Source organism: Streptomyces sp. AM25 (assembly GCF_058146165.1).
This window is the reverse complement of sequence record NZ_JBKIWN010000018.1, coordinates 1-55,020: the sequence shown is the minus strand read 5'-3', so window position 1 is coordinate 55,020 and position 55,020 is coordinate 1. Positions and strand designations below refer to the sequence as shown.

The window sequence follows — 55,020 nt, the reverse complement described above, 5'->3', positions numbered from 1 at the left end:
CCGTGGGCCTGTACGCGGCGAACTTCCTGCTGTCGGTGGACGGTACGACGCACCGCGACTTCTGGTCCCTGGCCCGCGACATCCGCGCCGCCGTCCGGCACCGGGCGCACGCCGACGAACTCGCCTCCCTCGTGCGCACCTTCGGCCTCCTCGCCCCGCTCCCCCGCCGGGCCATCGGGTCCGTCCTGCGCCGCAGCGAGGCCCAGGGCGCCCGCTTCGACGTGTTCCTCGGCAGCGCCCGGGTACCGATCCCGCTCGACTACGGGCCGCTGCGCCTGTCGGCGCTCTACGGTGCCGCGCACACGAGCCTGTCGGGGGCGCCGATCGTCCTGGCCGCCGACGTGGGCGGCCGGCTCTTCCTGAGCGTCACCTCGACCGACCCCGACGGTTCGGCGAAGCTGTGCGAGCGCGCGATGGCGCACTTGAAAGACGCGGTCACACGGTGAAGCAGGAGCAGCACAATGCTCTGCATGCCCTCCATACCGAACGACGCGACCGGACCGCTGCAGCAGCTCTCCCTCACCGACCTGCGCCTGCGCACCAGCGCCAAGTGGCGCGTGCACGACCCGGACGTCCTGCCGCTGTGGATAGCGGAGATGGACGTCCCCCTCGCCGAACCCATAGCGCAGGCCCTGGCCCAGGCGCTCGCCCGCGGCGACACCGGGTACGCGGCCGGCACGGCCTACGCGGAGGCCTTCGACGGCTTCGCGCGGGAGCGCTGGGGCTGGGACGGGGTGGCGGCGGACCGCACCGCGCTCGTGGCCGACGTGATGACGGGCACCGTCGAAGTGCTGCGGCTGGTCACCGGCCCGGGGGACGCCGTGGTGGTGAACTCCCCGGTCTATCCGCCGTTCTACGGCTTCATCGGGCACATGGACCGCCGGGTCGTCGAGGCGCCGCTGGGCGCCGGGCACCGCATCGACCCGGACGTGCTGGAGGCCGCCTTCCGGGAGGCCACGGCGGGCGGGCGCCGCGCGGCCTTCCTGCTGTGCAGCCCGCACAACCCGACGGGCACCGTGCACACCCGCGACGAACTGGCGGCGGTGGCGCAGTTGGCGAACGCGTACGGCGTGCGGGTCGTCGCCGACGAGATCCACGCGCCGGTCGTGCTGCCGGGCGCGGAGCACGTGCCGTTCCTGTCCGTCCCCGGGGCGGAGGGCGCGTTCGCGCTGCTGTCGGCCTCCAAGGCGTGGAACCTGGGCGGGCTCAAGTGCGCGCTCGCCGTGGCCGGTCCGGACGCGGCCACCGAACTGGCCCGGCTGCCGCTGGTGGTGAGCCACGGTCCGAGCCACTGGGGCGTCATCGCGCACAGCGCCGCCCTGCGGCACGGGGGTGCGTGGCTCGACAGCGTCCTGGCCGGCCTGGACGCGAACCGCAAGCTGCTCGGCGCCCTGCTGGCGGAACACCTGCCGGGGGTGCGGTACCGGCAGCCGGAAGGCACCTACCTGGCGTGGCTGGACTGCCGGGAGCTGGGCCTGGGCGGCGACGATCCGGCGGCGGTCCTCCTGGAGCGGGGGCGTGTCGCGGTGGCGGGCGGCACGCCTTTCGGGACCGGCGGTGCCGGGCACGTCCGCCTCACGCTGGCGACGTCGCCGGACATTCTCACGGAGGCGGTGCGCAGGATGGCCGCGGCCGTCTGAATTTCCCTCCAATTCCCTTCGGCCGAACGGAGTAAAGCCGCGCCGTTCGGCCTCCTCGCCGTGGATACACTCGCGGCGGCCCGGACAACGGCCACTGGACATTCTGACTGACGAGGAGTGCCGTCATGGCCGAGGTAAAGCTGGCCGCCACCGTGCGCACCGATTTCGGAAAGGGTGCGTCCCGCCGCATCCGCCGCGACAACAGGGTTCCCGCCGTCGTCTACGGCCACGGCGCCGACCCGAAACACGTGGCGCTGGAAGGCCATGCGCTGTGGATGGCCCTCAAGACGCCGAACGTCCTCATCAACCTCGACATCGAGGGAAAGAAAGAACTGGTCATTCCGAAGGAAGTGCAGCGCGACCCGCTCAAGGGTTTTCTCATCCACGTCGACCTGCTCACCGTGAAGAAGGGCGAGAAGGTCGCCGTCGAGGTCCCGATCCACACCGAGGGCGATCTGGCGCCCGGCGGGAATGTCCTGGAGCACATCCTCAACGCCCTTCCCGTGGAGGCCGAGGCCACGCACATTCCCGAGGGGTTCACCGTCTCCATCGAGGGCCTGGAGGCCGGCCACACGGTGCGCGCCGGGGACATCGGGCTGCCGCGCGGGGTGTCGCTGGCGGTGGAGGAGGACGCCGCGGTCCTGCAGGTCGTCCTCGCCCAGGTCGAGGCGGAGCCGGAGGAGGAGGAAGAAGCCGAGGAGGGCGAGGCGGCGGCACCGGCTGCCGAAGCCGAGGAGGAGGCGGCCGCGGAGGGCTGAGCCCCTCCGCAGTGCGGGGCGGCAGGCACGCCGCCCCGCACCGGGAAAGGCTCCGGGCATGACACACGCCGTCCTGCACGCCCTCTCGCTCACCGGCTCCATGACGTGGGAGATCACCTGGGCGCTGATCCTGGGCTTCGCCCTGTCCGCCGTCGTCCAGGCGGTGGTGCGCCGCTCCGCCGTCGTCTCCGCGCTGGGCGACGACCGCCCCCGCACTCTCGCCCTCGCCGCGGGCCTGGGTGCCGCCTCGTCGTCCTGCTCCTACGCGGCGGTGGCGCTGGCGCGTTCGCTGTTCCGCAAGGGTGCGCATTTCACCGCGGCCATGGCGTTCGAGATCGCCTCGACGAACCTGGTCGTCGAACTCGGCATCATTCTGGCCCTGTTGCTGGGCTGGCCGTTCACGGTGGCCGAATTCACCGGCGGCCCCGTGATGATCGCGGTACTGGCACTGCTCTTCCGCGCATTCCTCCGCGAGAACCTGCTGCGCGGGGCGCGGGAACAGGCGGGGCGGAGCCTGGCGGGCTCGATGGAGGGCCATGCGGCCATGGACATGTCCGTGCAGCGAGAAGGTACTCTCCTGCAACGGCTGCTGTCGCCGGAGGGGTTCACCTCCACCGCGCACGTCTTCGTGATGGAATGGGCGGCCGTTCTGCGGGACCTGGTCATCGGGCTGCTCATCGCGGGCGCCATCGCGGCCTGGGTCCCGGACGCCTTCTGGCGCGCCTTCTTCTTCGAAGGGCATCCGCTGGCGGCCGGATTGTGGGGCCCGGTCATCGGACCGGTGGTGGCGATGGCCTCGTTCGTCTGCTCGATCGGGAACGTGCCGCTGGCGGTGGTGCTGTGGAAGGGGGGCATCAGTTTCGGCGGTGTGGTGTCGTTCATCTTCGCGGACCTGCTGATCCTGCCGATCCTGAACATCTACCGGAAGTACTACGGCGGCAGAATGGCGGCGTTCCTGCTGGCCACGTTCTTCGTGGCGATGGTGACGGCGGGGTACGCGGTGGAGTGGGTGTTCGGCCTGCTGGGCATCGTGCCCGGGCGCGGGGCGGCGAAGGTTCCGATGGCGGGGATCTCCTGGAATTACACGACCTGGCTCAACGTGGCTTTCCTGGGGCTCGCGTCGGTGCTGGTGGTGCGGTTCTTCCGGACGGGCGGGAGGGAGATGCTGCGGATGATGGGCGGCGACCCGGGGGCGTAGGAGGGGGTACGTTCCCCCGGATGCACCGGTGCGGGCCTCTGCACGCGGTGAACGTCCCACGGCCCCGCCCGTGGTGCGCGACGAGGCCACGGGACGCGGCCGTTCAACTCGTCGCAGCCGTCCGGGCTTCGGCGTCCGGCTGCCGCTCTGCAGTCGCCCGGGGCAGCAGCAGGCGCTCCGCGAGGTGCCCGAAGAGCAGCCCGAAGCCGGTCCAGAGGGTGCACTGGATGGCGAGGGCCGCCAGGCGGAACTGCCACAGCACGGTGGCCGGGAAATCCGACGGCACCTCGTTGACATCCGGCAGGAAGGCGTACGCCAGGCCGATTACGAGGACAAAGGCCGCCGAAGCCACCACGGTGGCGTACCAGTTGCCCAGGCGCGGGGCCAGCCTTCTCCCGAGGATGACGGCGGCGATGCCCAGCAGGACGCTGAGCGCCATCATCAGGAAGTACAGCGTGGTCCGTTTCCCGATGGTGTCCGGCTCGCCGACGGACGGCGGGTTGGCCGGGTACTTGAGGAACGGCACCACGTAGACGGCCATCAGGGCCCCGGCGGACACCAGAGCGGCCGTGGCCCGCGGGCCGAACCTGCCGATGCGGCCCAGGGCCACGCAGAACGCCAGGGCGGCGATGCCGCCGATCGCCACGCCGTAGACGAGGACTCCGGTGGCCAGGCCTGCCGTCGACTGCAGGCTCCGGCTGACCAGTTCGTCGCCGTGTTCGTGGGTGTGGGCCTGCTCGAAGGCGATGGCCGCGTCCACGTGCGGCTCGCCCATCAGATACGCCACCACGAGCGCGAGGACCCCGGCGGCGAGCCCGGCGAGCATGCCTCTGACGAGCAACGCCCGTACGGATACGGGATTCACGAGACGTCCCCCTGCCCTCGTCAGTGGCAGGGGAAGCCGAGCAGGTGGCGTCCGTCGTGCACCCACTCGTGCACGCCGGCGCCGGAGAAGACCGAGGTGGCGCCCTGTTCGGCGCCGACGAAGTACAGCAGGATCAGCATCAGGATGCCGAAGAAGACCGCCCACGGGGCAAGGGTCTTCAGGGATATGGGGGTGACCACCGGTGCAGCGGCGGAGTGTGCCATGACGAAACCTCCTGGGGAAACACGCGTCCCGTCTCACGGGTCCGGACGACGAGGTGCGGGTCTGACTCCCTTGCCCTGACCGCGGTTTCGCGGACAATGACCGGATACAGTGGCGCGACCGTGCCGGATTCCCACCGGCTTCCGTTCCCCCGTCGTCATGTCCACGTGACCGTACCGCGTGCTGGCCGGTCTGCCTACGGCGTACGGCATACTCGCGCCCGTCCCTGCCCCGAGTCGGGAGAACCCAGCATGACTGTGCGCGTGATGTTCGTGTCACCGGCGGCCAACCCCGCCCTGCGGAACGCCCGGTTCGACGACGGTGCATCCCTGGACGCCACCGGGCTGCAGCAGGCCCGCGCGGCAGTGGCCGCGCTGCCCGCTGCCGACCGGCACCTGTACGCCCCGGCGGCACGCTGCCGCGAGACGGCCGCCGCTCTCGGCCTGGACGCGGAGCCGGCAACGGACCTGCGCGACCTGGACGTCGGGACGTGGGCGGGCCGGACGCTGGGCGAGGTGGCCGCCTCCGCCCCCCACGACGTGGCCGCCTGGCTGTCGGACCCCGCCGCGGCTCCCCATGGCGGCGAGTCGGCGGCGGCGCTCACCGCGCGGATCGGCGCCTGGCTCGACGGCCGGGGCGGCGAGAGCGGCCGGGTCCTCGCCGTCGCCGAACCCGCCGTGATCCGGGCGGCCGTCGTGCACGCGCTCGGCCTGCCGCCGGCCGTCTTCTGGCGGCTCGACGTCCACCCGCTGTCCCTGACCACCCTCAGCGGCCGCGCCGGGCGCTGGAACCTGCACTGCGGACGGCCCCTGCACCCGGCCTGACCGGCAGCAACAGCCCCCGCGGCGCTCGCCGCAGGGGCTGCCTGTCGCTCCTCACTTCACTTCACGACAACCGTGCCGTGCATGTACGGGTGGAACGTGCAGTAATAGCTGAACGTACCGGCCGAGTTGAACTTGAAGTTGTAGGTACCGCCATTGCGGAGCGTCGGCGAGTTCAGACCGCCCGAGCCGGTCACCGTGTGCGGTGCCGAGTCGTTGTTGGTCCAGGTCACCGTGGTGCCCTTGGTGACGGTGAGCGTCGACGGCGAGTACGCGAAGCCGGCGATCGTCACGTGATTGGCGCCCGCCGCCGGTGCGTTCGCCGTCATGGGGGTCGCAGGTACCGTGGCCATGCCCATGGAGGGGGCCATGACCGGGGCCATCGCGACCATGCCGTGCCGGTGTCCGTGGGCATGTTCACCGTGCCCATGGCCACCACCGCACCACCCGCCCACGGCGGGGACCGCAGCGGCGGTGCCGGCAGCCAACAGCAAGGCAGCAACGCGGCGTCTGCGCTTGCGCGTTGGAGTGTCTGCGGGAGTCATGATGTCGACCCAATCGAAATCTAGTGCGGGTCCACGCGCGTCCCGCAGGATGCGGGTCGCGCATCCAGACACGAACCACGCTACTCCGCATCCCGAGCGCCGCCACTCGGGTGTCGGCGGGTCATTCCGGTCCCTCCCGCCGCACCGCCAGGATCGCCATGTCGTCGTCCCGCGGCCCCCCGGTCCACCGCTCCACGTCGGCGACCAGCGCGTCGACGGCCTCCCCCGGCCCGCCGAACGGGCCGAGCCCCGCCAGGCGCGCCGCCGGGTCGTAGAACACCCCGGCGGTGTCCCTCGCCTCCGTCACCCCGTCCGTCACCAGCAGCAGCGTGTCGCCGGCCCGGAACGTCCAGGAGTCGGGGCCCGGGCGGGGGACGCCCAGCGGGCTCATGCCCAGGGGGAGGCCGACGTCGTGCGGGGCCAGCGGGCGGACCGCGGCGCCGGTGCCAGGGCAGAGGTAGGCGGCCGGGTGGCCGCAGTTGAGGAGGGAGAGCCTGTCGCCGTCCTGGGTGAACTCGCCCAGCAGGGCCGTGATGAAGCCCTCCATGCGCAGTTCCTCGCTGCGGTCCTCGACCTCCCGCAGGATCGCCTGTTCGAGGCGGTCGGCGAGGCCGGCCAGGTCGGGGGCGGTGGCGGCGGCCTCCCGGAAGGCGCCCAGGAGGAGGGCCACCGCGCCGACCGCGCTCATCCCCTTGCCGCGTACGTCCGCGATGAGCACCCGGGTGCCGAACGGCGAGCGCTGCACCGCGTACGCGTCGCCGCCGATCTGCGCCTCGGTCTGGGCGGTGCGGTAGCAGGCGGCGACGGCCAGCGGGCCGATCCGGGACGGCGGGACGGGGAGGACCGCCTGCTGGGCGGCCTCGGCCACCGAGCGCACCACGTCCAGGCGGCGCCCGTGGCGGGCGATCACGCGGTTGACGCCGAGGCCGATCAGGGCGGCGAAGACGGTGTTGGCGAGTTCGAGCCAGCCCGGGGTGTGGCCCAGGTAGCCGTCCTTGACGGTCAGCAGCAGCGCGCCCGCCACGATGACCGCGCCGACGGCGGCCGTGTGCCGCAGCGACAGCAGGGCACCTGCGACCACGCAGGCCGCGGCCATCATCGGGTCGCCCCAGTAGTTCGCGGGCGAGAACGCGTTCCAGGCCAGCCCGGCCGCGATCAGCACGCCGGGAGCGAACCGCACGTACCGCGGCCACGGTGTGGAGACGGGCGCCATGCGGGTGCCTCAACTCCCGTCCGGGGTGCGGCTGACCGTGCGCCCCAGCCGGGCGGCGGCGCGGGCGAAGGTGACGGCGTCGTGGACGGCGGCCGCGCCGGGGTCGTTGTTGAAGTAGGCGTACACGTCGGCCCGGTCGGGCCAGGCGTCGGCGATGCGGCGGGCCCAACTGGCGAGCGCCCGGGCCCCGTAGCGCGGCCAGGGGCGGGCGCGGCCGCAGTGGAAGCGCACGTAGCCCCAGCCGGCCGTGCGCCACAGCGGGGTCACCGGGCGGGAGTCGTGGTCGGCCCAGCACAGGGCGGCGTGGTGCTGCTCCAGGAGGGAGCGGACCTCGTCGGTCCACCAGGAGTCGTGCCGGGGTTCCACGGCGACGCGGGTGCCGGCGGGGAAGCAGGCCAGTGCGGCGTGCAGCAGACCCGCGTCGGCCTTGAGCGTGGGCGGGAGCTGCAGGAGGACGGGCCCGAGCCGGTCGCCCAGGCCGTCGGCGTGCCGCATCAGGCGCTGCACGGGCTCCTCCGGGTCGTGCAGGCGCTTGATGTGGGTGAGGTAGCGGCTGGCCTTGACCGCCATGACGAACCCCTGCGGGGTGCGGTCGCGCCACGCGGCGAAGGTCTCGGGCGAGGGCAGCCGGTAGAAGGCGTTGTTGTTCTCGACGGTCGCGAAGTTCCGGGCGTACTCCTCCAGCCACAGCCGCTGCGGGCAGCCGTCGGGGTAGAGGTCGCCGCGCCAGTCCGTGTACTGCCATCCCGAGGTTCCGACGAGCAGGGGCATGGGGGATCCCTGCCCCAGGGGGCGGGATCCGTCACGCTGGTGCCGTGAACTGCATCTTCTGCGCCATCGCGACGGGCGGGCAGGCCGCCCACCTGGTTCTGGAGGACGAGACGGCCGTGGCGTTCCTGGACGCCCGGCCGCTCTTCCCCGGGCATGTGCTGGTCGTGCCGCGGCGGCACGCCGAGACGCTCACCGACCTGCCGGCAGCGGAGGTGGGCCCGTTCTTCACCCGGGTGCAGCGGGTCGCCGGGGCGGTGGAGCGGGGCATGGGCGCGGCGGGGTCGTTCGTCGCCGCCAACAACCGCATCAGCCAGTCCGTGCCGCACTTCCACGTGCACGTGGTGCCGCGCAACCGCAAGGACGGCCTGCGGGGCTTCTTCTGGCCCCGCACGCGCTACGCCTCGGACGAGGAGGCGGCGCAGGTGGCGGCGCGGGTGCGCGCGGCGCTGGAGAGCGGTGGCGGGGGCTGACGCCGCCGTGGACGATCCCCCGGGACCCTGCGCATATTGGTAACAGGAGCGTCCCCCGCCCTCCGTACCGGAGGTGCAGCATGCGATTCACGGACCGAGTGGATGCCGGCCGGCAGCTCGCCGAGCGGCTGGGGCATCTGCGCAGCGAACATCCGGTGGTGCTGGGCCTGCCCCGCGGCGGCGTGCCCGTGGCCTTCGAGGTCGCGGCCGTGCTCGGTGCCCCGCTGGACGTGATCCTCGTCCGCAAGCTCGGTGTGCCCTTCCACCGGGAGCTGGGGTTCGGCGCCATCGGCGAGGGCGGGATCAAGGTCGTCCGCGAGGACATCGTCCGGATGAGCCGGGTGGACGAGGACGACCTCGCCGAGGTCGAGCGCAGCGAGGAGGCGGCGCTCGCGGAGCAGGCCCGGCGCTTCCGCGGCGGGCGGCAGCGGATCCCGCTGCAGGGGCGTACGGCGGTCGTCGTGGACGACGGGATCGCGACGGGGTCGACGGCGTCGGCGGCCTGCCGTGTGGCCAGGGCGCAGGGCGCGGCGCGGGTGGTGCTGGCGGCGCCGGTGGCGCCGCCGGACGCGGTGGCCGTGCTCACTGCGGAGGTGGACGAGCTGATCTGCCCGTTCACGCCCGCCCTGTTCTCGGCCGTCGGCGAGTGGTATCGCGACTTCTCCCAGACCGAGGACGAGGAGGTCGTCGAGCTGCTGCGGCGCAACCGCGCCACGGCGCGGTCCGGGACCGGTGACGATCCGGTGCACAGTGTGCCCGTCGAAGTGCCGGTCGAGGGCGGTGCGTTCACGCTCGCCGGCGACCTGGCGCTGCCCGCCGGGGCGCCCGGCATCGTCGTCTTCGCCCACGGCAGCGGCAGCAGCCGGATGAGCCCGCGCAACCGTGCGGTGGCACAGTCGCTCAATGCGGCGGGGCTGGGCACGCTCCTGTTCGACCTCCTCACGCCGCAGGAGGAGGCGGACCGGGCCAACGTGTTCGCCATCGAGCCGCTGGCGCGCCGGCTCGCGCAGGTGTCGGAATGGCTGCGGCGGGAGTCCCTGCCGCTGTGCTACTTCGGCGCGAGTACGGGCGCCGCGGCGGCGCTGTGGGCGGCCGCGGACGCCGCGGACATCGCCGCGGTGGTCTCCCGCGGCGGCCGCCCCGACCTCGCCGGGTCCCGGCTGGGCCTGGTGCGCGCGCCGACGCTGCTCATCGTGGGCGGCCGGGACGAGACCGTCCTGGACCTCAACCGGCAGGCCGCCCAACAGCTGCGCTGCGAGCATCAGTTGACGGTGGTGCCGGGTGCCACGCATCTCTTCGAGGAGCCGGGGACGCTGGACGCCGTGGCGGAGCTCGCCTGCGACTGGTTCACCTCGCATCTCGCGCCGAGCGCACCGGCGGCGACGGCGGCGTAGGCGCTCCGCTCCGGAAGTGCGGTCCGGCAGCTGCGGGTTGCCCGTGGCCGGTCGCGCAGTTCCCCGCACCCCTTCGGGGCGCGGCACGAATTGACCGGTAATCGCCGCCACACCCCTCGCATTTATTGACGCGACCCTGCCAATCCCTGACCCTTCTGCCCGTGCCACGGCACGGACCCCCACGGCAGAAGGAGTTCGCGTGAGACATTCCCCCCGCACCACCGCCGGCATCCTTCTCGCCGCCGGCGCCCTGGTCGGCACAGGCGTCCAGGCCACCACCGCCGACGCCGCCGCGGCCCCCGCCTCCGCCGCCTTCTGGACCCCCGAACGGATGCGCACGGCCACCCCGCTCGACCTGATCACGGCCGGCCCGGGCGCCCTGAAGACCCCGCAGCACCGCGGCGCGCACACCACCGTCGCGCCCACCCGGCCCTCGGTGCACGTGAAGTCCTTCCCGCAGTCCGGAGGCCCTTGGACCGGCGGCGGCGCCGTGGCCAAGACCTCGGGCCGGGTGTTCTTCACCTTCCAGGGCCGCACCGCATCCTGCTCGGGCGACGCCATCACCAGCAAGAACGCCAGCACCGTGATCACCGCCGGGCACTGCGTCAAGTACCAGGGCAGCTGGCACACCAACTGGACCTTCGTCCCCGGCTACCACGACGGCCAGGCACCCTACGGCACCTGGACGGCCACCAAGACGCTGTCCACGCCGCAGTGGTCGGCCGGCGAGGACATGAACTACGACGTCGGCCTCGCCGTCGTCGCCCCGCTCGACGGCAAGAAGCTCACCGATGTCGTCGGAGCACAGGGCCTGGAGTTCAACGGCGGCTACAACAAGCCCATGTACTCCTTCGGCTTCCCCGCCGCGGCACCCTACGACGGCACCAAACTCATCCACTGCAGCGGGGATTCGTCCCAGGACTTCCTCCTCACCAAGGACCACGGGCTCGGCTGCAACATGACGGCCGGCTCCAGCGGCGGACCCTGGTTCACGTCCTTCGACGAGTCCGCGGGCACGGGCCTGCAGTCCTCGGTGAACAGCTTCGGCTACACGTTCCTGCCCGACACGATGTTCGGGCCGTACTTCGGGGACGAGGCCAAGGCCGCGTACGAACAGGCCGAGTCGACGTCCTGACCCCCTTCATTCGTGCGGCACCACGGCCACCGGGCACGCCGCGTGGTGGAGCACCGCGTGGCTGACCCGGCCCAGCTGGAAGCCCACCCGGCTGCGGTGCCGCACGGCGCCGACGACCAGCAGGTCCGCCGTGGCCGAGGCCTCGACCAGCACCTTGTGCGCGGGCCCCTCGGCCGTCGTGCGCCGCACGGGGACGGCCGGGTACTCGCGGACCGGCCCCTCCAGGACCTCGTTCAGGGCGCCCAGGGCCCGTTCCTCGTTGCGGTGCGCCGAGTCGTCCCCGGCGGGGTGCCGGGAGCAGCGCCAGGCCCGGACCGCCTCCAGCTCGCAGTGCCGCAGCCCGGCCTCGTACAGCGCGAACCGCACGGCGGCCGTGCACTCCTCGGCGTCGCCCACGCCGACCAGGACCCGTCCGCACTCGCCGCGGACGGTGCGCCGGGCGCCGCGCACCACGACCACCGGACAGTGGGCACGGCCCGCCAGCGAGAGGCCCACCGAGCCCAGCAGCAGCCCGGCCAGGGCTCCGCGGCCCGAGGCCCCGGCGACCAGGGCGGCGGCCTGGTGCGCCTCCTCCAGCAGGGCGCTCACCGCGTCGTCGGGGACGATCGCGACGTCCACGGCGACGTCCGGGGCGCGCAGCTCGGCGCGGTGCCGGGCGGCCGCGACGACCTGGTCCGCCATGCCGGAGTCCTCGGGGCGATCGGGGCCGAAGGCGGGCGCCGAGGCCTCGTAGCGCTCCCACAGCGACGCGTGGACCACGCGCAGGGGGACCTCCCGGCGGGCCGCCTCGTCCACGGCCCAGTCCAGCGCCGCGAGACTGCCGTCGGATCCGTCCACACCCACGACCAGGGGAAGCGCCATCGTCCCCACCGCCTCGCCTCGTGGGAAGTCCCCTCTCCTGGGAAGTTCCCTCTGTCTGCACCATCGCACCGGTCCGGGCCGGATGCGACGGGCGGGGCGACGGTGCAGGTCAGCCGGTTATGGGCCGTTCGGCCCATGGCATGCTGCAGGCTCGGGGGATCATGATCGGAAGAGCGCCCCGGGACGGGCGCCGACGTCGAGCAGGGAGCCGGTAGTGGATCAGTCAAGGACGTTCTCCCAGGAGCGGCCCATCCGGGTGTTCCTGCTGGACGACCACGAGGTCGTCCGGCGGGGCATCCAGGATCTCCTGGACGGCGAGGCCGACATCTCGGTGGTCGGCGAGGCGGGCACCATCGACCAGGCCCTCACCCGCGGCCCGGCGCTGCGCCCCGACGTGGCCGTGCTGGACGTGCGGCTGCCCGACGGGGACGGCATCTCCGTCTGCCGGGAGCTGCGGTCGCGGATGCCGGATCTCGCGTGCCTGATGCTCACGTCGTTCGACGACGACGACGCGCTGATGGACGCCGTCATGGCCGGGGCGGCCGGCTACGTCCTCAAGCAGATCAAGGGCGCCGACCTGGTCGCGGCCATCCGCACCGTCGCGTCCGGGCAGTCCATGCTCGACCCGGCCACCACCGCGCGGCTGATGAACAGCCTGCGCGGCGAGGAGCAGGGCTCCTCGCCGCAGGACGAGCGGGTGGCCGGGCTGTCGCCCCGGGAGCGGGACATTCTCGCCCTGATCGGGGAAGGGTTGACGAACCGTCAGATCGGGCAGCGGCTTTTCCTCTCGGAGAAGACCGTGAAGAATCACATTTCCCGGTTGCTGGCGAAGCTGGGGGTCGAGCGGCGGATTCAGGCTGCCGTTATCGCCAGTGAGGCGCTTCGCTGACTGCGGGTTGTCTTGGAGGGCGCAGTGCCCCGCGCCCCTTACGGGGCGCGTCCACTCAGCCCAGCGGGATCCGCCACGTCAACAGCGTTCCACCACCCTGCGGCGTCCCCAGCTCCATTGCTCCCCCGTGCCGTTCCGCCCGCTCCGCCAGGTTGCGCAGGCCGCTGCGGCGGCCGTCCGGGCGGATGCCGACGCCGTCGTCGGTCACGGTCAGCACCAGGTGTGCACCGTCGTTGACCACGGCCACGTCCACCGAGCCCGCATGCGCGTGCCGCGCCACGTTGGCCAGGGCCTCGCCCAGGGCCGCGACCACGTCGTCCACGGCCGGGCGCGGCACCCCGGTGTCCAGCAGGCCCTCCATCCGCAGGCTCGGCGCGCAGCCGAGCAGCGGCGCCGCCTCCCCCACCGCCCGTACCACGCGGGTGCGCAGCCCGTGCTGCGGTGCGGTCTGCCGGGACCGCAGGCCGAAGATGGTCGACCGGATGATCTTTATGGTCTCGTCCAGGTCGTCGACCGCGCGCTCCACCCGCTCCGACGCCTCGGGGTGGTCGATGAAGCGGTCGGCGCTCTGCAGCGTCATCCCCGTGGCGAACAGCCGCTGGATCGCCAGGTCGTGCAGGTCGCGGGCGATGCGGTCGCGGTCCTCCAGCAGGGCCAGCTGCTCGGCGTCCGCCCGCCGGTCGGCCAGTTCCATGGCCAGCGCCGCCTGGCCGGCGAAGGCGAGCAGCGGCTCGGTCTCGGCGCGGGAGAACTCCGGGCGGCCGTGGTCGCGCGCCAGGAACAGCAGTCCGCGCACCGAGCCGCCGGACATCACCGGCACGGCCACGGCGGGGCCCATGCCGGTGAACCGCGGGGGCGCCGCGGTCACGCGCAGGTCCTCGGCGATGTCACGGCTGCAGGCGGGCTCGCCGCCCTGCAGTGCCACGCCCGCCAGCGTGCCCTCGGCCGGCAGCACCAGTCCCAGCAGTTCCTCCGCGTGCGCGCCGAGGGCGACTTCGACGGTCACGGCGTCGCCGGTGGCCGACGGGACGGAGAACGTGGCCAGTTCGGCCCCGGTGATCTCCTGGGCCAGCTCGGCGATCAGCGCCGTGACCGCCGCGCGCGGGCTGCCGGACATCAGGCTCGTGGTGACCTGTCCGCTCGCCCGCAGCCAGCGTTCGCGCCGTGTGGACTCCTCGTACAGGCGGGCGTTGTCGATCGCGACGCCGGCGGCCACGGCGAGGGTGGCCAGCACCGCCTCGTCCTCGTCCTCGAACTCGGCGCCCCCGTGCTTCTCCGTCAGGTAGAGGTTGCCGAAGACCTGTTCGCGGACGCGGATCGGGACGCCCATGAAGCTGTGCATCGGCGGGTGGTTGGGCGGGAAGCCGTACGAGGCGGGGTGCTCGGAGAGCTTCGTCAGGCGCAGCGGTTCGGGGTTGCCGATGAGCTCGCCGAGGATGCCGTGGCCGCACGGGAAGGGCCCGATGTCCCGGATCTGTTCGTCCGTCAGTCCGACCGTGAGGAACTGTGTCAGCCGCCGTCCGTCGGGGCCGATCACCCCCAGGGCGCCGTACTGGGCGTCGACGAGGACGACGGCCGCCTCGATGATGCTCCGCAGTGCGTGCTCCAGGTCCAGTTCGCGCCCCACCGAGAGGACGGCCTCCAGCAGGCTGTGCACGCGGTCCCGGGTGCCCCGGGCCGAGTCCAGCCGGGCCTGCAGCTCCCCCAGCAGTTCGTCCAGTCTCAGCTGCGGTAAGCGCACCTGCTCCCGCCCCGGCTCACCCAACGGTGCCTCCTCGTTCCGGCGCCCCGTACGGGCGTCCCCTTCTGTGGGACCACCGTATCCACCGGGTCAGGCGAGGGGCAGCTCGGCCCAGATGATCTTGCCGTCGGGGATGTAGCGGGTGCCCCAGCGGTCGGCGAGCTGGGCGACGAGGAACAGGCCGCGGCCGCCCTCGTCCTCCGCGGCGGCGTAGCGCAGGTGGGGGGAGGTGCTGCTGGTGTCGGAGACCTCGCAGATCAGGCAGCGGTCGCGCATGAGCCGTACGCGGATCGGTCCCGAGGCGTGGCGGATGGCGTTGGTGATGAGCTCGCTGAGGATGAGTTCGGTGGTGAACACCGCCTCGTCCAGGCCCCAGTCGGCGAGCTGGCGGGTGACGTCGGCGCGGGCCTGGGCCACGACGGCGGGGTCGGCGGGCAGTTCCCATTCGGCCTTGCGGTCGGCGTCCAGGATGCGGGTGCGGGCGACGAGGAGGGCGATGTCGTCGCTCTGCCGTTCGGGCATCAGGGCGTCGAGCACGGCGTCGCAGATCTCCTGCGGGGGGCGGCCGGGGTGGGCGAGGGTGGTGCGGAGGATCTCCAGTCCGGTGTCGATGTCGCGGTCGCGGTCCTCGACCAGGCCGTCGGTGAAGAGCACCAGGCTGCTGCCCTCCGGCAGCTGCAGTTCCATGGACTCGAAGGGCAGTCCGCCCAGGCCGAGCGGCGGTCCGCCGGGGAGTTCAGGGAACTCCACGGTGCCGTCGGGCCGGACGAGCGCGGGCAGCGGATGGCCGGCCCTGGCCATCGAGCAGATGCCGGTGGTCGGGTCGTAGACGGCGTACAGGCAGGTGGCGCCCGCGATGGCGGGTTCGTCCGGGACGTCGGCGGCCTCCTGGTCGATGCGGCCCACCAATTCGTCGAGGTGGCCGAGGAGTTCGTCGGGCGGCAGGTCGAGGGAGGAGAAGTTCTGTACGGCCGTGCGCAGCCGTCCCATGGTGGCGGCGGCGTGCAGGCCGTGGCCGACGACGTCGCCGACGACGAGTGCGACGCGGGCGCCGGGCAGCGGGATGACGTCGAACCAGTCGCCGCCCACTCCGGCCTGGGCGGGCAGGTAGCGGTAGGCGGCGTCGAGGGCGGTCTGTTCGGGCAGGCCACGGGGCAGCAGGCTGTGCTGCAGGGTGACGGCCAGGGCGTGTTCACGGGTGAAGCGGCGGGCGTTGTCGATGCACACCGCGGCACGGGCCGCCAGCTCCTCGGCGAGCGACATGTCCTCGTCCTCGAAGGCGTCGCTGTGCTGCGTCCGCCAGAAGTTGACGATCCCCATCAGCACGCCGCGCGCCTTCAGCGGGACGGTGATGAGGGAGTGGAAGCCGTAGTCCAGTATCTCCTGGGTGCGGGAGGGTTCCTGGGTGCGCCAGCCGCTGGAGTCGGCCAGGGAGGGGACGAGCACGGGATGCCCGCTGAGGAAGCCCTGGGCCTGCGGCGTGGGCGCGGCGAACCGGTGCAGTTCGCCCGCCCGGTACAGCGGGTGGTCCTCGGGGGTGCCGCCGAGCGCGACGCGGCGCAGCTCGGGTGCCTCGCCGGTGGCCGTGCGGGGTTCCTCGCCGCGCAGGACGGCCTCGGCGAGGTCGACGGAGACGTAGTCGGCGAAGCGGGGGGCGGCGACCTCGGCCAGCTCCTCGGCGGTGCTCGTCACATCCAGGGTCGTGCCGATCGCGATGCTGGCGTCGTACAGCAGCCGCAGCCGGCTGCGGGCCACCTCGGCCTTGCCGGCGAGGGAGCGCAGTTCGGTGGTGTCGCGCAGGGTGGCGACGCTGCCGGGCGGACCGCCGCGGCGGTCGGTGGGCCGGTTGTTGACGGCGAGGAGGCGCTTGCCCACCGGGACGACCTCGTCGGTGGCCACGCGGCGGGAGACCAGGAGGTCGGCCATCCGGGGGTCGAGGCCGAGCCCGGAGACGTGCCGCCCCTCGACGTCCGGGGGCAGGTCGAGCAGGCGGCGCGCCTCGTCGTTGGCCAGCAGCACCCGTCCGTCGCCGCCGACGATGACGACGCCCTCGCGCACCGCGTGCAGCACGGCGTCGTGGTGTTCGTACATTCGGGTCATCTCGGCCGTGCCGAGGCCGTGGGTCTGCCGTCGCAGGCGTCTGCTCACCAGGGCGGTGCCGGCGGTGGCGAGGGCGAGGGCGGCGGCGCCGGCGCCGATGAGGAGGGGGAGCTGCTGGTCGACGGCGCTGCTCACCCGGCTGATCTTGATGCCGGAGGAGCACAGGCCGACGACGGCGCCGCGGGAGTCCTTCACGGGGACGATGACCTGCAGTTCCTTGCCGAGGGGGCCGTTGACCTCCTCGAAGTAGGTCTTCCCCTGCAGGGACGGGCCGATGGTGCCGACGAAGTGCTTGCCGATCAGTTCGGGGTCGGGGTGCGAGTAGCGCAGGCCGTCCCGGTTCATCACGACGATGAAGTCGACTCCGCCTTCTTCCCAGGCGGCCTTGGCGGCGGGCTGGATCACCTTGGCGGGGTCGGGCCCATCCATCGCGGCCACCAGGCCGGGGCCGTGGGCGAAGGCCTCGGCGGCGGCGAGCGAGCGGCCGCGGGCGGCCTGGAGCCGGTCGCTGCGGGCCTGCAGCAGCAGGGTCGTCACGGCGGCGACGACCAGCAGCAGCACGATGAGGACCTGGAGCACGAACATCTGACCGGCGACGCTGCGGACGCTCGCCACCGACCGCAGGCGCCGCCCCGCGGGCGCCCCGGAACCCGGGCGCCGCTGTGGCCGCTCAGGCCGGCGGCCGGGACGCCGGCCACCGAGCCGACGGCCCAGAGGCCCCCAGGAGCGGCCCCGGTTTCGGGCCATACCCCATGTCTACCCCGGCCCGTTCCGCGGCGCGAACGAAACGGGCCGCCTGCCGGCGGAGGATGTCCGTCGGCAGGCGGCCCGGATGAGCGGGTACTCAGGCCCGCAGGCTCAGAGCTTCTCGGCCGCGCTCAGCTCGGCCTCCTGCTTGGTCCTGGCGACGCGGCGGCGGGCCACGAACCAGCCGACGACCAGGGCCGCCGCGATCAGCGGCAGACACAGCACGGTGGTGCGGTCGGCGCCCTTCTGGGACGCCATCAGGCCGATCACGGAGGCCAGGAAGACCAGCGTGACGATCTGGGTGTAGGGAGCGAAGGGCAGTCGGTAGGAGGGGCGCTCGACCAGGCCCTGCTTCGAGCGCCGCCAGAACAGCAGCGAGCAGAGCATGATCATGCCCCAGGTGCCGATGATGCCGATCGCGGCGAAGTTCAGCACGATCTCGAACGCGTCCGCGGGGACCACGAAGTTCAGGCCGACGCCCAGGACGCAGAACCCGGCGGTGAGCAGGATGCCGCCGTAGGGCACCTGGCCCTTGTTCATCTTCGCGGTGAACCGCGGGGCCGAGCCGGCCACGGCCATCGAGCGCAGGATGCGGCCGGTGGAGTAGAGGCCGGAGTTGAGGCTGGAGAGCGCGGCGGTGAGGACGACGAGGTTCATCACGCCGGCCGCGTACGGGACGCCGATCTTCGACAGGACGGTGACGAAGGGGCTCTCGCCGGCGTGGAAGGCCGTGTACGGCAGCAGCAGCGCCAGCAGGACGACCGAGCCGACGTAGAAGATGCCGACGCGCCACATGATCGAGTTGATCGCCTTGGGCATGATCTTCTCGGGGTTCTCGGTCTCGCCCGCGGCGACGCCGCACAGCTCGACCGAGGCGTAGGCGAAGACGACGCCCTGGACGACGAAGAGCATCGGCATCACGCCGGCCGGGAAGATGCCGCCGTGGTCGAGGATGTTCGACAGGCCCGGGGCGTTGCCGCCGATGTCGTGCTGGGTCGTCAGCAGGACGATGCCGATGACCATGAAGATCACGAGCGCGCTGACCTTGACGATCGCGAACCAGAACTCCATCTCGCCGAAGTACTTCACCGAGATGAGGTTCACGGTGAGCACGATCGCGAGGGCTATCAGCGCGAGCACCCACTGCGGGATGTCGCTGAACATGTGCCAGTAGTGCGTGTAGGTGGCGACGGCCGTGATGTCGGCGATGCCGGTGGTGGCCCAGTTGAGGAAGTAGAGCCAGCCGGCCGTGAACGCGCCCTTCTCGCCCATGAATTCACGGGCGTAGGAGACGAACGCGCCCGAGGACGGCCGGTGCAGCACGAGCTCGCCGAGCGCCCGGACGACGAAGAAGGCGAAGAGCCCGCACACCGCGTAGGCGATGAAGAGCGAGGGTCCCGCGGTGTGGAGGCGGCCACCGGCGCCGAGGAAGAGGCCGGTGCCGATCGCGCCGCCGATGGCGATCATGTTGACGTGGCGGGACTTGAGGTCCTTGCTGTAGCCCGCGTCGCCGGCGTCGACGTGCGGGGTCGTCGCTGCCGGGGCGGCTGTGCCGGGCTGGGGGTCGGCCGCAGTGAGCGTGCGGTCACTCATAGGTGTCTTCGCCTTCGCTGAGGGGGGCAGGACCGAGCGGTACGACGCCGTCGTGGGGATCGGCCACGGAGTACGTGACCGCTCGGTGTCCGGTCCCGGCTGGCGACGCCGGGGCGGGCGATGGAACATCGCCCCCGGAAGAGAGCCATCAGAAAAGGGAAGCGGCAGTGCCGATTCCGGTCCGATGACTCATGCGCTGAATGGTGTGAGGCGCGTAAGTACCCCGTCAAGAGTTCAAGGGAATTTGTTTTTCCGGACACGTTACGCGCGGTAACGGTCTACGCGCCTTGGGTGCGAACGGCATCGGCAATGTGCGGAAAACCCGCATTCGCCCAGGCCTCCCCGGCCGGTGAGACGGTCATCACGTCGTAGCCCTCGAAGCCGGAGATCCGCCCCCGGGCGGCCTCGCCCCTCGCGAAGGCCGCCGTGGCGTAGACATCGGCCCAGGTCAAAGACGGACCGGTCACCGTGGCCGAGAGCAGGGCACAGGCCGGGCGGCCGGTCCGGGGATCGACGATGTGGCAGCCGCGCTCCGCCGTCCCCGACGTGGCCACCGCCAGATCCCGCCCCGCGACCATCGTCAGCAGCTCCCCCGGCCGGGCCGGGTTCGCGATGCCGACGCGCCAGGGAGCACCGGGCGCACCCTCGCCCCGGAGCCGGACGTCTCCCCCGCCGTTGACGCAGGTGTTGCGCGCCCCGGCCGCGTACAGCAGCTCCGAGGCCCGCTCGACCGCCCAGCCCTTGACGAGCCCGGTGGGATCGAGCACCCCGCTGTGCGTGGCGCTGAACCAGCCCTGCGTCCTGCGCTCCGCCTCCGCGCACAGCCGCAGCACCTCGCCCACCTCGGCCGGGCAGCGCTCGACGGTGGTCTCGCCGCGGGCCAGGCGGCTGACGGCGCTGTCCGGCCGGTAGGTGGAGAAGAGGGCGTCGACGTGATGGAGCCACGCGACGGCCTGCTGCAGGGCCGCGGTGACCGCCGGGGTGGCCGGGTCACGGATGTCGAAGGAGAACACCGTGCCCATGACGTGCTCGACGTGGCGCAGTCCGCGCACCGGTTCAGGCACCGGCCTTGTCCAATGCGCTCTGCAGGGACTGGACGTAGCCCTCGCTGGTGTAGCTGGCCCCGGAGACGGCGTCGATCTGCGCACCCTGTGCGCCCAGCGCCTCCTGGGTCAGCCGGGGCACGGCGTAGGAGGAGATCTCCCGGCTCCGGCCCCGGTCGGAAGGCACCTGGAGCGCCTTGACGCCGGTCAGCCTGCCTTGCTGGAGGGTGACCGCGATCTGCACGGGACCGTACTCGGTGTCGATCACGTCCCCGGTGAAGGTGCCCGTCCGGCTGCCCGACGGGGCATGGGTGGACGGAGACGCCGGCCGGTGTGCCGCGGCGAGGGGCGGCGGCGCGCTCTGATGCGGCTTGAGCGACAGCAGCAGGACGACACCCGCGACGGTCGACAGCGTGGTGACGGCGGCTCGGCGCACGCTCGGACTCCTCTTCATTTCTCCGGCCGTTCGCGTCAGAACGCGAACGACTCGTGGTGGATGCGGCGGCCCGGAACTCCCGCGCCCCGCAGGGCGCGCAGCACCGTCTCCGTCATGCCGGGCGGACCGCACAGGTAGACGTCGTGCTCGGCCAGGTCCGGCAGCAGCCGGAGCAGGGAGTCGGAGGTGAGGGGAAGATAGGGGAAGCCGTGCGCCGCCGGGTCGCCGACCGAGTACAGGACCCGGGCCCCGCGGGAGGCGGCTATCGCGTCCAGTTCGCCGCGCAGCGCGAGGTCCTCGGGGCGGCGGGCCCGGTAGACGAGCGTGACCTCGCCGGGCAGCGTCTCGAAGAGCGTGCGCAGCGGGGTGATGCCGACACCCCCGGCGACCAGCAGGCTCTTGCGGGCGGTCCGGCGGGCGGCGGTGAACCCGCCGTAGGGGCCCTCCGCCCGGACCCGGGTGCCGGGGGCCAGCCGGGCCACGGCCGCGCTGTGCCGTCCGGCGGCCTTCACCGTGATGCGCAGCCAGTGCGGATGGGCCGGCGCGGAGAGCGAGTAGGGGTTCGCGGTCCACCACAGGCCCGGGGCCAGGAAGCGCCAGCGGAAGAACTGCCCCGGCTCGGCGGCGAGTTCATCGAGGCGCTCGCCCGTCATGTACACCGAGACGACGCCGGGCGCCTCGGTGCGCACCTCGGCCACCCGCAGCCGGTGGCGCATCCCGCGCCGGACGGGCACCACGAAGCGGTACCACACCAGCAGTCCCGCGGCCCCCAAGTACAGCGCGTACCAGGCGAGCTGGGCGGAGGTGTCGCCGACGAAGTCCGCGCCGTTGGCCAACTGGTGCCCGAAGACCAGGAAGATCGCGAGATAGGCCGCGAAGTGCAGGAAGTGCCAGGCCTCGTAGCTCATCCTGCGCCGTGCGGCCCGGGCCGAGACGATGCCGGTCACCACGAGCAGCAGGAATCCCACGGTGCCCTTGAGCAGGTCCGGGTAGTCCAGCACGAGCGTGGTGGTCTCGCCGACGACGCCCGTGTGCGCGGTCAGCGTGTACCCCCAGATGATCAGCAGGGTGTGCGCGAGCGCGAGGAAGACCGTGTAGCGGCCGCCGGCGGCGTGCCAGCGGGCGAGCCGGTCCGTGCCGACGCCGCGGTCCAGCGCGGGCACCCGTGCCATGAGCACGAGCAGCACCGCGCAGGCGTACCCCGCGAGCAGGCCGGTGATCCGTCCGGCGCCGGTGAGCCAGCCCGCGGTTCCGACGACGGTCGCGGTGTTGCTCCACCACAGTCCGAGCACGGCCGCGGCGCCGGCCCAGATACCCAGCTGGGCCGGCGCCGCGGTCACCCGGGCGCGGCGGCGCACGGCCCGTGCCCGCCGTGCCGCGACCCGGCCCCCGTCCGTACTGATGGCCACGTGGCCTCCCTTCTCCGGACCTTCTCCGGTGGACGGGGGAAAGCCTCGCAGCGCTTCTTCTCAGAACCCTCTGAACCGGGGGCCGGAGAAGATACTCAGAAGGAATCCACAGGTTTCCGGCCCCCGGCGCACAGAACGATGCGGAATGCTGGGCGCACCATGCTGAACCGCACCCCCTCCCCCGCCCTGTGCAGGCCCGACGGCGGGCCCGTCCGCGTGCTCGTGGTCGACGACGAGCACGACCTCACCGACGTCCTGTGCCAGGCCCTGCGCTACGAGGGCTGGGAGGTGCGCAGCGCCGGGGACGGTGCGTCCGCCGTCGCCGCGGCACGCTCCTTCCGGCCCGACGCGGTCGTGCTGGACTGGATGCTGCCCGACACGGACGGCCTGGCCGTGCTGCGCGAGCTGCGGGCGGACGCGCAGGGGGTGTGCGTCCTCTTCCTCACGGCGCGCGACGCCGTCGAGGACCGTATCGCCGGGATCACGGCGGGCGGCGACGACTACGTCACGAAGCCGTTCAGCCTGGAGGAGGTCCTCGCCCGGCTGCGCGGGCTGCTGCGCCGGGCGGGCATGGCCCGCGAGCCGAGCGGCAGCCTGCTGGTCGTCGGGGATCTGGTGATGGACGAGGAGGCCCGCGAGGTGAGCCGGGCGGGGACGGCCGTGGAGCTGTCCCGCACCGAGTTCGAGCTGCTGCGCTTCCTGATGCGCAACCCCCGCCGGGTGCTGTCGAAGGCCGTCATCCTCGACCGGGTGTGGGCCTACGACTTCGGCGGCCGCGCCCACGTCGTGGAGCTGTACATCAGCTATCTGCGCAAGAAGGTCGACGCGGGGCGCACCCCGCTGATCCACACGGTGCGCGGGGTCGGGTACGTCCTCAAGCCGGAGGCTGCGTGAGAGCGCCCCGGACGCTGCGCGCCCGCCTCACCGCCGGGCTGGTGCTGCTGCTCGCGCTGGCCTCCCTCACGGTGGGGGTGACGACCTCGCTGGCCCTGGAGTCCTTCCTCGTGGGCCGGCTGGACCAGCAACTCGTGGCGTCCGGAGGGAAGTTCGCCGCCAGCCTGGAGCACGACGAGGATCCCGACGGGGACAACCGGCCGGACACCCGGGGGCAGTCCGACGGCACCTTCGGCGCCCGGCTGACGCGCGGCGAGACCACCACGGCCGCCGTCGTGCGCGAGCAGACGGACGAGGCCGTGCCGCTCACCGCCGCGGACCGGAACGCCCTGGCAGACCTCCCCCGCGACGGACGCGGCCACGGCATCCGGCTGTCGGCACTGGGCTCCTACCGGGCCGTGGCCGTGCGCGGCGACGACGGCGACGTACTGGTCACCGGCATGCCGCTGCACCGGGTGGAGGAGACCGTCCACCGCCTGGAGCTGGTCGAGGCCGTGGTCTTCGGCACCGCCCTCGCCGTCACCGGGGTGGCGGGCGCGGCCTGGGTCAGGCTGTCCCTGCGCCCGCTGCGGCGAGTGGCCGCCACCGCGGCCGAGGTGAGCGAACTCCCGCTGGCGAGCGGCGAGTTCGCCATGCCGGACCCCGTTCCCGACACCGACACCCGCACCGAGGTCGGCCAGGTGGGCGCCGCGCTGAACCGCATGCTGGGGCACGTCGGCGACGCCCTCGCCCGGCGGAAGGCGAGCGAGCAGCGGCTGCGGCACTTCGCCGCCGACGCCGGGCACGAGCTGCGCACCCCGGTGGCCACCGTGCGCGCCCACGCCGAGCTGGCGCTGCGCCATCCCGGGCCGGTGCCCGGCGAGGTCCGGCATGCGCTGCAGCGCATCCAGTCCGAGACGCAGCGCATGAGCGGCCTCGTCGACGACCTGTTGCTGCTGGCCCGGCTCGATGCCGGCCGGCCGCTGGCCCGGGAGGCCGCCGACCTCACCCGGCTCGCCCTCGACGCCGTCGACGACGCCCGTGTCGCCGCACCCGGTCACCACTGGCTGCTGGACCTGCCCGAGGAGCCGGTGACGGTGACCGGCGACGAGCACCGCCTCCACCAGGTGATCGCCAACCTCCTCGGCAACGCCCGCACGCACACACCCTCCGGCACCGACGTCACGCTGCGCATCGCGGCCTCCCCGGCCGGCGCCGAGCTCACGGTGACCGACAACGGCCCCGGCATCCCCGAGGCCCTGCAGCCCGAGGTCTTCCAGCGGTTCACCCGTGCCGATCACAACCGCTCGCGCGCCTCGGGCAGCACCGGTCTGGGCCTGGCGATCGTCGAGGCCGTCGTCACCGCGCACGGCGGCACCGTCGGCGTCACCAGCAGGCCCGGGCACACGGCGTTCCGGGTGCGGCTCCCCCGTCAGGGGCCGTCCGCCCCCGGCTCCTGACGCAGCACGTCGACGACCACGGAGCCGTCGATGGTCTCGCGGGCGACGAGGAGGTCGGCGAGCCGGTCGAGGGCGGCGCGGTGCTCCCGGAGCAGGTCCAGGGCGCGCTGCTCGGCGTGCCGGATCAGGCGGGCGACCTCCTCGTCGACGATGCGCTGGGTCTGCTCGGAGTACGGGGGGCGGCGCAGCAGGTCCTCGCCGGCCGGTTCGCCGAGGTACTGCAGGGCGGACGAGGCGTAGCCGACCGGGCCCAGGGCCGGGGAGAGGCCGAATTCGCGGACCATGCGGGTGGCGATCTCCGTGGCGCCGGCCAGGTCGTTGGCCGCCCCGGTCGAGCCCTCGCCGAAGACGACCAGTTCGGCGGCCCGGCCGCCGAGGCGGACGGCGAGCAGGTCGGTGAGGTAGCTCTCGCTGTAGAGGTGCCGTTCGGCCTCGGGCAGCTGCTCGGTGACGCCGAGGGTCACCCCGGCCGGGAGGATGGTGACCTTGGCGACCGGGTCGGCGTGTTCGCACAGCGCGGCGACGAGGGCGTGGCCGGACTCGTGGACGGCGACGGAGTGCCGTTCCTCGGGGAGCAGGGCGTTGGAGGTCTCGCGCCGGCCGAGCAGCACCCGGTCGCGGGCGGTGTCCAGGTCCCCCTGGGTGAGGGTCGCGCGGTCGGCCCGGACGGCGTTGATGGCCGCCTCGTTGACGAGGTTGGCGAGGTCGGCGCCGGAGAAGCCGGGGGTGGCGCGGGCCACGGTGTCCAGGTCGACCCCGGGGTCGAGGGTCTTGCCGCGGGCGTGGACGGCGAGGATGGCCGCACGTTCGGCCTGGTTGGGCAGGGGCACGGTGACCTGCCGGTCGAAGCGTCCGGGCCGCAGCAGGGCGGGGTCGAGGGCGTCGGGGCGGTTGGTGGCGGCGAGCACCACGATGCCGCTGCTCTGGTCGAACCCGTCCATTTCCGCGAGGAGTTGGTTGAGGGTCTGTTCGCGCTCGTCGTTGCCGCCGAGCCGGGTGCCGCCGCCGCGGCGTCCGCCGACGGCGTCGATCTCGTCGATGAAGATGATCGAGGGCCCGCGCTTGCGGGCCTCGTCGAAGAGGTCGCGCACCCGGGACGCGCCGACGCCGACGAACATCTCGACGAAGGCCGAGCCGGTCACGGACAGGAAGGGGACGTCGGCCTCCCCGGCGACCGCCCGGGCGAAGAGCGTCTTGCCGGTGCCGGACGGCCCGACCATGATCACGCCGCGTGGCCCCTTGGCGCCGGCGGCGGCGTACCGGCCGGGGTTCCGCAGGAAGTCCACCACCTCGCTGATCTCCTGCTTGACCCCGTCGTAGCCCGCGATGTCGGTGAAACCCGTGGTCGGCCGCTCCGCTTCGATGATCTTCGCGCGGGAGCGTCCGATGGCGCTGATGCCGCCGGACAGCGATCCGGCCGCCCGGCGGAAGCCCCAGAAGAAGAAGGCGGCCAGGAGCAGCAGCGGCAGGAAGGCGAACAGGAGGGAGGGCCAGACGCTGCCGCTGCTGCTCTGCACGGCGGAGATGCCCACGTGCTGGGCCTGCAGCTGCTGTTCCAGGCCGCCGGAGCCGAGGGCGGTGGGGAGCTGGGTGGTGAAGTGCGTGCCGTTCTTGAGGGTTCCCTCGACCGTGCCCTTGTCGTTGATCTCGACGGTCTGCACCTGGCCGGCGCCGACTTTGCCGACGAAGTCGCTGTAGGAGACCTGGTTGCGGGACGGGCCCGTCAGGCCGCGCGAGGTCGCCAGGGCGATCAGCAGGCCCAGCAGCACGAACGGCATGATCCACAGCCACCAGCGGGGCGTCTGCGGCGCCGGTGCGGGCCGCTTGCGCGGTCCCTCGGGCGGCGGCCCGGGCTCCGTCGGCGGTGCCAGGTGGCGGTGCGGCAGGCGCATGCGTGTGATCACGGAACCGCTCTTCTCCCACGGGTTCTGTTCCGCCCGTCCTTCCATCATGCACCGGGGGCCGCGGCCCGGCGGCCGGGCCGGTGGCAGCGGCGCGGCGGCGGGCGCGCTGCGCTTCGGCGGGCTCACCGGCCGCAGGAACCAGAACGCGGCGGCGAGGCCGAGGACGACCAGGACGGCCGCGAGGGCCGGCGCCCGGAAGGCCAGGGGCCCGGGCGGCGCGACCGGGTCCGTCACCGGCACCAGGTGGTAGGCCCCCGGGACCAGCAGGGCGGCGGCGATCCCGTAGCGGACGACGATGCCCTGTGCCGCGTGGGCGCTGCCCGCGATTCGACAGGGGCACAGCGGGCGCGCACGATGGGCCGGTGGGCCCTGGTGCAACGGCCCGCACGGGCGCCAGGCTCGCAGAAAACGGACGGACTCCGCGACCCCCGGAGGCAGTCATGCGCGACGTCACGACCCCGGAACCGGCCACCGCCCTCACCGACCAGGAGCTGCGGGCCCTGGACGCACACTGGAGAGCCGCGAACTACCTGGCCGTCGGGCAGATCTACCTCATGGCCAACCCGCTCCTGGCGCAGCCGCTGCGCCCCGAGCACATCAAGCCCCGGCTGCTGGGCCACTGGGGCACCTCGCCGGGCCTCAACCTGGTCCACACCCACCTCAACCGCGCCATCCGCGCCCACGGCCTGGACGCGCTGTGCGTCTGGGGCCCCGGGCACGGCGGGCCCGCGGTGCTGGCCAACTCCTGGCTGGAGGGCTCCTATTCGGAGACGTATCCGGACGTGAGCCGTGACGCACCCGGCATGGAGCGGCTGTTCCGGCAGTTCTCCTTCCCCGGCGGCGTGCCCAGCCACGTCGCCCCGGAGACCCCCGGCTCGATCCACGAGGGCGGGGAGCTGGGCTACTCCCTCTCCCACGCCTACGGGGCCGCCTTCGACAACCCGGGCCTGCTCGTCGCCTGCGTCATCGGCGACGGCGAGGCCGAGACGGGACCGCTGGCCGCGTCCTGGCACTCCAACAAATTCCTCGACCCCGTGCACGACGGCGCCGTCCTGCCGATCCTCCACCTCAACGGCTACAAGATCGCCAACCCGGCCGTCCTCGCCCGCCTCCCCGAGCCCGAGCTGGACGAACTGCTGCGCGGCTACGGCCACGCGCCCCTCCACGTGACCGCGGAGCCCGGCGACGACCCGGTGTTCGTCCACCGGGACCTGGCCCAGGCGATGGACACCGCGCTCGACCGGATCGACCGGCTCCGGCGGACCGCCCGGGAGGAGGGCGTGACCGAACGCCCCCGCTGGCCGGTGATCGTGCTGCGCACGCCCAAGGGCTGGACCGGGCCCGCCGAGGTCGACGGCCTGCCCGTCGAGGACACCTGGCGCGCGCACCAGGTGCCGCTGCCCGGCGTCCGCGAGAACCCCGAGCACCTGCGGCAGTTGGAGGCATGGCTGCGCTCGTACCGCCCGGAGGAGCTCTTCGACGAGCACGGACGCCCCCGGCCCGAGGTGCTCGCCTGCATCCCCGAGGGCACGCGCCGGCTCGGCGCGACACCGCACGCCAACGGCGGCCTGCTGCTGCGCGAGCTGCCCCTGCCGCCGCTGGAACGCTTCGCCGTCCCCGTCGACAAGCCCGGCACGTCCCTGCACGAACCGACACGCGTGCTGGGCGAGTTGCTGGAGAACGTCATGGAGGCCACCGGCGAGCGCCGGGACTTCCGCCTGGTCGGCCCCGACGAGACGGCCTCCAACCGGCTCGACGCCGTCTACCGCGCCAGCGGCAAGGCCTGGCAGGCCACGACGGTCCCCACCGACGAACACCTCGACCGGCACGGCCGCGTCATGGAGATCCTCTCCGAACACACCTGCCAGGGCTGGCTGGAGGGCTACCTGCTCACCGGCCGGCACGGCCTGTTCTCCTGCTACGAGGCGTTCGTCCACATCGTCGACTCCATGGTCAACCAGCACGTCAAATGGCTGCGCGTCTCCCGCCGCCTGCCCTGGCGGCGCCCCGTCGCCTCCCTCAACTACCTGCTCACCTCCCACGTCTGGCGCCAGGACCACAACGGCTTCTCCCACCAGGACCCCGGCTTCATCGACCACATCCTCAACAAGAGCCCCGAAGCCGTACGGGTCTACCTGCCGCCGGACGCCAACACCCTGCTGGCGGTGGCCGATCACGTGCTGCGCAGCCGCGACTACGTCAACGTCGTCGTCGCGGGCAAGCAGCCCTGCTTCGACTGGCTGGGCCTGGAGCAGGCGCGGGCGCACTGCGCCCGCGGCGCCGGCGTCTGGGAGTGGGCCGGCACCGAGAACGGCACCGGGGAACCCGACGTCGTCCTCGCCTGCGCCGGTGACGTGCCCACCCTGGAGGTGCTGGCGGCCGCCCAGCTCGTCCGCCACCGGCTGCCCGGACTGGCCGTGCGCGTCGTCAACGTCGTGGACCTGGCCCGGCTGCTGCCCTCGGCGGAGCACCCGCACGGCATGACCGACGCGGAGTACGACGCCCTGTTCACCCGCGACAAGCCGGTCGTCTTCGCCTACCACGGCTACCCCTGGCTCATCCACCGCCTCGCCTACCGCCGCACCGGCCACGACCACCTGCACGTGCGCGGCTACAAGGAGATCGGCACCACGACGACGCCCTTCGACATGGTCGTCCGCAACGACCTCGACCGCTACCGCCTGGTCATGGACGTGATCGACCGCGTCCCGGGCCTGGCGGTACGCGCCGCCACGGTCCGGCAGGCGATGGAGGACACGCGCAACCGCCACCACTCCTGGATCCGGGAGCACGGGACGGACCTGCCGGAGGTCACCGACTGGACGTGGGCGGGCTGAACTTCCCTACGGACGACCAGAATCCGCACCCGTGCTCGCCGGCCACGTCCGCCTCCCGGACGCGGCCCGGCACGAACTGCATCTGGCCGGCGCCCCGGTCCGTCCCGGCAGCCCACCGCGGCGCCCCGGGATGGTTCGGGTTCCCGGTGCGGGCGAACGTGCTCCAGTACCCGACCATCGTCGCCGCCATCGCCTGCTGCGCCTTCGTCTTCATCAGGTAGTGACCGCCGAGGTCGAACAGCGACGGCAGGTCGGTGGCGTGCGCGGCCCCCTGGGGCAGCCCGGGAACGTCGATCCTGTTCACGTTGGGGGCGTCGGGATCGGCGAACTCGTACGGATACACGGTGGTGTGCGCGGCCAGGTCCCGGTCGGCCGCCGCCGTCTGGCACGCCCACGACGCATCGGTGACAACGGTGGCCCACGCCAGCGGCGCCGACCCCCCGTACCGCGACAGCGGATATCGGGCCGCCACCCGGTCCGCGGCGGCCCCGAAGGCGGTGCGCAGCAGCGCCGGGTAGGTCGCGGCGGTGATCAGGGCCGGGTCGGCCCGCACGGCGCCGCCCACGTACGAACGCGCCTCGTCCCGGTTACCCCCGGAGATCACCGGCACGTGGAGGAAGACCCCCTTCCGCAGCGCCGTCGCCGGGTTCAGCGGCAACTCCGGGGTGCCGTAGGCGAGATGGTCGGCGAAGTCCGCGGTGTGCGGCAGCAGGTCGGCGGCCGGCTTGGCCCGCATGCAGGCCAGTACGTCCGTGCGGCATCCGCTGCTGCGGGCGGCTGCGACACCGTCCGCCTGATCCTGCGACAGCGAGGTGTACGGCGTCTCCTCCGGCACGCCCGGGAACACGCCGCCGGCCGGCCAGTCCAGCAGGCACGACCCGGACGAGACGGCCGCCTTGTCGACCAGGCCCCGCGCCTGCGGCGAGGTCAGCAGCGCACAGGCCGACATGCCGCCCGCCGACTCGCCGAAGACCGTGATGTTGTGCGGGTCGCCGCCGAACGCGGCGGCGTTGCGCTTGGCCCACCGCAGACCGGCGATCTGGTCCTCCAGCCCGAAGTTGCCGGATCCGGGCAGGCCCGGCAGGCCGAAGTAACCGAAGATGCCGAGCCGGTAGTTGAGCGTCACGACGATGACGTTGCCCTGGTCCGCGAGCCGGTCGGCGCCGTAGTCGCTGCCGGCGCCGCCGGTGTAGCCGCCGCCGTGCCACCACACCATGACGGGCAGCCGGGCGCCCGGCGCCATCCGGCGCGGCGTGGTGACGTTGACGAACAGGCAGTCCTCGTCCGTCGAAGCGGGCTGCCCCGGCCCGGCGGCCGTCTGCGCACACCGGTTGCCGGGCCGGGTGGCCTCGCGGACGCCGGTCCACGGGGCCGCCGGCTGTGGCGCCGTCCAACGCAGGGCGCCGACGGGCGGTTTCGCGTAGGGCACGCCGAAGAAGTGCCGGGTGGTCGCGGTGGCGTCGCCGCGCAGCTGCCCGGTGTCCACGCGCACGGTGAGCGGTGCGGCCGGCGGCGTGGCCGCCTGGGCCGTGCCCGGAGCGGACAGGGCGACCAGTGCCGCGGCAATGGCGGCGGCGAGCGTGCGTAACCTCATGACTCCCCCTTTGTTGTTGCTGCTGTTGTTCCGATGGCGGTGGTTGCGGCGTCGAAGGTGGCCCGCAGTTCGGACGCGTACGGCTCGACGGGCCCGCCGGCTGCGATGTGCGCCAGTGCCGCGTCCAGCGCGCCGCGGAGGGTCGCGCACATGATGTCGACGTTGAACTCCCGGAACTGGCCCTGTGCTTGACCGGCGCGCATGACGGCCGCCAGATCCGCCATTTCCCGGGTGTGCCGCTCGTGACGCGGCCGGGGCACGCCGTCCTTGTCCGCGTAGATCTCGGTCAGCGCGGTCATCTGGACCGGGTGGGCGGCGTACAGCTCGACACTGCCGCCGATGAAGGTCAGCAGCATGTCGCGCGGAGTCCTGGCCACCCGCATCCGGGGCACCAGGAACGCGGCACCGATGTCGTACACCGACTGCACCACCTGCTCGATCAGATCGGCCCGGTCGCGGAAGTGATAGGTGAGCACGCCACGGCTCACCCCGGCGCGCTCGGCGATACGCACGGTCGATGCCCGCACCAGCCCCACCTCGGCGATCAACTCGGTGGCACACCGCACCAGTTGTCTGCGACGAGCGGCCTGGATGAACGACTCGTCCCCGCTCCCCCGGGCAGTCTGAACAGTCATGTATGAAATTTAGCAGGCCTGTTCAAGAATGGAACCATGGATGAAGCCATGAACGACATCGCGATCCGCCCTGTCCGGCACGGCGAGTTGGCCGCTGTCGCCGGACTCCGCTGGCGCTGGATGCAGGAGCTGTACGGAACGCCCGACACCGCGCTGGAGGAGTTCGTGCCCCGGTTCGTGGCCTGGGCCCGGGAGAACGAGTCCTCGCACCGGTGCATGGTGCTGCTCCGCGGCCAGAAGGTCATCGGCATGGCGTGGCTGGCGACCGCCCGGCGCGTCCCGCATCCGGGCGCGTTCGAGCGGGCCTCGGGCGACGTGCAGTGCGTGTACGTGATGCCGGACGAACGCGACCGCGGTCTGGGCGGCGAGCTGATCGAGGCGGTGGTGTCGTGGGCGCGCGATCTGGGCCTGGAACGGGTGACGGTGCACTCCAGCGACCGGGCGGTTGCGGCGTACGCCCGTCACGGATTCGAGGCCTCGCCGCGCCTGCTCCAGTACGAGGTGGGGCGGGACCGCGCGGAGTGAGCCCCCGCCCCCGGCGAACAGGGCCGGGGCCTGGCGGGAAGTGCCGTTACGTGGTGTGCTGGAAGTGACGGGAAGGCCCCTGTGAGAGACGCGGGGAAGCGGAGAAAGACCGTGCACCGCGCAATCAGGATCCGCGAGAAGTGGATGGGCCTTCCCGTCCACCCATGAGCAAGCGCGGCCCGGTGCGCCGGCCGCCCTCCCCGGATGCGCAGGACCGGCACAAACGGCAGTCTGGCCATAGACGAACGCATACGCGTGCGCATGCGTATCCGCATGCGTATCCGTGCAGGGAGGTGGCCCGTGGTGCGACCGGTGACCGTCGGCTTCGACGGCTCCGCCGAGAGCCTGGCCGCTACCGCCTGGGCGGGCCGGGAGGCCGTGCTGCGCGGGGTGCCGCTGCGCATCGTGCACGTCCTGGACGTACAGACGGACGCCACACGGGACGCGCCCGGAGCCTCCGCCGAGCGGGAGTGGGCCGAGAGCAGGCTCGAGGTGGCCCAGGAACGGCTCACCGAGGCGCACCCGGACCTGCGGATCGACGTGGACCGGGTGACGGAACCGCCGGTCAGGGCCCTCGTCGACGCCGCACGGGACGCGGAGGCGCTGGCGCTGGGCTCACGGGAGCTCGGCACCCTGCAGGGGTTCCTGCTGGGGCCCGTGAGCCTGGCGGTGGCCACGCATGCGCCCCGCCCGGTGGTGGTCGTCCACGAAGGGCCGGCAGGACCGGCGAACGGGGACGGGGCGGTCGTGCTCGGGCTCGGCCCCGCCCGGCCCTACGACCCGCTGCTCGCCCTCGCCTTCGAGGCCGCCGCCGCCCGCGCCGCGGTACTGCGGATCGTGCAGGTCGGCGACGGGCAGCCGGAGCCGCGGGGCGGCAGCGCGCTGGCCGAGGTGCTGCGCCCCTGGCGGGAGCGGATGCCGGCGGTGGAGGTCGACGAGTGGCTGACGACCGGCTCCGCGGCCCAGCACCTGCTGGAAGCGGCCGGGCAGGCCGCCCTGCTCGTCGTCGGCCGGCGCGAGCACCGGCACCCCCTCGGCGTGGCCCTCGGCCCCGTGGCCCATGCGGCGCTGCACCACGCGCCGTGCCCGGTCGCGGTCGTACCGCTCGGCTGAGCGGCTGCCACACCGGTCAGGTGTGTTCGTGGCGCACCGTGCACAGGCCCCAGATGACGAAGACGCACAGGGCCATGAGCACGATCGACCACAGCGGGTAGTAGGGAATGGACAGGAAGTTGGCGACCAGGACCATGGCCGCGACGGCAACCCCCAGGATTCTGGCCCAGAGGGAGACGCGGAACAGCCCGACCCCGATCATGATCGCGGCGATGCCGAGGAACAGGTGGATCCAACCCCAGCCTCCCAGACTGAACTTGAAGGCGTAGTCGGGTGTCTTGAGGTACACCGCGTTGTGGAGCACGGCCATGATGCCGCGGAAGAGGTTCAGGAACCCCGCGATCAGCATCATGACGGCTGCGAACACCGTGAGGCCGGCAGCGGCCGTGCACTTGTCGGCGTGGGTATCAGGAGCGGATGCCATGATCGTCCTCCTTTGCCTGCGTGGTGCTCCAGGCACGGGGAAAGCACGTCCCGGCTCGGACGAGCCGGACCGCTCCCTTCCATGGTCGCTCGCGCCCGCCGGTGATCGCACGCGGGCTGCCGGGGCGGACGCCGTGGGTGACGAGACCGTTGCCGTGAGTGTGCCGACGGCCCGTGCGGCACCACGACCGCGGTGCCGTACCTGTGGCTGTCCGGGACCTAGCTGAGGATGTCCCTGGGGGTGGCAGCGATACCGGCGTAGGCGGTGCTGATGAGCACAGGCTCCGGGGAACGTGGGGTTGCCCCCGCTCAGCCGCCCTCGCCCGGCGGCGTGCCGCAACTCGGGCCGCCGGGGCCGTCGAACTGCACCGAGTTGAAGAAGTCCCGGAAGTCGGGGAAGAAGTTGCCCTTGCCGGTCGGGCCGGCGGACGTGACGGACGTACAGCCGGTGTAGTTCGCGCCGGACCACAGGTAGACGGTGGAAGAGGTCCGGTTCCAGTCCGACTCGCCCCGGTTGTTCATGCCGAGCGCCGCGAGATCCGGTGTGCTGCCCGTCAGCGTGATCATGTCGCCGGTGCCGTCGAGGCCCGAGAACATGCAGTACGAGCCGTCAGGGCAGCGGTCGTAGCCGTCGGCCGCATGGGCCGTGGAGACCGGCATCGCGACGGCGGCCACGGCAGCCACCGGCACGAGCAGGGCGCGCAACGCGTTTCTCATCTCTCCAGGGAACAGCACCAGCAGGCTCAGAGCCAGCGCTGTGCCGCCTCGATGCTGTCGCCGCCGCTGGTGTTGAACGCGATGGCGGCCTGCGGTGCGTGACGGCGGATCAGGTTGATCACTTGCTCGAAGAGCGGGAGCAGCGGCTCCGCCTTGCGGATCCCGCCCCCGACGACGACCACGTCCCACGGGCGCTCCGTCAAGGAGGCGACGAGGGCGGACTCGGCCGAATCGTCGAACACGATCAGCGTCATGGCCGCGTCGATGCCGTGCTCGGCGAACCGGCCCAACTCCTTCTCAAGAGCCGCCCGGAGGGCCTTCCCGTCGATGCCGGGGATCGCCAGGGGGTCGTACCCCACCACAAGTACTGAAGACATACGGCCAATCTACCGAGCCGCACGCGGCGTTGGTCAGCGCGGCCGGCTCTGGGTGATGCGCCACAGCCGGCGGGGCAGGTCGCCTTCCTCGAAGGGATGGATCTCGTCCAGGGTCCAGTCGTCGGCAAGAGCGTCGACGAGCTCGCAGGAGAAGAAGTGGACCGCGAAGCCGCCGTGTTCGTAGATGTCGTCGCCGTGGGCAGTACCGGCGCCGTAGTGCGCATCGCCGGTGTGACGGACCGTGTAGACGAACACGCCGCCCGGCCGCAGGACGCGGCGGGCCTCGTCCACCAGGGCGTGGATCTCCTTGGTGGACAGCGCCATGCAGAGCAGCATGTGCGCGAAGACGGCGTCGACGGAGGCGCCCGGCAGCGGCAACGGCTCGCGGACGTCGTGCACGGTCGTGGTGACCCGCTCCGCGACGCCCTGGGCGCGGGCGGCCTCGCGCAGCTGGTCGAGGCCGGTGGTGGAGAAGTCGGTCGCCTGGAGGGTGAAGCCCTCGCGGGCGAAGTACAGGGCGTCGCGGCCGTGGCCGGCGCCCAGTTCCAGCACGTGCGTGGCTCCGGCCGCGCGGAAGACCTCGCAGGCGTGGACGGCCGGGTCGGAGGGCTGCTCGCCGTACATGCCGGGGTGGGCGCCGTAGGTGGTCTGCCAGTGCGCCCGCTGGGCGTCCCCCAGCTCGTGCTCGTCTGCGGCCATGCCGGTACAGCTCCGCCCGTTGTCAGTGCCTCCTGCGAGCATCACCGTATGACACCGTTGCTTCTCACAGACATCGAGCAGGCCGTTCGGAGCAGTTGGAGTGCCGAGACGTGCACGCCGGAGTTCCGGTCGCACTGGAGCCCGGACAATCCGGCCCGTGACCAGTGCGGGGTGACCGCGATGGTGCTCAACGACCTGCTGGGAGGCGAGCTGATCCGGGGAGAGGTCCACGTCGAGGGCAGGCGCGTGGACTACCACTGGTGGAACCGCCTGGGCATGGGCCTGGAAATCGACCTCACCCGCGAGCAGTTCGGGCCGGAGGAGATCGTCACCGGAGGGATCGTCATACCCCGGCCGCCCGTGACCGAGTGGTCCAGGCTCCGCGAGGAGTACGAGCTGCTCCGTGATCGCGTCATGGAACGGCTCGGGCAGCGGGGGCCGGTGGTCGCCGGGTGAGGGAGCGCGTCAGTGGTAGTGGCCGTGCCGGCCGAGGGTGTCCACGGGAGTGGCGCCGGGGCGGGTCCACTGCGGTACGGGGCGGCTGGTCGGGCCCCAGGTGGCGTTTCCGTCCGCGCCCGAGCGCCAGGACCAGCACGGGCTGTTCCCCTTGGGCCAACCCTCGGGGTGGTCCTCCCACGCTTCGCCGCGGCCGTAGGGCGTCATGTCGAGCAGGCCGAGAGACCCGTTGACCCGCTCGTTGCCCCGGGCCGTCATCGAGTAGGTGAGGAACGTGCGGTCACCGTCGCGCAGGAAGCAGGTGAGGTAGCCCATGGCGCCGCCGACCGGCGCGTCCGCGTCGCGCACCGAGTACCAGGGCTGGGTGTAGCCCATGAACGCGACGTAGGAGGCCGCTTCGTCCCACGGACCCGTGGTCAGGACGGCGAACGAGACGCCGCGGGCGTTGAGGTAGACGGCGTCCTGCAGGTGCCAGGCCGTGGTGGTGCAGCCCTCGCACTGCCCCTGGTGCGGCGCGCCGTCGTACCACATGTGCTTGTAGACCACGAGCTCGTCGCGCCCCTGGAACAGGTCCAGGAACGGGACCGGACCGTCCGGTCCGACGACCTCGGCCGAGCCGTCGAACTCCACCATCGGCAGCCGGCGGCGGGCCGCGGCGATGGCGTCGCCCTCGTGGGTGTGGGCCTTCTCGCGGATCAGGAGTTCGTCACGCGCCGCCTGCCAGGTGGCCAGGTCGACGACGGGCGGGCGGCCGGGCAGCGTGGTGGCCGGGTCGCCGGGGGTGTTCGCCATGATGTCCTCCGTGGTGTGTCGTGTGTGCCGAGCAGAGTCGTACAACGCCCTGCACCACCAGAACAGCCCCACGACCCGGCAGGATGCGCCCGCAGCCGGACGTGCACGGACCGGAACCGCCGACGGCCGCCGTCGGCCCCGTGCCCGGCGGCGGCCCGATGCGGCTCGGCTCAGCTCGACTCAGATCAGCTCAGCCGGGCCGTCGCGTACGCCTCGATGGCGTCACGCTGGTAGGCGGCCAGGCCCGGCGCAACCGCCTCGTACACCGCGCGCCACGATGCGTTCTCCACGCAGGAGCGTCCCATCGCCCGGTACTCCGCGGTGGAGACGGCGCGCAGTGCGGTCAGCACCTGGTACTGGGCCTCGATCTCGGCCAGTACCTCGTCGGCGTCTGCGGGCAGACCGGTGGCCATGTGCTCGGCCATCCGGATCATCTGTGCGGTCCGCCGGCGGTGTCCCGCTTCGATCTCCTCCTCGCTCATCGTGGCGGTGCGCTGCCGGACCGCCTCGGCGTGCTCGGGGAAGTCGCGCAGAGTCTCCTCGTACATGGCGGGCCGGACGCCTTCGAAAAGGTTCTCCGGCCGGTTGATCCTGGTCATGGGTCCACCGTCCTTCCTGGACTGTTCCAGTGCGGTGATCGTCCGGGAGACGGTGCGGGCCAGCGCGTCGAGCCGGTCCCGCTCGGCGAGCAGCCGGCTGCGGTGTCCGCGCAGTGCCTCCAGCTCGTCGACCTGTTCGGCCAGGATCCGGCCGATCTCGGGAAGCCCGACACCGAGTTCCCGCAGGACGAGGATCTGCTGCAGCCGCAGCAACTGCCGTTCCTCGTAGTAGCGGTGCCCGTTGGTGCCGATCCACGCCGGCGGCAGGAGCCCGGTCTCGTCGTAGTGGCGCAGCGTCCGGGCCGTCACGCCCGACATCCGCGCGACCTCTGCGATCGGCCACCCCATCGCCGTCTCCTCGTGAACGATTCACCGGGCCGGTCTCTCCGGCCCTGTTCAGGACGGTAGAGGTTGCCGCTGCGGCAACTTCAAGGACGGCGGCCTACAGCGCGGCCCATCTGCGGGCGATGGCGGGCGCCGATCCGGACACGCCGGAGCTGGCCCAGCTCGTCGGCGAACTCGTGATGAAGAGCCCGGAGTTCGCCCGCCTGTGGGAGCGCTACGACGTCCAGGCGCGCGGCGGCCGGAAACACTTCCAGCACCCGGAGGTCGGTTCGATGTGCCTCACCTTCGAAGTGATGGCGATCTTCCGCACGGGCGGCCAGCGTCTCGTCACCTATCAGGCGCCGCCCGGCACCCCGGACCACGACGCGATGCTGCTGCTGGACATGGCGGATCCCCAGGAGGCGGGGGTACCCGAGGGGGCGGGGCGCTGAGAGGTCGTCTCCATTGGTAAGTGCAGTGCATCAACTGCGGACTGTTCGCGCAGTTCCCCGCGCCCCTTTGGGGCGCGACCACGCACTGCACTTCGCCAAGCCCGCTCAGGAGTTGTCCGGCGGGGCGTGCGGCAGGTAGAGGTGCCCTAGCGGGGGTTTTCGCCGGAGATGCCACGGAGGGCGTTGAGTTCGGCGTTCAGGATGTTCACAGCCTCCTTGCGGGAATTGTTGACGGTGTCGCTGATCGCGCCGATGGGGTTGGGAGCTGCCTGGGCAGGCTCTGCAATGACGAGGCCACCCACCGTGAGAACCATGCCTGTTGCCACGGTGGTGACGATGCGGCGTGCTCGGTACAAGTCTCGGTACAAGTGAGGCTCCCTCAGTACGTGGCAGCGGTTGCTGCACGGGTCCGAGCAAGGCTGTCCGGTCCTGCGGTTGCCCGAACAAGGGCCGCAGGGCGCACAGAAGCCCGCCAGGGTGTGACCTTGCAGCGACTCACCAGCCGGCACCACCGATCCGGCGGGGCCATAGAGTCTCCAGTGGGGCGGCGCCGATCCATCGGACACGCCTAGCACGTACCTGAGTTGACGGCCGAGACGGACGGGCGGGGCCGCCGCCTGGTGGTCCGCAACGGTCGTCACCGCCCCCGCACCGTGGTCACCGCGGCGGGCCCAGTCGAGATCGCGCCACGGGTGGACGACCAATACTTATAGATCGGTACGCGTTCCGTACTCTTCGCCTGGCGTCCAGTGGTGATCAGGCGCTGAGAGAGGGTGCGGTAGCGGCCAGGGCTGCGTCGAGCAGGCCGGGGAAGCGTTCGTCGAGTTCGCGGCGGCGCAGTTCCACGACCTTGGTGCGTCCTTCTCGGCGCTCGCGGGTGATTCCTGATTCACGGAGCACGCGCCAGTGGTGGGTGGCGGTGGCTTTGGTGACGGTCACGGGCAGGCTGCCGCAGGTGCGCGGCTGGGTGGAGGAGGCGAGTTCGCGCACGATGAACAGCCGTACCGGGTTGCCCAGGGCTGCCAGGACGTCTTCGACCGGGATCTGGCCGAGGTCGGGGTGATAGCTGACCATGGAACGATCGTACGGGAAATTTCATACAGATCCGAACGGGCTCTGACCTGCGGAAACGTGAGGCATCCGGGGCGCACTCAGCGACTCCGAAGAGATTGCGCAGCCCCAAAGGTACGAAACATCCCGTACAGTCGAACTGCCGTACGGAAGGTTCTGCATGCACCGACGGCATCCGCCCCCGCTCTACCGAATGGACCCCTTCATGGATCTCCAGTTGACCGGAACGACCGCCGTGATCACGGGCGCAAGCCGCGGCATCGGCCTGGCCATCACCAGGACCCTCATCGCCGAGGGTGTGAGTGTCGTGGCCGGCGCACGCACAGTCACCACGGAGCTGAAGGCCAGTGGTGCGATCGCCCTCACCGCCGACCTCGCCACCCCTGACGGTCCCGCCCTGTTCATCGAGCGGGCCCAGGCGGAACTCGGCGGGATCGACCTCCTGGTCAACAACCTCGGCGGAGGCGGCGACCACGAACACCCGGCCACCTTCCTGGAGTCCACCGACGAGCAGTGGGCGGACATGTTCGGCCTGAACCTCTTCAGCATGGTCCGCATCACCCGCGCCGCCCTGCCCAGTCTCCTCAAGCGCGGTGGCAGCATCATCAACTTCTCCTCCATGAGCAGCCGCATCCCCCACACGGCGCCCCTGCCCTACGCCTCCGCCAAGGGAGCGGTGAACACCTTCAGCAAGGGCCTGGCCGAGGAGTACGGACCCCAGGGGGTACGGGTCAACACGATCTCTCCCGGCGCCGTTCTCACCGAGCAGTGGGCCGGGCCCGACGGCTTCGGCGCCAAGCTCGCCGCCGCCCGCGGGATCCCCCTGGACCAGCTGCTGCGTGACGTCCCCGTCGAAATGGGGGCGACCACCGGCGAGTTCGTCGACCCCGGCCACGTCGGCGCGCTCGTGGCCTACCTGGCCTCACCCCTCGCGGCCGCAATCCACGGCGCCGACTACGCCATCAACGCCGGCGCCGTCAAAACCGTGTGACCCACGCACCAGTCAGGCGGTTCACGCTGCAAGGCCCCGCCAGCGGGCCTGGTCGCTCGCACTGGTCCGCTGCGGCGCCACGTTCGACGACGGCGTTCTCGTCGAGCCGACGGCCCCCGCGGCCTAATGGGACGTATCGGGTCGTAGAGACTTGATGCCGTAGCCGCCAGCAGGTGAGCACTGCCGTAGCCGGAGCTGTCCGAGCTCTGTGGTCAGACCGTGCCCCTGCTGGTCGGCCGGGAGGCCAAGACCGCTGATGGGATGGCGTGCCCGCCGGGAAGTGGGGCGTGAGCACTGGATCCATTAGGCCGCGCGCCGTGCCTTCCGCGGCTGCACGCACGTGTACGCAGAGGAACCGGGAGCTGGGCTGTTGCTGTTCATCGGAGATGACTGGGCCGAACCACACCACGATGTCGAGGTCCAGGACGAGACCGGGCGCAAGCTCGCCACCGCACGGCTGCCGGAGGGGATTCCCGGGATCGCCCGGCTCCACGAACTGGTCGCCCGGCACGGCGGTGAAGAGCTGGAGCCAACAGATGTGGTGGTGGGAATCGAGACCGACCGCGGCGCGTGGGTCCAGGCCCTGACCGCAGCCGGCTACCAGGTCTACGCGATCAACCCCCGCCAGGTCGCCCGGTTCAAGGAACGCTACGCCTCCTCAGGAGCCAAGAGCGACAAGGGCGACGCGCACGCACTCGCGGACATGGTCCGCATCGACCGCGACCAGCTGCGGCCGGTGGCCGGGGACAGCGAGCAGGCCCAGGCCGTCAAGGTCGTCGCCCGCGCCCACCAGACCCTCATCTGGGAACGCACCCGCACTTTCCAGCGGATGCGCAACTCCTTGCGCGAGTACTACCCCGCGGCCCTGACCGCCTACACCGATCTGACGCTGACCAGCACGGACGCGCTGGAACTGCTGATCAAGGCACCAACCCCGCAGGCCGGCGCGAAGCTGACCCGCACACAGATCACGGCGGTGCTGGCCCGTCATCGACGCCATCACCGGGACGCGAAAGCGGCCACGGTCCAGACCGCTCTACGCGAGCAGCAGCTCGTGCTGCCGGAGCCGGTGACCGCAGCCTACGCAGCCGCCATCACCGCGCACGCACGCATACTGATCGCGCTGAACGAACAGATCGAGACGATGGAAGCGCAGGTGAAGGCACATTTTCTCGCGCACCCGGACGCTGAGATCTACCTGTCGATGCCCGGCATCGCAGAGATCACCGGCGCCCGGGTGCTCGCCGAGTTCGGAGACGACCCCACCCGCTACGCATCCGCCAAGGCGCGGAAGAACTACGCCGGCACCAGCCCCATCACCCGCGCCTCCGGCAAGACCAGGAGCGTCCAGGCCCGCTTCGTGCGCAACAGCCGCCTCGCCGACGCCCTCCAGCGGCAAGCGTTCTCCGCCCTGCACGCTTCACCCGGCGCCCGCCGCTACTACGACAAACAACGCGCCCGGGAAGCCGACTACAACCCTGCCCTCCGGCAAGTCGGCAACCGCCTCGTCGGCATCCTCCACGGCTGCCTCAAGACCCGCACCCTCTACGACGAAGCAACCGCCTGGGCCCACCACGCCCAACCCCATCCCGCTTGACTCGAAACGTCATGGGATGTCTGACCAGCCGAAATCGGGTTGTTGCCGCCGTCCCCCGCGTGTTCTGATCGGCGACGGTACCGCCGACGCCGGAGGAGGGATGATGCACCGACCACGCAGGGCGGTCACGGCCGAACTCTGAATCCGGGGGACGACGCCGACGCCAGTGAGAGCGGGACGACACCTACCGCTGGCAGCTGAGGAGGCTCGGCTGACAGTGACCGGGACAATCAACCAAACCCGGTCGAGGTCCGGATCCGGCGGCTGAGAAATGCCCCGGTGAAGCAGGAAGCGGAAGTAATCGCCGACCCCTGACGAGGGGGAACAGGCGGTGAACCGGTCCATCACCCGCACCAAGCCTGGGAACTGCCCGCCCCGCCCATCGCGGAACGAGCAGCGAGAACAGAACGGAACCCTGCACTCCCGATTGAAGATCCCTTCTTCGATCCGGAGGCAGAGCCATCGGCAGAACCGCCCAGAACCAGGGCTTCACCTGCGAGAACTGCGGAGCGAGTGTCGCGCCGCTGCACAACGGGAGCTACCGCAACCACTGCCCGACGTGCTTGTGCTCCAAGCACGTCGACATCACCCCCGGCGACCGGGCCTCGGCCTGTCGCGGGACGATGCGTCCGCAGCATGTCGAGCATCGCCGAGGCAAAGGACTCGTGCTCGTCCACCGCTGCGTCGCCTGCGGGTTCGTCCGACCCAACAAGATCGCCGACGACCCGGTGCAAGGCGACGACATCGACGCCATCATCGCCCTGATGTCCACGCACGGGTAGCTTCAACAGCCGGTGCCCACGGGGGCATCCCCGTGGGCACCGGCTGAACATGTGGGCGACGACTGGGACCGCGCGGTGGAGGCCGTCGCCGCGCTGTCGGCAGTCCAACAGCTTTGGCCTTGAGGCGTACTCGTTTCGCAAGCCGGTGATGATTCTGGTCTCCGCCTGCCCCGCCATCCCCATGGGTGCCGTGAACGATTCGATCCAGAACATCAACGGTATTGCTACCCGAATGCTGGTGGACTACGACTACGCCAAGAAGGCAGACACCATCGGACTCGACACGATGCACGGCCTGTCCGCCGTCAAGGAGGGCCCGGACTACACAATCCGTGGCGTGAAAACCGGTGAGTCTTTCGTGCGCGGCCTGAAGATCGTCATCACCGAGAAGGCCGCGGCCGACTCGTAGACGGCGCCCGACTGTTCAGTCTCCTCAATTTCCGCTTGCAAATGCCCTGAGCGGCAAGATCAGTGCTTCAGCAAGGCGTTCGGTGTCGGTAACAAGGGTGCCGACAACGGGAATGTCTGATGTGGCGCCAGCGGAAACGGCAGCGGAGGCCGGGCTAGCCAGAAGCCCGATAAGAGCCAGAGCTGAGAGCACGATGGTGGCAATGCGGCGCATCGGATCTCCTCGCACGATGAAATGATGCCGTAATGCATGTCCGAGCGAGCTAGCCCCCATGTCCCCTGTCCCTTGTGTGGGGTTGCACTATCGAACTCCCGACCCGCTTCCCGCCCTACATAGGACGACACCTGACGCTGGAGGTGCCTGTACCGGTCTCCGTGGCCGATGTTGAAGTGCGGCTTGGCCGGAGGTTCGAGGACGCCGACGAGCCGGGTCGGTGGATCACGGATCCCTACGTCATGTCCGCATCCGTGCGTGGTGGGTGGCGAGATGACCCGGTTCGCCCTGTGGCTGACGCCCGGGTAGAGGCGCGGCTTCTTCCTCTCCCCCCGAGATGCGCGACCTGATCGCGCTGCACACCGGGAAGCTTGCCGAGTTCGCCGTTGCAGATGCCCTGCAGCCGCGCCGCCCGGCCAAGGAGCACTGGAACGCGGTCCGTCGCAGCATCAAGGCGGATCTTGCCCTGGACTGGGCCGGCTGGTACGGCCAAGTCGTCATCGAGGCGGACGCCTGCGTGCGGCACGCGATGGTGCAAGAACGCGGCTGGACCGACCGCAAGGGCCGTCCCCATGACAGGCGTCCACGATGGCGGACCACGGCGGGACGGGCCTGTCGTTGCCGCGGGATGCCACCGTGACCGTGCCGCTGATCGCGGCCGACCACATCGACAGCGCGGACACGCAGATGCCCAAGGGATAGGGGGGTTGATGAGCTGCCGCACGGCTGGCTCGGGGCTCCCTGGGGCCGTTTCGGGCGGCTGCAGGTGCCGTTCGGCGCCGAACTAACAAACCGAGAGACGAATCAGGGGTGTTCCTGGTCACGTTCTCACGGTCGACGTCACGAGAGGGGGCCCATGACGCCTACATTATTTATGTCGGGTGTTATATACGCCCTCCATAGGATAGGTGACTGTCTCCCTATTTCAAGCGAGGTCAATAAAAGCCTCTGACGGCAAGTTGAGCCGTCAGAGGCCTTCGGCTGAAGTTCCCCTTCAACGTGTTGCGCCGTCAGGCCACAGAACGGTTACCGGAACTCCGTTTCGTTCAGCGTAGGCAACAACATCCGCGGTACCGCCGTATCCCCACGCGGGGTTTCCATCCCATACCGCGAGCAGTTCGTCTGCCAGACCCACCAGGATCTCGCTCCCGGCCATGTGTGCGTGGGGATCGGAAGTAGACAACTCGGTCCTGTGGATTTCAGATGCCTGACGCATGAGCTTGTCGTACACCGGCCAATGGGCTTCAGGCAGGCCGCCACGATACTGCTCTGCAGGAACAACTACTTCCAGGCGCCCACCCTCGGCAAGTACTGCCTCCGCAAACCAAGAGTCAGGGCCGTCGGCAATGCAGGAGATGCCAGTCAATTCCGCCGCAGGGTACTGCCCGACCGCCTGTTGAAGCATTCCCCGTACCCGATTCTCCACATCCTGACTCAGGCCCCGGTGACCTGTGATCCCCACCCGCATAGGCTGGTCCCCTCCTTACAGGTATACGCCATGGAGACGCTCGTCGAAGTCGCGCACCACCTTGGGCGGCGACGCCAAGACCAGTGAGCGACGCACCGTACGGGCCCGCTCCACGATCCGGCCAGAACGGTACTGCAAACCCGTGTCGACAGCCCGGGAGGCGAGAGCAAAGGCCGCCTCAACCCTTCCCGCCGCGAGGTGGCCGGCCGCCAAGTCCAGCACTGTGAGGGCCCGCTGCTTGGGGTTCTCTGTGGTCAGAGCCTCCGTGTCGCCAACGAACACCCACTCCGACAGGCCCAGCCTGGCTCCACAGGTGATACGGCAGGCCGTGGCCTTCGCGACGTCGAAGTGGAAGACCCACGGCCACGGCGGAGGCTCCTCGGTGCTCAGCTTCTCCGCAACTTCCCGACTGCGGGTAATTGCCCGGTCAGTGTTGCGCTGATCACCATTCGTCGCATGTGCCAGAGCTTCTACCGAAGACAACCACGCATCGGCCACTGCTAACGGTGCGCTGCTCAGATATCGCCGGGCGTCACGCGAAAGGTTAAGTGCCTCCGCGCCGTTGCCCACGTGTGCTTCGAACTGCGCGTGGCTGCCCGCCTGATAAGCGGCCAGCAGCGGGTCCCCCGCAGCACGGGCGGCCCGGATCGCCGAGCCGTACCAACGCCGAGCCGAGCCGTGGTCACCCATATCCCACGCGAGCCAGCCTGCAAAGCTCGCAGCTTCACTGGCGACTGCTGCAAGCCGGCTTCGAACTTCCCTGTGTTCCGTGTCGCGGGTGATGTTCTGGATCAACCGGATATGAGACTCGACGGCATCCGAGAGGTGCCGTGACGGCGTATAGCTGTCCAGTCTGCGGTACGCCGCGGTATTTACACGGAGCGCCGCCGCTTGGCCTGCAGCGCCTTCCGGTTCAATGAGAGCATTGAGAAGGGGCGAGGCCGCTACGGCGGCGATGCTCCCTAGGAATCCACGTCGTTCCACTCGATCTGATCCGTCTCGTAACCCGGGCCTGTCCGCAAGTCCAACAACCTGGGGTGGGATCTCCAGGCGCCCAGCCACGGCTACCAGGATCTCGGTGCCGTATGAGCCGGGTCCCCGCCTTTCCAACCGCGAGACGGCTGACTGGGATAGACCGCATGCCTCGCCCAACTGTCGCTGTGTCATGCGGGCGTGCTTCCGGACTAGCTCGATGACCTTGCCGTAGTCCCCGGCCCTGCTGGCGTCCTTGATGGCCGGCGTCTGCCAGTCCAACGTTCTCCCTCCAACGGTACGAGCACCAACCAACGTTGCCACGAGTCCGTACCCGCTGCGTGCATATCCGCATGCGGGTGCTGCATCAGTGATTCACCCAGGGCCCCAGCCAAGCGTTGGCTGTCCGTAAGGAACCAGCGACCTCAAGGGGATGAGCGAGCGATGGAAGCCGCCACATGTCTGGAGAGATTTCGGTCCGTACGGGGCGGGTGCCAGACCGGTTTGGGCGAGGAGCATGACGGTCCCGACCTCCCCCCGGGGACCATGCAGTACCCCGCCTGCCGTTGTCCTCAGCACCGTGCCGGCCAGGGCAGGCCGGACGCGTCGGTCCAGCTGTCGGCAGCCGAGGCCGAGGAGGACCAGGCATACGCGGTGAGCAACAACAGTGACCGCCGCATCTTCCGGGCCGGCGCGTACATCGTGGAGGAGCCGTACCCGGGGGCGTCGTCATGCTGACCTGTCCCGTTGTGTCCATGCCGCACTCGTCCGCCCAAGGGTCGGTGCGCATGGTGACCTGCCAGGAGTGTGCCCGGCTGATCCGCAAACGGGACGCGGCTTCCGACAGCGGCGACGCCGTCACCGCGAGGCGGTACGACGTGGCGCTGACGATCCACATCCGTCACGTTCACCCGGTACCGGAGCCGTCGCCGTGCCCCGCGCCGTGATCCGACTCGTGGAGTACGAGATCCGTACCGCCTTGGACTCGTTGATGTACGGCAGCCGTTGCCTGGGGTGTTCATGGAAGACGACCGGCGCATCGGAGCCCGAACCCGTGCAGGACGCCTGCATGAAGCACACGGCAGCCTCCGGGCACAAGTCGTTCCGCATGGTCTGCGACGGCGTAGCGGTCGTGCTCCGGAGGGAGCAGCCGTGAGCCGGCAAAGGCGCGGGAGGGCTCATCGGAACCGGAAGGCGGCCGAGATCGGCTTGGGCTTGTCAGTCGGCTGCTTGGTCCTGGCTCTGTGCGGCGTCGTCCTCTGGCTCGCCGTCCACGGAGGCTCGCACCACTTCTAGGCCCCCGTCCGGCCGTCTTACGGGACGCGGAAGACGGCCGGGCGGGACACCACAACTACAACGAACGGAGGGCGCAAGATGGCGCACGCCGATATTGATCCTGCCTCCCCGCCCGGACGACGTATCGGGGCCGTGGTCCTGGTGCGTGACCAGTCCGGCCGTGTGCTGCTGGTCAAGCCCACGTACAAGGACGGCTGACAGCTGCCCGGCGGGGGCGCCCACCAGGGCGAGACCATCGCGGACGCTGCTGCGCAGGAGCTGGCCGAGGAAACCGGGTTACGGCTCGCGCTCACGCACTTCGTCGCGCTCGATCAAGTGCCCGCCAACCCGGAGACAGGGGCGGCCGAAGGCTTCAACGTGGTGTGCGACGCAGGCACGTTGACCGACAAGGAAGCGTCCGCGGCGGCCGTCCCGACAGTGCAGCCGGCGAGCTGTTCGGTCTCAGGTGGGTGCCGCTCGACCGGCTCGACACCCATGCCATGCCCTACCAGGAGCGACGCGTTCGTGCGGCCGTCGCCGCGTCGGAGCACGGGATGCGGGTGCCGCTGCTTCTTCTCGGTGAGCCCACCGACGCGTAGCCCAAAGGCGTCCGCCGGTCGGCCGCGAAGAGTTGGGCTGCCGACCGGCGGGCTCACCCCCAGGATCTGAAGAGGAAGAGCCTTGATCAACATTCCCACTCCGCCCTGCGTCTTGATCGGTAGCTGCATGGCTTGCAATGGGCCGATCATCAACCCCCAGCCGGGACAGAACTACTGCGGCAACTGCAAGCGCAGGTAGCCCCTCGCAATCAGACTTCCGCCCGGCCGTCTGACGGGACGGCGGAGGACGGCTGGGCGTGTCAGCGCGTGCACGACGACGCCGGGGAGACCCCCACGTTGATCCAGGTCAATGGGTGAAAGGGCACCAGCATGGCGACAGCAGCGTTACCCGCCGAGCAGACCACCACTCAGTTCCTGTGGCTGGACGTGACACGGAAGTGCCAGCTCGAATGCACGCACTGCTACCTGTCGGATGCCGTTGACTCCCTCCGGGAGGTCTGGGGGTGGGGCAAGGACAAGGGCGGTGGCGGCAAGGGCAAGGGCGGCGGCCAGAGCAAGCCGTGCGGTCCTGACTGCGTCCCGAAGAACCCGTGCGACCCGAGGACCGACAGCGATACGTGCCGGCCGGGAACGCCAACCACGTGCCAACCCAGGGTCTAAAAGCGTCCGAAAGGAACAGCCTTGACTGAACTACCCGACGAGCACTTTCGAGAGCTGATCCGGCCCCACACTGGCGAAGTTGCTCAAGTGCATGCACCCAGGCATGGGTTCACCACTGACTTCGCTGCGATCATCGACACCGAGAAGGGGCAGTTCTTCGCCAAGGCGATGTTCAACAACCCCGGGGGGCGGAAGGGCTCCATCCTCCGGGAGCGGGCGATCAACCCCTACGTACAGCCTCTCTCGCCTTCCGTGCTGTGGAGCGTTGATGAGGACGACGCCGGATGGATCATCCTCGGCTTCGAAGTCATCGAAGAACGCGGCCTGGACTTCAAGCCGGGCTCACCGGATCTCCCACTCGCCGTTGACCTTCTCAACCGCGCGGCAAGCCTGCCCTTGCCCAACGTCGCACGGGACTGGCCGGAGAACCGGTGGGACGAGTACGTCAGCAACGAAGACGATCTGCCGCTTCTCCGCGGTGACGCCCTGCTGCACACCGACATCAACCCGTCCAACCTGGTGACAGGACCAGCGGGCGCATGGCTGATCGACTGGTCATGGCCCACGTACGGCGCCGGCTTCATTGACCCAGCAATCTTCGTTGTGCAGCTGATCTCCGCCGGCCACAGCCCCGAGTCCGCAGAGTCCTGGGCCTCCGACTGCACGGCATGGTCGAACGCTGCTCCTGCGGCGATTGACGCGTTCGCTGCGGCTGATCTGCGAATGCATCGTGTCCTCGCCGAACAGCGTCCTGATCAGGCGTGGCTCAAGGCCCTGGAGGAAGCCGCCCAGGCGTGGGCGGACCACCGAGGCATCGTCGGGGCGTAGAAAGTCGCCCCGACGGTCACACACGGGCCCTCCCCGAAGCACTACTGCCGAGCAGGCCTGTTTGCGCCCTTGCATCAGCGATGTGACGTACGACGCGGTTCACTGGCCTGCGAAATCCGCAGTGGATGGCGACGGCCAAGGGAATGCGCATGCTCGGTGACTTCACCCAGGCGGCACTCGACACGGCTTACGCCACGTCGTTCGGACGGGCCGCAGGCTACCTGCCGAAGAACCGTCAGGCCGTGTCCTCCTGGCTGGCGGACCTGGCGGAGCGCGCCCAGGACCGCAAGGACGAGCTCAGCCCCTCCGTGGCGGCCCTCGGGCAATTACTCCAGGCCGACAAGATCGTCCAGGCCCTCGTGACCACGGCCTTCGACCAGCTCCCCAAGGCGCTCCAACGGATCCGTGGCACCGATCACTTGCTGAAGTGCCTGGACGAGATCGTCACGACCGCGCCCGAATACCGTGCCAACCCTGACGAGCGGATCCTCTTCCCGCTGTCCGCCCTGTTTGCCGGCCTGTCCCCGACTCCGGCGGGGACGAAGGTCTTGCAGATTCCGGTCTTCAACGCGGCGCTGCAACAGATCCTCAAGGCGTGGTGCGTGTTCCTGGACAGCCCCGCCAGCCGCTACGTCCTGACCGAGGCCGGCAACGGCTGGCTGTCCCCGCACGCCGTCGAGCAGAACAAGCTCACCGACTACGTGATCCCCGACCGCACCGCGGAATACTGGGGCTTCGCGTCCTTCAACGACTTCTTCCACCGCAAGATCAAGCCGGCGGCCCGCCCGCTCGCCACCGACGCCAAGGCCGTCGTCGCGCCCGGCGACGGCATCGTGGTCAGGCGCGAACGCAACGTCCGGAAGGCCGCCGGGATCTCCTTGAAGGGACAGACCTACGCACTGACGGACCTGCTGAACAACAACAGCACCTACACCGACCGGTTCGTGGGCGGGGACGTCTTCCAGATGGTCCTGCCCGCCATGGGCTACCACCGCTGGCACTCTCCTGTCGACGGTGTGGTCAGGCACGTGGAGACCGTGCCCGGCGTGGTGTTCGGCGCGGCCGATCCGGTCGGCGCCGCGGCGACCAGCACCCGTGGTCTGGTGTTCATCGAGAGCAGCGCGCCCCAGGGCGGCATGGTCTGTCTCGTGCCCGTCGGCATCAGCGAGGTCTCCTCGATCACGATCACCGCCGCCGAGGGCCGCCAGGTCAAGAAGGGCGAAGAGCTCGGATACTTCCAGTTCGGCGGCTCCAGCATGTGCCTGGTCTTCGAGCCGAACAAGGTCGAGTTCACCGTGCCGACCGGTGCCCCGGGCGCGGTGACGGACGATGGCGCTCCGATCTTCGTCAACTCGGCGATCGCCCGGGCCAAGTAGGGCAGTCCCGTCCGCCGATGGCGTGTCCGGTGAGTCGCCACCGGCCCACCGGACACGCACTGACGCCTCCACGTCCCAATCTGCCGCCCGAAGGCTCACTTCCCGCCAACCACCGCCGTTCCCGCCTCACTTACCGGGCTCCTGGGCATGATCATCTCCATGTCCGACTCCCGAACCGATGACCTGCCCCTGTCCATCCCTGCACCCGAGCCGCCACCGCCCTACCGGTGGCGCTGGGCCGCGCTGTGGGTGATCCTCGCCGGCGAGGCGATGGACATGCTCGACTCCCTGGTGGCCGCCATCGCCGCGCCGTCGATCCGTGCCGACCTGGGCGGCGGGGCCGGTGTCACGCAGTGGCTGGGGGCCGCCTACGCGCTCGCCATGGCGGTCGGGCTGATCACCGGCGGGCGGCTGGGGGACGTGGTGGGGCGCCGACGGGCGTTCCTGCTCGGCGCGTCGGGGTTCACGGTCGCTTCGCTGCTGTGCGCGGTGGCCGTGTCGCCGGGGTTCCTGATCGCATCACGGGGGCTGCAGGGGCTGTTCGGGGCGGTGATGATCCCGCAGGGGCTCGGCATGATCAAGGAGATGTTCCGCGGCCGGGAACTCGGCAAGGCCATGGGGATGTACGGGCCGGTGATGGGGCTGTCCTATGTGGGCGGTCCGGTTCTGGCCGGCTGGCTGGTGGGCGCCGACTGGTTCGGGGCCGGCTGGCGCATGGTCTTCCTGGTCAACCTGCCGCTCGGGCTGCTCGCGCTGGCCGGCGGGTGGCGGTTCCTGCCGCCGTCGGGTCCGACGGCCACGGCCGGGCTGGACCTGGTGGGTGCCGCGCTGGCCTCGGCCGCCGCGCTGCCGGTCGTGCTGCCCCTGGTGCAGGGACGCGAACAGGGCTGGCCGTTGTGGGCGTTCGTGTCGATGGCGGCCGGAGTGGCCCTGTTCGGGGTCTTCGGCTGGTACGAGAAGCGCGTGTCACGCGCCGGCGGCGACCCGTTGGTGGTGCCGGGGCTGTTCCGCAAGAGGGCCTTCTCGGGCGGACTGGTGACCGGTGCCGCGCTGTTCGCGGCGGTGGCCGGATTCTCGCTGGCGCTCAGTCTCTACTTCCAGTCGGGGCTGGGGGCTTCGCCGCTGAAGGCCGGTCTGGCCGTGCTGCCGTGGTCGGCCGGTACCGTCATCGGATTCGCGGTGGTGCAGGTGCTGGACGGCCGGGGGATGCTGAGCAGGTTCGGGCGCGCGCTGGTGCAGACCGGTGTCGTGGTGATGGCGCTCGGCACCGGCGTGTTCGCCTGCACGCTGCGGTCGGTCGGCACCGGGGTCACGGTGTGGCAGGGCGCTCCGGCGCTGGTGGTCGTCGGGGCGGGGATGGGGCTGGTGATGGGCCCGTTCTTCCAGACGGTGCTGGCGGCCGTGGAGCCGCACGAGACGGGTTCGGCCGCCGGGACGCTGACGGCGGTGCAGCAGTTCGGCAGCGCGCTGGGCAGTGCCGTGCTGGGCACGGTCTTCTTCTCGGGGCTCGGCGGCCGGGCCACCGCCGGCGCACTCGGCTACGCAAGCGCTATGAAGATCACGCTGGGCGCGGAGGCCGGGCTGCTCGCGGTCACGCTCCTGGCCTCCTTCCTGCTCCCCGGCAGCAAGGCTCAAACCGCCGCAAGCCGACTGGCCGTAAATGATGTTGATGGTTGACAGGCAGAGGGGAAACGTCCAATCTCGTTCAGCCGAACGACCCTTCATAGCCTGACTGTTGCCGATAAGTCCTGAAAAGGCCCCTAGCCCTCTCCCTCTCCCCCTCGCCTCCCGGAACGGAGCACCCCACCCCATGAACAGCCCCGAGGAACTCGTCCCGGTCCCGGCCGTCGAGCCCGGCACCGCCGGCCCGCCGTGCGGCTACGCCCGGTTACGTGCCGAACAGCCGGTGGTCAAGGCCCAGTTACCCAATGGGGAGACGGGCTGGCTGCTCAGCCGCTACGAGGACGCCCGGGCCGCCTTCGCCGACCCCCGTCTCATCCGTCCGCTGCTCTCCGCCTGGCCGCCCAGCGAGGGTCCCGACGCTCCCCCGCCGTGCCTGCCCACCTTCCTGGAGATGACCGGCGCGCACCACGAGCGGGTACGGCGCACCGTGCTGCCGCTCTTCGGCCGGCGCCGTCTGGAGTTCATGGCGCCCCGCATCCGGGCCATGGCCGGGGAACTGCTCGACGCCATGGTCGAGTCGGCGGAGGACGGCACCGCCGACCTGGTCGCCGCCTACGTCGAACCGCTGCCGCTGCGCGTGCTGTGCGAGACGACCGGGCTGCCGCACGAGGACCGCGAGATCTACCTGCCGCACACCCTCACCCTGCTCAGCGCCGCCGGACTGTCGCAGGACGAGGTGCTGGCGGCCCTGTACGCGCTGCAGGACTACGGCGAGGATCTCGTCTCCCGCAAGGAGAAGGAGGGCGAGGGCGAGGACTACATCCACCTCCTGCTGGCGGAGAGCCACCGCCCGGGCAGCGAACTGACCCGGGACGACGTGGTCAGCTTCGTCGTCACCATGCTGATGGCCGGCTACAAGACCAACATCCAGCACACCGGCAACGCGCTGTTCACCCTGCTCACCCACCCCGGTCAGTTGCGCGAGCTGCGCGACGCGCCCCAGCGGACGGCCACCGCGGTGGAGGAACTGCTGCGCCACGTCCCGCTGATGAACGCCATCAACATCCTGGTCGCGCAAGAGGACTTCACCCTGCACGGGCAGCACATCCGGGCCGGGGATGCGGTCATCCCGGTGCCCGCCTCCGCCAACCGCGACCCCGCCGCGTTCACCGACCCCGACCGGCTGGACCTGACCCGCACCCCCAACGCGCACATCGCCTTCGGCCACGGGCCGCATGCCTGCACCGGCGGACACCTCACCAGGATGCAACTCGCCATCACCATCGAGGTGCTGCTGGAGCGGCTTCCCGGCATCGCGCTGGCCGTCCCGGCGGAGACGATCCCCTGGGACGAGACCACACCCCTGCGGGCCCCCGCCCGGCTGCCGGTGCGCTGGTGACGCACCTCCCCGACCGCCCACGACCCGAACGGAAAGGCCCGACACCGTGACCGCACCGCACCGCGACGAGCTGCCGCGCTACCCCTTCAGCACCGACGGCGACCGCCTCGCCCCCGAACTCGCCGAACTGCAGGGCCGCTGTCCCGTCGCCAGGGTCAGCACCAACTCCGGCGGCGAGGCCTGGCTCGTCACCGGCTACGAGCCGGCCCAGCACGTGCTGCGCGACCGGAAGTTCGCCCGGTCCGTCCTGGGCGACCCCGACGCGCCCGGCCAGGACACCCCGATCCTGGCCCCCGAACTGCTCGACGCCATGAACCACCTCCAGCAGGCCGGGCTGCGCGACGAAGTCCTCCAGGCGCTCGGCCGCAACCAACCCGAGCTGCCCGCCGACTGGGTCGCCGAGGTCACCTGTGAGGGCCTGGACGCCATGGTCCGACAGGGCAGTCCCGGCGACCTGCAGCACCACTTCGCGGAATGGGTCGCCGCCCAGTGCATGTGCCGCCTCCTCGGGCTGCCCTTCGAGGACCACGAGTGGCTCGCGGAACGGGCCGACCTCGACCTGACCATGGTGACCCCCACCAACGAGGAACTCGCCCGCAACTGGGAGGAGATCCGCGTCTACATGCACGACTACATGGCCGCCCGCCGTCCCGGGCAGCCGCGCGGCCTCGTCGACCGCCTCGCCGACCTCAACGGACTCAACGAACACGGAAAGGGACTGACCGACAAGCAGCTGTCGAACATCGTCTCCGTCCTGTTCGTCAGCGGTTACGAGGACTTCGCTAGCTTCCTCGGCGTCGCGGCGGTCAACCTCCTCCAGCACCCCGAGACGATGGACGCCGTACGCGCCCGGCCGGAGACCCTGCCGCAGTGCGTGGAGGAACTGCTGCGCCACAGCGTCGTCCTGGGCAACGCCATCCCCCGCTTCGTCACCGAGGACGCCAAGATCGGCACCACGGCCGTGCAGCAGGGCGATCTCATCCTGCTCCAGCTGGACGCCACCAACTACGACCCCGCCGCCTTCACCGACCCCGCCGCCTTCGACCCCGCCCGCTCCCCCAACCCGCACCTGCGCTTCGGCTACGGACGCCACCACTGCCCCGGTGCCCACCTGGTCCGCCGGCAGTCCGAGACCGCCTTCCGCGTCCTGCTCGACCGGCTGCCCGGCATCCGCCTGGCGGTGCCGCTGGAGGAGGTGCCCTGGCACCCCGACCGGATGGCGATCATGCCGGCGGGGATTCCGGTCGTCTGGTGACAAGACGCTGGTGAGAAGATGCGCGGTGGGACACCCGGCCGTCCGGTGCCGGGCCCCGCGACGACCAGGAGAGCGGAAGCATGACCAACCCTGCCACCCACCGGGACGCCATCGCGGCGGAGAGCGCCAGGTTCGTGGACCTGGTCCGGGACGCCGACCGGGCGACCGCGGTGCCCGGCTGCCCCGGCTGGACGCTGACCGACCTCGTCCGGCACACGGGCAGCGTGCAGCGCTGGTTCTCCGTCCTGCTGCGCCGGCTCGTCCAGGAGCCGCCGCGCAGCCGCGAGGTGGACCTGCGGCTGCCGGCGGACGAGGGCGGCTTCCCCGACTGGCTGGCCGACAGCGCGGCCGAGGCCGCCGGTGCCTTCGCCGTCACCGACATGGACGCCCCGATGTGGGCGTGGGGCGCCGACCAGCACGCCCGGTTCTGGGTGCGCCGCATGCTCTTCGAGACCCTGGTGCACCGCGTCGACGCGGAACTCGCCCTCGGCCTCCGGCCGGAGATCGACCCCGATCTGGCGGCCGACGGCGTGGACGAGTTCCTGGTCAACCTGCCCTTCGCCGCGTTCTTCGCGCCCAAGGTGGCCGATCTCCGCGGCGACGGCGAAACGATTCGTTTCCGGTGCACCGACACCGGCGGTGACTGGCTGGTCCGCCTGCGACCGGACGGCTTCGGGGTCGAGCGGGGCGCCGCCGCGGGCTCCTCCGACGCCTCTGCCTCGGTCGAGGGACGCGCGGCCGATCTGCTGCTGCTCGTGTACGGCCGCCTCGACCGCGATGCGGAGGCCTTCGCGGTGCGGGGGGACCGGGATCTGCTGGAGCGGTGGGTCGCCAACTCGGCGTTCTGAGTGCGTCGGCTGCGGGTCGGCTGTGGCTGGTCGCGCAGTTCCCCGCGCCCCTTTCGGGGCGC

Annotated in this window: 57 protein-coding genes, 1 pseudogene and 1 riboswitch (1 of these 59 only partly in view); of the genes and pseudogenes, 31 read left to right on the top strand and 27 right to left on the bottom strand. The window is 71.2% G+C overall.

What is annotated here, in order from left to right; genetic code table 11:
* From ACLHRZ_RS24605 to ACLHRZ_RS24590, 4 genes are all read left to right on the top strand, one after another.
* A protein-coding gene (locus tag ACLHRZ_RS24605) for a hypothetical protein (RefSeq protein WP_490420671.1) crosses the window boundary here: on the top strand, window positions 1–446 show its 3' end. Its footprint begins 772 nt before the window's first position; only the last 446 of its 1,218 coding nucleotides appear in the window; the start codon falls outside the window, past its left edge; its stop codon occupies window positions 444–446.
* Window positions 447–470: 24 nt separating this feature from the next.
* Entirely contained in the window at window positions 471–1,640 is a 1,170-nt protein-coding gene (locus ACLHRZ_RS24600) for a MalY/PatB family protein (protein WP_490420670.1), read from the top strand.
* 125 nt (window positions 1,641–1,765) lie between these two features.
* Window positions 1,766–2,398, top strand: a complete 633-nt coding sequence (locus ACLHRZ_RS24595; protein ID WP_490420669.1) for a 50S ribosomal protein L25/general stress protein Ctc — start codon at window positions 1,766–1,768, stop codon at window positions 2,396–2,398.
* A gap of 58 nt (window positions 2,399–2,456) precedes the next feature.
* Complete coding sequence (locus tag ACLHRZ_RS24590) at window positions 2,457–3,596, top strand: permease (RefSeq protein WP_490420668.1); 1,140 nt, start codon at window positions 2,457–2,459, stop codon at window positions 3,594–3,596.
* 103 nt (window positions 3,597–3,699) lie between these two features.
* Here the strand turns inward: ACLHRZ_RS24590 and ACLHRZ_RS24585 are convergent, their stop codons facing one another.
* Window positions 3,700–4,461, bottom strand: a complete 762-nt coding sequence (locus ACLHRZ_RS24585) for a CbtA family protein (protein ID WP_490420667.1) — start codon at window positions 4,459–4,461, stop codon at window positions 3,700–3,702.
* 20 nt (window positions 4,462–4,481) lie between these two features.
* Window positions 4,482–4,685, bottom strand: coding sequence for a CbtB domain-containing protein (locus ACLHRZ_RS24580; RefSeq protein WP_490420666.1), 204 nt, complete (start codon window positions 4,683–4,685; stop codon window positions 4,482–4,484).
* A 1-nt stretch (window position 4,686) separates the two neighbouring features.
* Window positions 4,687–4,874: riboswitch (cobalamin riboswitch) on the bottom strand.
* Between the two features lie 60 nt (window positions 4,875–4,934).
* Between ACLHRZ_RS24580 and ACLHRZ_RS24575 the strand changes: the two genes are divergently transcribed.
* Window positions 4,935–5,507, top strand: a complete 573-nt coding sequence (locus ACLHRZ_RS24575) for a histidine phosphatase family protein (RefSeq protein WP_490420665.1) — start codon at window positions 4,935–4,937, stop codon at window positions 5,505–5,507.
* 56 nt (window positions 5,508–5,563) lie between these two features.
* Here the strand turns inward: ACLHRZ_RS24575 and ACLHRZ_RS24570 are convergent, their stop codons facing one another.
* The 3 genes from ACLHRZ_RS24570 to ACLHRZ_RS24560 all read right to left on the bottom strand — a co-directional run bounded on the left by ACLHRZ_RS24570 (window position 5,564) and on the right by ACLHRZ_RS24560 (window position 8,033).
* Window positions 5,564–5,896: a cupredoxin domain-containing protein gene (locus tag ACLHRZ_RS24570; RefSeq protein ID WP_490420664.1), complete on the bottom strand. Its 333-nt coding sequence runs from the start codon at window positions 5,894–5,896 to the stop codon at window positions 5,564–5,566.
* Between the two features lie 274 nt (window positions 5,897–6,170).
* On the bottom strand, window positions 6,171–7,262 hold the full coding sequence (locus ACLHRZ_RS24565; protein WP_490420663.1) for a PP2C family protein-serine/threonine phosphatase: 1,092 nt from the start codon (window positions 7,260–7,262) through the stop codon (window positions 6,171–6,173).
* Window positions 7,263–7,271: 9 nt separating this feature from the next.
* A complete protein-coding gene (locus ACLHRZ_RS24560; protein ID WP_490420662.1) occupies window positions 7,272–8,033 on the bottom strand; it encodes a DUF72 domain-containing protein in 762 nt (253 codons plus the stop codon).
* A 44-nt stretch (window positions 8,034–8,077) separates the two neighbouring features.
* On the opposite strand from ACLHRZ_RS24560, the gene ACLHRZ_RS24555 reads away from it, so the two are divergent.
* The 3 genes from ACLHRZ_RS24555 (at window position 8,078) to ACLHRZ_RS24545 (ending at window position 11,032) form a co-directional block, all read left to right on the top strand.
* Window positions 8,078–8,503, top strand: coding sequence for an HIT family protein (locus ACLHRZ_RS24555; protein ID WP_490420661.1), 426 nt, complete (start codon window positions 8,078–8,080; stop codon window positions 8,501–8,503).
* 80 nt (window positions 8,504–8,583) lie between these two features.
* On the top strand, window positions 8,584–9,897 hold the full coding sequence (locus tag ACLHRZ_RS24550; protein ID WP_490420660.1) for an alpha/beta family hydrolase: 1,314 nt from the start codon (window positions 8,584–8,586) through the stop codon (window positions 9,895–9,897).
* A gap of 199 nt (window positions 9,898–10,096) precedes the next feature.
* Window positions 10,097–11,032 (top strand): trypsin-like serine peptidase, encoded by a 936-nt coding sequence (locus ACLHRZ_RS24545; RefSeq protein ID WP_490420659.1) that lies wholly within the window; start codon window positions 10,097–10,099, stop codon window positions 11,030–11,032.
* A 6-nt stretch (window positions 11,033–11,038) separates the two neighbouring features.
* Here ACLHRZ_RS24545 and ACLHRZ_RS24540 read toward each other — a convergent pair whose 3' ends face one another.
* Window positions 11,039–11,893: a universal stress protein gene (locus ACLHRZ_RS24540; protein ID WP_490420658.1), complete on the bottom strand. Its 855-nt coding sequence runs from the start codon at window positions 11,891–11,893 to the stop codon at window positions 11,039–11,041.
* Between the two features lie 214 nt (window positions 11,894–12,107).
* Here ACLHRZ_RS24540 and ACLHRZ_RS24535 point away from each other — a divergent pair, with 214 nt between their 5' ends.
* On the top strand, window positions 12,108–12,782 hold the full coding sequence (locus ACLHRZ_RS24535; protein ID WP_490420657.1) for a response regulator: 675 nt from the start codon (window positions 12,108–12,110) through the stop codon (window positions 12,780–12,782).
* A gap of 55 nt (window positions 12,783–12,837) precedes the next feature.
* Here ACLHRZ_RS24535 and ACLHRZ_RS24530 read toward each other — a convergent pair whose 3' ends face one another.
* The 6 genes from ACLHRZ_RS24530 to ACLHRZ_RS24505 form a co-directional block, all read right to left on the bottom strand.
* Window positions 12,838–14,547: a sensor histidine kinase gene (locus tag ACLHRZ_RS24530; RefSeq protein ID WP_490420656.1), complete on the bottom strand. Its 1,710-nt coding sequence runs from the start codon at window positions 14,545–14,547 to the stop codon at window positions 12,838–12,840.
* A gap of 66 nt (window positions 14,548–14,613) precedes the next feature.
* Complete coding sequence (locus ACLHRZ_RS24525) at window positions 14,614–17,370, bottom strand: SpoIIE family protein phosphatase (RefSeq protein WP_490420655.1); 2,757 nt, start codon at window positions 17,368–17,370, stop codon at window positions 14,614–14,616.
* A 111-nt stretch (window positions 17,371–17,481) separates the two neighbouring features.
* Window positions 17,482–18,963, bottom strand: a complete 1,482-nt coding sequence (locus tag ACLHRZ_RS24520; protein ID WP_490420654.1) for an amino acid permease — start codon at window positions 18,961–18,963, stop codon at window positions 17,482–17,484.
* Window positions 18,964–19,241: 278 nt separating this feature from the next.
* The gene (locus ACLHRZ_RS24515; protein ID WP_490420749.1) at window positions 19,242–19,985 is read right to left on the bottom strand and encodes an FAD:protein FMN transferase; all 744 of its coding nucleotides are present in this window, start codon (window positions 19,983–19,985) and stop codon (window positions 19,242–19,244) included.
* A 34-nt stretch (window positions 19,986–20,019) separates the two neighbouring features.
* Entirely contained in the window at window positions 20,020–20,442 is a 423-nt protein-coding gene (locus tag ACLHRZ_RS24510) for an FMN-binding protein (RefSeq protein WP_490420653.1), read from the bottom strand.
* 35 nt (window positions 20,443–20,477) lie between these two features.
* Complete coding sequence (locus tag ACLHRZ_RS24505; RefSeq protein WP_490420652.1) at window positions 20,478–21,851, bottom strand: ferredoxin reductase family protein; 1,374 nt, start codon at window positions 21,849–21,851, stop codon at window positions 20,478–20,480.
* 159 nt (window positions 21,852–22,010) lie between these two features.
* Here ACLHRZ_RS24505 and ACLHRZ_RS24500 point away from each other — a divergent pair, with 159 nt between their 5' ends.
* Window positions 22,011–22,745, top strand: a complete 735-nt coding sequence (locus tag ACLHRZ_RS24500) for a response regulator transcription factor (RefSeq protein ID WP_490420651.1) — start codon at window positions 22,011–22,013, stop codon at window positions 22,743–22,745.
* The gene (locus tag ACLHRZ_RS24495; RefSeq protein WP_490420650.1) at window positions 22,742–24,184 is read left to right on the top strand and encodes a sensor histidine kinase; all 1,443 of its coding nucleotides are present in this window, start codon (window positions 22,742–22,744) and stop codon (window positions 24,182–24,184) included. Before ACLHRZ_RS24500 ends, ACLHRZ_RS24495 begins: the two co-directional genes overlap by 4 nt.
* On the opposite strand, the gene ftsH is transcribed toward ACLHRZ_RS24495, so the two are convergent.
* Window positions 24,157–26,466: an ATP-dependent zinc metalloprotease FtsH gene (ftsH, locus tag ACLHRZ_RS24490; RefSeq protein ID WP_490420649.1), complete on the bottom strand. Its 2,310-nt coding sequence runs from the start codon at window positions 26,464–26,466 to the stop codon at window positions 24,157–24,159. The two genes, ACLHRZ_RS24495 and ftsH, sit on opposite strands and share 28 nt — an antisense overlap.
* Window positions 26,467–26,528: 62 nt before the next feature.
* Between ftsH and ACLHRZ_RS24485 the strand changes: the two genes are divergently transcribed.
* Entirely contained in the window at window positions 26,529–28,925 is a 2,397-nt protein-coding gene (locus tag ACLHRZ_RS24485; RefSeq protein WP_490420648.1) for a phosphoketolase family protein, read from the top strand.
* Here the strand turns inward: ACLHRZ_RS24485 and ACLHRZ_RS24480 are convergent.
* Entirely contained in the window at window positions 28,900–30,519 is a 1,620-nt protein-coding gene (locus tag ACLHRZ_RS24480) for a carboxylesterase/lipase family protein (RefSeq protein WP_490420647.1), read from the bottom strand. The two genes, ACLHRZ_RS24485 and ACLHRZ_RS24480, sit on opposite strands and share 26 nt — an antisense overlap.
* The gene (locus ACLHRZ_RS24475; protein WP_490420646.1) at window positions 30,516–31,154 is read right to left on the bottom strand and encodes a TetR/AcrR family transcriptional regulator; all 639 of its coding nucleotides are present in this window, start codon (window positions 31,152–31,154) and stop codon (window positions 30,516–30,518) included. Before ACLHRZ_RS24475 ends, ACLHRZ_RS24480 begins: the two co-directional genes overlap by 4 nt.
* 36 nt (window positions 31,155–31,190) lie before the next feature.
* Here ACLHRZ_RS24475 and ACLHRZ_RS24470 point away from each other — a divergent pair, with 36 nt between their 5' ends.
* Together ACLHRZ_RS24470 and ACLHRZ_RS24465 are read left to right on the top strand one after the other, a co-directional pair.
* Window positions 31,191–31,679, top strand: coding sequence for a GNAT family N-acetyltransferase (locus tag ACLHRZ_RS24470; RefSeq protein WP_490420645.1), 489 nt, complete (start codon window positions 31,191–31,193; stop codon window positions 31,677–31,679).
* Window positions 31,680–31,979: 300 nt separating this feature from the next.
* Complete coding sequence (locus tag ACLHRZ_RS24465) at window positions 31,980–32,792, top strand: universal stress protein (protein WP_490420644.1); 813 nt, start codon at window positions 31,980–31,982, stop codon at window positions 32,790–32,792.
* 16 nt (window positions 32,793–32,808) lie between these two features.
* On the opposite strand, the gene ACLHRZ_RS24460 is transcribed toward ACLHRZ_RS24465, so the two are convergent.
* From ACLHRZ_RS24460 to ACLHRZ_RS24445, 4 genes are all read right to left on the bottom strand, one after another.
* Complete coding sequence (locus tag ACLHRZ_RS24460; protein ID WP_490420643.1) at window positions 32,809–33,216, bottom strand: DUF7144 family membrane protein; 408 nt, start codon at window positions 33,214–33,216, stop codon at window positions 32,809–32,811.
* Between the two features lie 308 nt (window positions 33,217–33,524).
* Complete coding sequence (locus ACLHRZ_RS24455; RefSeq protein WP_490420642.1) at window positions 33,525–33,932, bottom strand: peptidase inhibitor family I36 protein; 408 nt, start codon at window positions 33,930–33,932, stop codon at window positions 33,525–33,527.
* A gap of 26 nt (window positions 33,933–33,958) precedes the next feature.
* Window positions 33,959–34,309, bottom strand: a complete 351-nt coding sequence (locus ACLHRZ_RS24450; RefSeq protein ID WP_490420641.1) for a hypothetical protein — start codon at window positions 34,307–34,309, stop codon at window positions 33,959–33,961.
* Window positions 34,310–34,342: 33 nt separating this feature from the next.
* A complete protein-coding gene (locus ACLHRZ_RS24445) occupies window positions 34,343–35,008 on the bottom strand; it encodes a class I SAM-dependent methyltransferase (RefSeq protein ID WP_490420640.1) in 666 nt (221 codons plus the stop codon).
* Window positions 35,009–35,056: 48 nt separating this feature from the next.
* Here ACLHRZ_RS24445 and ACLHRZ_RS24440 point away from each other — a divergent pair, with 48 nt between their 5' ends.
* A complete protein-coding gene (locus tag ACLHRZ_RS24440) occupies window positions 35,057–35,464 on the top strand; it encodes a YunG family protein (RefSeq protein WP_490420639.1) in 408 nt (135 codons plus the stop codon).
* 9 nt (window positions 35,465–35,473) lie between these two features.
* On the opposite strand, the gene ACLHRZ_RS24435 is transcribed toward ACLHRZ_RS24440, so the two are convergent.
* Window positions 35,474–36,256 carry a DUF899 family protein gene (locus ACLHRZ_RS24435; protein WP_490420638.1) on the bottom strand — a complete coding sequence of 261 codons (783 nt, stop codon included), beginning with the start codon at window positions 36,254–36,256 and terminating at the stop codon, window positions 35,474–35,476.
* 185 nt (window positions 36,257–36,441) lie between these two features.
* Window positions 36,442–37,203 carry a MerR family transcriptional regulator gene (locus ACLHRZ_RS24430; protein ID WP_490420637.1) on the bottom strand — a complete coding sequence of 254 codons (762 nt, stop codon included), beginning with the start codon at window positions 37,201–37,203 and terminating at the stop codon, window positions 36,442–36,444.
* On the opposite strand from ACLHRZ_RS24430, the gene ACLHRZ_RS24425 reads away from it, so the two are divergent.
* Window positions 37,185–37,631, top strand: coding sequence for an MmyB family transcriptional regulator (locus tag ACLHRZ_RS24425; protein ID WP_490420748.1), 447 nt, complete (start codon window positions 37,185–37,187; stop codon window positions 37,629–37,631). The genes ACLHRZ_RS24430 and ACLHRZ_RS24425 overlap by 19 nt on opposite strands.
* A gap of 146 nt (window positions 37,632–37,777) precedes the next feature.
* On the opposite strand, the gene ACLHRZ_RS24420 is transcribed toward ACLHRZ_RS24425, so the two are convergent.
* Both ACLHRZ_RS24420 and ACLHRZ_RS24415 read right to left on the bottom strand, forming a co-directional pair.
* Window positions 37,778–37,957: a hypothetical protein gene (locus ACLHRZ_RS24420; protein WP_490420636.1), complete on the bottom strand. Its 180-nt coding sequence runs from the start codon at window positions 37,955–37,957 to the stop codon at window positions 37,778–37,780.
* 430 nt (window positions 37,958–38,387) lie between these two features.
* Entirely contained in the window at window positions 38,388–38,705 is a 318-nt protein-coding gene (locus ACLHRZ_RS24415) for an ArsR/SmtB family transcription factor (protein WP_490420635.1), read from the bottom strand.
* A 202-nt stretch (window positions 38,706–38,907) separates the two neighbouring features.
* On the opposite strand from ACLHRZ_RS24415, the gene ACLHRZ_RS24410 reads away from it, so the two are divergent.
* The 4 genes from ACLHRZ_RS24410 (at window position 38,908) to ACLHRZ_RS24395 (ending at window position 42,481) form a co-directional block, all read left to right on the top strand.
* Window positions 38,908–39,693 carry an SDR family NAD(P)-dependent oxidoreductase gene (locus tag ACLHRZ_RS24410; RefSeq protein WP_490420634.1) on the top strand — a complete coding sequence of 262 codons (786 nt, stop codon included), beginning with the start codon at window positions 38,908–38,910 and terminating at the stop codon, window positions 39,691–39,693.
* 370 nt (window positions 39,694–40,063) lie between these two features.
* The gene (locus ACLHRZ_RS24405) at window positions 40,064–41,290 is read left to right on the top strand and encodes an IS110 family RNA-guided transposase (RefSeq protein ID WP_490420633.1); all 1,227 of its coding nucleotides are present in this window, start codon (window positions 40,064–40,066) and stop codon (window positions 41,288–41,290) included.
* Between the two features lie 461 nt (window positions 41,291–41,751).
* Window positions 41,752–42,072, top strand: coding sequence for an RNHCP domain-containing protein (locus ACLHRZ_RS24400; RefSeq protein ID WP_490420747.1), 321 nt, complete (start codon window positions 41,752–41,754; stop codon window positions 42,070–42,072).
* 145 nt (window positions 42,073–42,217) lie between these two features.
* Entirely contained in the window at window positions 42,218–42,481 is a 264-nt protein-coding gene (locus ACLHRZ_RS24395; RefSeq protein ID WP_490420632.1) for a hypothetical protein, read from the top strand.
* 24 nt (window positions 42,482–42,505) lie between these two features.
* Here the strand turns inward: ACLHRZ_RS24395 and ACLHRZ_RS24390 are convergent, their stop codons facing one another.
* Entirely contained in the window at window positions 42,506–42,694 is a 189-nt protein-coding gene (locus ACLHRZ_RS24390; protein ID WP_490420631.1) for a hypothetical protein, read from the bottom strand.
* A 337-nt stretch (window positions 42,695–43,031) separates the two neighbouring features.
* Here ACLHRZ_RS24390 and ACLHRZ_RS24385 point away from each other — a divergent pair, with 337 nt between their 5' ends.
* On the top strand, window positions 43,032–43,334 hold the full coding sequence (locus ACLHRZ_RS24385) for a hypothetical protein (protein WP_490420630.1): 303 nt from the start codon (window positions 43,032–43,034) through the stop codon (window positions 43,332–43,334).
* Between the two features lie 354 nt (window positions 43,335–43,688).
* On the opposite strand, the gene ACLHRZ_RS24380 is transcribed toward ACLHRZ_RS24385, so the two are convergent.
* Both ACLHRZ_RS24380 and ACLHRZ_RS24375 read right to left on the bottom strand, forming a co-directional pair.
* The gene (locus tag ACLHRZ_RS24380) at window positions 43,689–44,162 is read right to left on the bottom strand and encodes a hypothetical protein (RefSeq protein WP_490420629.1); all 474 of its coding nucleotides are present in this window, start codon (window positions 44,160–44,162) and stop codon (window positions 43,689–43,691) included.
* Window positions 44,163–44,177: 15 nt separating this feature from the next.
* Window positions 44,178–45,458 (bottom strand): helix-turn-helix domain-containing protein, encoded by a 1,281-nt coding sequence (locus tag ACLHRZ_RS24375; protein ID WP_490420628.1) that lies wholly within the window; start codon window positions 45,456–45,458, stop codon window positions 44,178–44,180.
* A 222-nt stretch (window positions 45,459–45,680) separates the two neighbouring features.
* Between ACLHRZ_RS24375 and ACLHRZ_RS24370 the strand changes: the two genes are divergently transcribed.
* The 4 genes and pseudogenes from ACLHRZ_RS24370 to ACLHRZ_RS24355 all read left to right on the top strand — a co-directional run.
* Complete coding sequence (locus tag ACLHRZ_RS24370) at window positions 45,681–45,872, top strand: hypothetical protein (protein ID WP_490420627.1); 192 nt, start codon at window positions 45,681–45,683, stop codon at window positions 45,870–45,872.
* Between the two features lie 17 nt (window positions 45,873–45,889).
* Entirely contained in the window at window positions 45,890–46,081 is a 192-nt protein-coding gene (locus ACLHRZ_RS24365) for a hypothetical protein (RefSeq protein ID WP_490420626.1), read from the top strand.
* On the top strand, window positions 46,066–46,290 hold the full coding sequence (locus ACLHRZ_RS24360) for a DUF7848 domain-containing protein (protein WP_490420625.1): 225 nt from the start codon (window positions 46,066–46,068) through the stop codon (window positions 46,288–46,290). Before ACLHRZ_RS24365 ends, ACLHRZ_RS24360 begins: the two co-directional genes overlap by 16 nt.
* 341 nt (window positions 46,291–46,631) lie before the next feature.
* Window positions 46,632–46,724: pseudogene (locus tag ACLHRZ_RS24355) on the top strand (NUDIX hydrolase); the annotation flags it as partial.
* Window positions 46,725–46,741: 17 nt separating this feature from the next.
* Here ACLHRZ_RS24355 and ACLHRZ_RS24350 read toward each other — a convergent pair.
* Window positions 46,742–47,101 carry a hypothetical protein gene (locus ACLHRZ_RS24350; RefSeq protein WP_490420624.1) on the bottom strand — a complete coding sequence of 120 codons (360 nt, stop codon included), beginning with the start codon at window positions 47,099–47,101 and terminating at the stop codon, window positions 46,742–46,744.
* Window positions 47,102–47,650: 549 nt separating this feature from the next.
* On the opposite strand from ACLHRZ_RS24350, the gene ACLHRZ_RS24345 reads away from it, so the two are divergent.
* The 6 genes from ACLHRZ_RS24345 to ACLHRZ_RS24320 all read left to right on the top strand — a co-directional run bounded on the left by ACLHRZ_RS24345 (window position 47,651) and on the right by ACLHRZ_RS24320 (window position 54,958).
* A complete protein-coding gene (locus tag ACLHRZ_RS24345) occupies window positions 47,651–48,457 on the top strand; it encodes a protein kinase (RefSeq protein WP_490420623.1) in 807 nt (268 codons plus the stop codon).
* Window positions 48,458–48,582: 125 nt separating this feature from the next.
* Complete coding sequence (locus ACLHRZ_RS24340) at window positions 48,583–49,833, top strand: phophatidylserine decarboxylase associated domain-containing protein (RefSeq protein WP_490420622.1); 1,251 nt, start codon at window positions 48,583–48,585, stop codon at window positions 49,831–49,833.
* A gap of 159 nt (window positions 49,834–49,992) precedes the next feature.
* Window positions 49,993–51,510 carry an MFS transporter gene (locus ACLHRZ_RS24335; RefSeq protein WP_490420621.1) on the top strand — a complete coding sequence of 506 codons (1,518 nt, stop codon included), beginning with the start codon at window positions 49,993–49,995 and terminating at the stop codon, window positions 51,508–51,510.
* A 133-nt stretch (window positions 51,511–51,643) separates the two neighbouring features.
* A complete protein-coding gene (locus tag ACLHRZ_RS24330; RefSeq protein WP_490420620.1) occupies window positions 51,644–52,855 on the top strand; it encodes a cytochrome P450 family protein in 1,212 nt (403 codons plus the stop codon).
* Window positions 52,856–52,901: 46 nt separating this feature from the next.
* Window positions 52,902–54,110: a cytochrome P450 gene (locus ACLHRZ_RS24325; protein WP_490420619.1), complete on the top strand. Its 1,209-nt coding sequence runs from the start codon at window positions 52,902–52,904 to the stop codon at window positions 54,108–54,110.
* Window positions 54,111–54,190: 80 nt separating this feature from the next.
* On the top strand, window positions 54,191–54,958 hold the full coding sequence (locus tag ACLHRZ_RS24320) for a maleylpyruvate isomerase family mycothiol-dependent enzyme (RefSeq protein WP_490420618.1): 768 nt from the start codon (window positions 54,191–54,193) through the stop codon (window positions 54,956–54,958).
* The last annotated feature ends 62 nt before the right edge of the window (window positions 54,959–55,020 follow it).

Bases quoted from the DNA above. Each gene is read 5' to 3' on its own strand.
- ACLHRZ_RS24450 (WP_490420641.1), bottom strand. From the start codon at position 34,309: ATGTCTTCAGTACTTGTGGTGGGGTACGACCCCCTGGCGATCCCCGGC.
- ACLHRZ_RS24590 (WP_490420668.1), top strand. From the start codon at position 2,457: ATGACACACGCCGTCCTGCACGCCCTCTCGCTCACCGGCTCCATGACG.
- ACLHRZ_RS24335 (WP_490420621.1), top strand. From the start codon at position 49,993: ATGTCCGACTCCCGAACCGATGACCTGCCCCTGTCCATCCCTGCACCC.
- ACLHRZ_RS24460 (WP_490420643.1), bottom strand. From the start codon at position 33,216: ATGGCATCCGCTCCTGATACCCACGCCGACAAGTGCACGGCCGCTGCC.
- ACLHRZ_RS24500 (WP_490420651.1), top strand. From the start codon at position 22,011: ATGCTGAACCGCACCCCCTCCCCCGCCCTGTGCAGGCCCGACGGCGGG.
- ACLHRZ_RS24550 (WP_490420660.1), top strand. From the start codon at position 8,584: ATGCGATTCACGGACCGAGTGGATGCCGGCCGGCAGCTCGCCGAGCGG.
- ACLHRZ_RS24525 (WP_490420655.1), bottom strand. From the start codon at position 17,370: ATGGCCCGAAACCGGGGCCGCTCCTGGGGGCCTCTGGGCCGTCGGCTC.
- ACLHRZ_RS24320 (WP_490420618.1), top strand. From the start codon at position 54,191: ATGACCAACCCTGCCACCCACCGGGACGCCATCGCGGCGGAGAGCGCC.
- ACLHRZ_RS24480 (WP_490420647.1), bottom strand. From the start codon at position 30,519: ATGAGGTTACGCACGCTCGCCGCCGCCATTGCCGCGGCACTGGTCGCC.
- ACLHRZ_RS24365 (WP_490420626.1), top strand. From the start codon at position 45,890: ATGCCGCACTCGTCCGCCCAAGGGTCGGTGCGCATGGTGACCTGCCAG.
- ACLHRZ_RS24415 (WP_490420635.1), bottom strand. From the start codon at position 38,705: ATGGTCAGCTATCACCCCGACCTCGGCCAGATCCCGGTCGAAGACGTC.
- ACLHRZ_RS24370 (WP_490420627.1), top strand. From the start codon at position 45,681: ATGCAGTACCCCGCCTGCCGTTGTCCTCAGCACCGTGCCGGCCAGGGC.
- ACLHRZ_RS24540 (WP_490420658.1), bottom strand. From the start codon at position 11,893: ATGGCGCTTCCCCTGGTCGTGGGTGTGGACGGATCCGACGGCAGTCTC.
- ACLHRZ_RS24560 (WP_490420662.1), bottom strand. From the start codon at position 8,033: ATGCCCCTGCTCGTCGGAACCTCGGGATGGCAGTACACGGACTGGCGC.
- ACLHRZ_RS24385 (WP_490420630.1), top strand. From the start codon at position 43,032: ATGCGCGACCTGATCGCGCTGCACACCGGGAAGCTTGCCGAGTTCGCC.
- ACLHRZ_RS24350 (WP_490420624.1), bottom strand. From the start codon at position 47,101: ATGTTGATCAAGGCTCTTCCTCTTCAGATCCTGGGGGTGAGCCCGCCG.
- ACLHRZ_RS24600 (WP_490420670.1), top strand. From the start codon at position 471: ATGCCCTCCATACCGAACGACGCGACCGGACCGCTGCAGCAGCTCTCC.
- ACLHRZ_RS24455 (WP_490420642.1), bottom strand. From the start codon at position 33,932: ATGAGAAACGCGTTGCGCGCCCTGCTCGTGCCGGTGGCTGCCGTGGCC.
- ACLHRZ_RS24445 (WP_490420640.1), bottom strand. From the start codon at position 35,008: ATGGCCGCAGACGAGCACGAGCTGGGGGACGCCCAGCGGGCGCACTGG.
- ACLHRZ_RS24565 (WP_490420663.1), bottom strand. From the start codon at position 7,262: ATGGCGCCCGTCTCCACACCGTGGCCGCGGTACGTGCGGTTCGCTCCC.
- ACLHRZ_RS24575 (WP_490420665.1), top strand. From the start codon at position 4,935: ATGACTGTGCGCGTGATGTTCGTGTCACCGGCGGCCAACCCCGCCCTG.
- ACLHRZ_RS24475 (WP_490420646.1), bottom strand. From the start codon at position 31,154: ATGACTGTTCAGACTGCCCGGGGGAGCGGGGACGAGTCGTTCATCCAG.
- ACLHRZ_RS24570 (WP_490420664.1), bottom strand. From the start codon at position 5,896: ATGGTCGCGATGGCCCCGGTCATGGCCCCCTCCATGGGCATGGCCACG.
- ACLHRZ_RS24580 (WP_490420666.1), bottom strand. From the start codon at position 4,685: ATGGCACACTCCGCCGCTGCACCGGTGGTCACCCCCATATCCCTGAAG.
- ACLHRZ_RS24435 (WP_490420638.1), bottom strand. From the start codon at position 36,256: ATGGCGAACACCCCCGGCGACCCGGCCACCACGCTGCCCGGCCGCCCG.
- ACLHRZ_RS24340 (WP_490420622.1), top strand. From the start codon at position 48,583: ATGGCGACGGCCAAGGGAATGCGCATGCTCGGTGACTTCACCCAGGCG.
- ACLHRZ_RS24515 (WP_490420749.1), bottom strand. From the start codon at position 19,985: ATGGGCACGGTGTTCTCCTTCGACATCCGTGACCCGGCCACCCCGGCG.
- ACLHRZ_RS24410 (WP_490420634.1), top strand. From the start codon at position 38,908: ATGGATCTCCAGTTGACCGGAACGACCGCCGTGATCACGGGCGCAAGC.
- ACLHRZ_RS24390 (WP_490420631.1), bottom strand. From the start codon at position 42,694: ATGCGCCGCATTGCCACCATCGTGCTCTCAGCTCTGGCTCTTATCGGG.
- ACLHRZ_RS24470 (WP_490420645.1), top strand. From the start codon at position 31,191: ATGGATGAAGCCATGAACGACATCGCGATCCGCCCTGTCCGGCACGGC.
- ACLHRZ_RS24520 (WP_490420654.1), bottom strand. From the start codon at position 18,963: ATGAGTGACCGCACGCTCACTGCGGCCGACCCCCAGCCCGGCACAGCC.
- ACLHRZ_RS24485 (WP_490420648.1), top strand. From the start codon at position 26,529: ATGCGCGACGTCACGACCCCGGAACCGGCCACCGCCCTCACCGACCAG.
- ACLHRZ_RS24330 (WP_490420620.1), top strand. From the start codon at position 51,644: ATGAACAGCCCCGAGGAACTCGTCCCGGTCCCGGCCGTCGAGCCCGGC.
- ACLHRZ_RS24380 (WP_490420629.1), bottom strand. From the start codon at position 44,162: ATGCGGGTGGGGATCACAGGTCACCGGGGCCTGAGTCAGGATGTGGAG.
- ACLHRZ_RS24430 (WP_490420637.1), bottom strand. From the start codon at position 37,203: ATGGGGTGGCCGATCGCAGAGGTCGCGCGGATGTCGGGCGTGACGGCC.
- ACLHRZ_RS24595 (WP_490420669.1), top strand. From the start codon at position 1,766: ATGGCCGAGGTAAAGCTGGCCGCCACCGTGCGCACCGATTTCGGAAAG.
- ACLHRZ_RS24440 (WP_490420639.1), top strand. From the start codon at position 35,057: ATGACACCGTTGCTTCTCACAGACATCGAGCAGGCCGTTCGGAGCAGT.